This window comes from Oculatella sp. FACHB-28 (assembly GCF_014696015.1).
In the GTDB taxonomy this organism is placed as follows: domain Bacteria; phylum Cyanobacteriota; class Cyanobacteriia; order Elainellales; family Elainellaceae; genus JAAUTN01.
The window spans coordinates 115344-173014 of sequence record NZ_JACJPJ010000043.1 but is presented as its reverse complement, the minus strand read 5'-3'; the positions used below and the strand labels follow the sequence as shown (position 1 = coordinate 173014).

Genomic DNA, 57671 nt, shown 5'->3' with positions numbered 1-57671 from the left:
CTAAAAGGTCAATGATGGAATAAAGGCTGAAAACATAACGAATCTTTTTCTCAGCACACCAAAACCGCAGCAAATATTCCACCGCAAAGACAATCAAAATTCCCGTATCAATCGCATCCAGGATTGAACGGACAGAAGCCGAAATTGGGTAAGTTTCTGCAACAAAGATTGCCGAAGAAATTAGCACCAATCCAGTGATGACCAGGTTAACAACTCTTCCTGGAATGGTTTCAATATCTTCTAGGTAAAAGGCGATCGCTTGTCGTAACGACATATCTCAATTTCTATAGCTTCATCTTTGTAGGATGCGTTAGCGACAGCGTAACGCATTAATTCTTGAGGATGGTGCGTTACGGCTTCGCCTAACACACCCTACTAGGGGCGCTTTAAGGCAAGGGTTAAGCCATCGGCGATCGCCACCATACTTAGGGTCACCCGCTGATCTTCATGCAGTTTCCGATTAAACGCACGAATAGCTTCAGTTCGCGTATCCTGCACCTGACCATCCGCCACCCGTCCCGACCACAACACGTTGTCAATTAAAATTAGCCCCCCCGGACGCACAAGGTGCAACGCCCGCTCATAGTAGGTTTCGTAGTTGCTTTTATCGGCATCAATAAACGCAAAATCAAAGGTTTCTGCCTGCCCCTCAGCCAGAAGCTGATCTAGCGTTTCAACCGCTGGCGCAATTCGCAGATCGATTTTGTCTGTGACTCCCGCCATTTCCCAATAGCGACGGGCAATCGCCGTAAACTCCTCACTCACGTCACAAGCGACAACCTGCCCATTTTCCGGCAACGCCAGCGCTACAGACAATGCACTGTATCCCGTGAATACACCGACTTCCAACGTTTTTGTCGCTCTCATCAACTGCACCAGCAGCGACATAAATTGTCCTTGCTCTGGCGCGATCTGCATCTGACTCATCGGATGGCGGGCTGTTTCTTCTCGCAGCTTTAGCAAGATCTCCGGTTCTCGCAGCGAAACTGCGAGTAAATAGTCGTAGAGGCGATCGCCCAGATTCAGACTCTTGTTAGTCATCGTTTTAAGGTAAATCAGCGGTAAACTTTGGACGGTGAGGCAATGGGAAAAGGCAAAATGTTAGCTATACGAGCAATCATAGCGATCGTGATGGTGGTGCTGCTCAGCGGTTGTGGCATCGGCAGAAGTCCAAATCAAACCTTAGTGAAGCAGGCGATCGCCATTCAGGTGAGCCAAACCCAGCAAGCGTTAACTCAGCAGCTATATTCCAGTTCCTCTCAAACACCTGAGTTTGAGGTCGATCGCGTTCATATTACCAAACGCCAGCCCCTCAAAATTCAAGATCTGGTGTCTTACCGAGTTCAGGGTACCTATGATCTAACTCTGAAGTTTCCCAATCACCGCGTAACCCAGCGAGAAAACCCATTTGAGGTGTACTTGCAGCGTCAAGTCGAGGGTAAAACCTGGCGTGTAGCTCAGCTTCAGGCAGGAGATGGGGAAAGGGGCGATCGGTGGGTTACTCAACTGATTCCAACCGATTAATAGCTAACTATTTAGGCTACGAGAGGCAGAACGGTAAATAGCCCAATATCTAATCCGGATTACCTAATCCTGGCAGTTTTACCTGCTAGCCCTCAATACCTGCTCGGCGGTCAGTTTTAAACCTGGAAAGGTTAAAGAGACGATGGTTTGACTGCCTCAAAACTGCTGGATTTCATACTCTCCATTGACTAGCGTACAGACAGAGAGAGTAGGTTGTTTGGGTTTTCCAATGTGTCGAGTCCCTCCTAACCCTGCATAGTCTGCAATCCAATATTCGGGAATTCCTAAAACGGCGTAATCCTCGACCTTGCGGGCATAATCATTTTGCCAGTTGCTACTTACAACTTCTGCTACAAATTTGATCGAACCACCCAACGTTAGGATCGACTGATCAAACCAAAGCGGTTTGTTGTTCAGTTCATCTCGATTGATAACTGCAACATCAGGTCGAAATGCTGTTACGCCTGTGTTAGAAGGGCGTAATAGCCCTCGCTGAAGGACGAACCAGGGTAAGTTTGCTGTATCGATTTGGACACAAAGCTTTGTTGTAATGAAGGCTGCGACTTCTTCATGCAAACCTGTTGGTTCCAAGTCGAAAACCTCCCCATCAATCAGCTCATAGCGGTTATCGTCACCATAACGGGCGAGAAACTCATCAAAGCTGAGTGGCTTCTGTTGTACTGGTTGGTCGATCACGATGGACATAGGTCAACTTAGCCCAATCAATGTCCTTAGTCTACCAAGCTAACCTGAGCGTGGTGTCGATGTTTGCGATCGCCCTGTGAAGTGTTAGGTGGCGATGCTGCTAACGGTTGACATCAAGGCAATTTTGATTTTCCTGTTAATGGGTGGACGTATATTTCTCCTCTAGTTTGTGCTGCCTTGACCTTCATATCTATTAGTTTGCTGAAACTAAGATTTTCCTCTAGAACGTAAATCAAGTCTTCGCCATCAATAAAAACTGTTTTTATTGCTTTTCCAACTAAGATACTGTTCACAACATGATCACTAAAACCATGAATTGATACAAAGATGCCTCGTCCATACATCTTACCTTCGATTTTGCCAACAAATTGATAAACAGGTTCATTACTAGCAGTTTGATCTTGCCATTTTGCTTCTATGAGGTAGTGTTCGCCGTCGTACTTAACAGCCCCATCAATCTGTTCACCAATAACTCGAAAAGGTTCAGTTACTTCTAGTTCAGACAATCGACCTAATTCAAGTAAAATCTTTTCTAACTCATATCCTCTTTGCTGGACAGACATTTTGCCGCTATGAAGCTCTAAAAAAGTTTTCTTAAGTTCTTCAATACTTTGTCGCGATTCTTGTTGAGTACGTTTCAATTCCTCTTGACGTTCTCTATCTGCCTTGATTTTCGCATCTCGAATTTCTTGCAATTGCCGGAGATGATCAATTTTTCTCCTTGCTTCATCACGGTTTAACTTCTTGAGTTTGTCAAAATAATAGGGATCAAAGTGCGACCATTCTGTCAAGGATTTAAGCATTGCTCTAAAAGCACCTAACCCCCCATCTGTTCTACTGGAAAGGTGGTCAAAAACACGGTCAACCATCCCAACACGAGTAAGTTGTTCCTTGTAGTTATCCAATACCTTAAGGTCAGACTGCGTACAGTAATTCTTAAAGAAGGAGTAAATGTCGTCTTTTGCCCACATCACTGAGAGGATGCAGTCGCGCATACAACCTTTGACATCGGACGGGAAAGCCATACGGTTATTGTGACAACGCTTTGAGCACAGGATTTGAAGTTATTTTAACCTCTATGCTCCAGCCACGTCTTGCAGAGTTACTTTGTAAATAATTTTACTCAATGCAGCAACTCTGTTAACTTGTGGCTATTGTTTCAACTTCACAACTCCAAACCACTTAACAAGGTCTGTACAGACGCAATGAATCAAATTTATACAAGATTCATTGCAGGATACTAGATCAACCAAAACTAACTTAAACGTGCTGTACATTCCAGGATAAGTTTTTGATTTTCTAGAGAATAGGGCTGAATTTCTAGGGCTTTCCGAAATGCCCAGATTGCCTCACTATATTCTCCTAATGCGGCGTAACAGAGTCCCATTCCGTGTAGTGCGCCGAAGTGAACTGAGTTAAGTTCAACTGCCTGCTGACAGTCCGCTAAAGACTTGCGATATTGCTGCTGAACGTAGTACAGAACTGCCCGACGATTCCAGGCTTCGGCAAAGTCTGGTTGAGCCTGAATAATTTCGGTTAATAAAGCCTCTGCCTGCTCCATTAATCCTGCTTCCATTAATGCTTGACTGCGTCCCAGCAGTTCCAGCCCATAAACTCCTTTTTGCTGAAACCAGAGTTGCCAAAGCTCCTGAGTTGCCTGCTGGCGAACTGGCTCATCTGGATTTTTTAGATCTTGCAATAGCGAGTTAACCCAAGCTTCATCCATGAATTCGTATTCCTGCTGTGGACATTCTGAAAGCGATGTGAAAGCGATCAACCGCTTCCCTCGCATCGCCCCTCTCTCCATTGTGTAATCCCCTCCGAGATTCTGCGACAATGGGGAGCGTTCTCTGCATCGCTGGATTTTCTCGCATGGCTGCAAAAATTCCCGTCACGATCATTACCGGATTCCTTGGCAGCGGCAAAACCACGCTGATTCGGCACCTGCTGCAAAACAATCAGGGTCGCCGCATCGCGGTTCTGGTCAACGAATTTGGCGAACTCGGCATCGACGGCGATATCCTCCGCGCCTGCCCCTGCCCCGAACCTACCGAAGCTGCCGAAAACGAGACAGCAGCAAATCTTCCCCCCAACCCCCAATCCCCTAACATCATCGAACTCACCAACGGCTGTCTCTGCTGCACTGTCCAGGAAGAATTTTTACCGACGATGTTGGAATTGCTGAAACGGCGAGATAGCCTGGACTGTATTCTGATCGAAACGTCGGGTTTAGCGCTGCCCAAGCCACTCGTCAAAGCCTTCCGTTGGCAGGAAATTCGCAATGCTGCCACAGTGGATGGAGTCGTCACAGTGGTCGATTGTGAAGCAGTGGCAAACGGAACGCTGGCGCATGACCTGGAGGCACTCGTTGCCCAGCGTCAAGCAGACGAAAGCCTGGATCATGAAACGCCCTTGCAGGAACTATTTGAAGACCAGCTTGCCTGTGCTGACTTAGTGGCACTCAACAAAACCGATTTGGTAGACGAGTGTACGGTGACAGAAGTTTTATCGTTGATTCAGCAGGAAGTGCCTAGGGCCGTGAAGATCGTGAGAAGCGATCGCGGACAGCTAGATCCCAACATTCTCCTCGGCTTCAACGCAGCAGTGGAAGACAACCTGGAAACTCGCCCCAGTCACCACGATGAGGAAGAGGAGCACGAACACGACGATGAAATCACTTCCACTCATCTCGTTTGGAATCAAGCTTTTGACCCCAAAGCACTACAGGAACGACTAAAAGCACTGGTTGAGCAGCAGGAAATTTATCGCATTAAAGGATTCGTCGCCGTTCCTGAGAAACCAATGCGAATGGTACTGCAAGGCGTAGGCGCAAGGTTTGAGCAGTTTTACGATCGCCCCTGGCAACCGGAAGAACCTAGAGAAACCCGACTGGTTTTCATTGGGCGATCGCTTGACTCTGCTCAAATTGAGTCTCAATTAACATCCCTGGGCAGTCCCACTTAGCGTCCTTCCATGCACTCAAAGCGCAAATCACAACTTAGGAACAATTCGGTGCGCTGTCTTTAGCAGACTAGAAAACCGCTGCAGCCGTTAACCATTTCTTTAGAATCATTAACTTTTCGCCACATTTGCCCAGCAGATGTGGTATTTTCGTGGAACCGCATCTACCCAGAGGCAGATATTAGTTTCTCAAGGACTTGAGAAATTCTGGCTAGATGTAAATTACCCAGGGCAGTCATAAGCACCATCAACACATTTGACTCACACTCATGACTCAATCACGAAACTTACAGGAATGGGAACAGCGCCGCAGCGAAGCCGCCAGTCTTTACAGACGCGGTCAACATCATGAGTATCTGGCACTGCTAAAACAAAACCTGACCCTGGCCCAAAACATTCCCGATCGCCTGCGAGAAGGCAACACTTTTAATGACATGGGTTTAGCCCACATTCAATGCTGGCAGCCCCTTCAAGCGCTAGATTGTTTTAAGCAAGCCCTTGCCATCACTCAAGAATTGAGCAACAGTCGCGGAGAAGCAATTACGCTAAGCAACATTGGCTCTGCCTACAGCCAGTTAGGTAAACTGCAGCAAGCCGTTGAGTACTTCAATCGGGCACTCCCAATCTTTAGAAAACTGGGCGATTGGCAAGGCGAAGCAGCAACGCTAAACGACATTGCCCTAGTTTATACGCGTCTGGGTGAACCCAAGCGATCGCTCCTGCTCTATCACCAAGTTTTGCCAACTCGTCAAAAGCTGGGCGATCGCCCCGGCGAGGCTGCTACGCTCAACAACATCGGCTTCACCTACATTGCACTAGGTAAGCTCCCCCAAGCAATGGAGCACTTCCAGCAGGCGCTTTTAGCGCAGCAAATAGCAGGCAATCGCCAGGGAGAAGCTACCACTCTCGGCAACATTGCTTCTGTCTACCGAGACTTAGGTCAGCCGAATCAGGCATTGCTGCTCTATCACCAGGTACTTCTAACGCAAAAAGAGTTGGGCGACTGTCTCGGACAGGCAAACACCCTTGACAACATGGGCTGCACCTGCGGCGTGTTGAACCAACCTCAGCAAGCACTAGAGTTTTATAGCGCTGCTTTGCAGATTCAGCGGAAGCTGGGCGATCGCCCCGGACGGATTAACACCTTGCTCAACGTTGGCTCAACCTACGCCAATCTCAACCAAAAAGGGCGAGCACGACTATTTTATTTTCAGGCTCAAAGACTGATTGAACAAATCAACCATCCCCTCCTGGCTGAGCGAATCGAAAATCTAATAGACGAACTTTAGCGCTGGTTATAGCGTTTCTATAAAAACAAGATACAGATGGAGGGACACCCCGCGAAACAGGGTGTCCCTCCATCTGTAGTTCTCATTTTTGGAAGTGATATTACAAAAGAATGAGGCAAGGCTAAGCTCTTGCCTTATTCTTTATTCTTTTACGACTACAAATAAAAAGACACCCTGCATCGCAAGGTGCCTTTTTATTTATAGATTAACAGTAAGAGGATTAACAGTAAGACTGAATGTCTTCACCACACTGGTCAACTAGAAAGCAAAGAGAACGAAAGCGAAGCCCAACAAACTGGTCGTATAAAGGGTTGAGCTTACACAGAGGGGGGATGTGGGCTACGGTACGACCAAACAGATTAACGTCACGTTCAAAAGGACATTGGGCAGGAATCAACCGAGAGATGAGACGGGCAACTTTGGGGTCACGAATTTCAACGTTATCCAACCATTGACGCACAGGCTGTAAGAGATCGGAATGAGCCTTACTGCCTTGATTTGCTCTGGGTGAGATGTTCATGTTGAGAGGTACTGGCGATCGCACGATCGCTCAATTAAGTTTTCGTTCCTGTTACAAAGATACGAATGGGATCAAAATGTTTCTTAAAGGAAGTGAGAAAAAAACCGAGTTTTCACTAAAGCTCTGGTGAAAACTTCTTATCTGCAAGACTTTGGTGAGTATTTTTGCGGTGTTAGCCAATTCCAGTCCCTACAGATAAGTCAACTTGTGGAGCGAATTAATCAACGGACACGCCTGATGAAAGCAATCGTGACTGTAAAAATGAGCTTCTTGCTCGTTGTCACGGCACCCAGTTTATATAAGGAAGGTTACCCATTCCGATGGGGGAACTTACCCATCGTAGCGCCGATATCTTAACTTTTGCCACTCAAATGAGCAAGATTTCTACGCTACATTCTTATGAACCAGAATTTTGCTGATTCTCCAAATATCGGCTCAATCCGTAAGCCATATCACCCCGTGTCATCGGTCGCAGTGGACCAATCTGACTGCTGGCATCTACATTCACAAATCCTTCATACAGTGCTGTTGCCATTGACCGTCTTGCCCAGGCAGGAATGTCTGTCGAATCTGGATACTGAGCCAGAATCTCGTCAATCGTTTCATTGGGAAACTGGAATACCCCGTAAGCCTGAGCAAAGATGGAAAAGGCTTCCGCCCGTGAAACTCGCTGCTCTGGGAAAAAACGCCCTTCCCGATAGCCCGTCATGATGCCATTTCGCAACACCGTTTGGATGTCGTTGTAGGCCCAGTGTGATTCAGGTACATCCTGCATCTGAATCACCATCGCTTGATCGGGATTGCGCCGATCGAGTTGAAAAGTTTTAACCAAAATACTAGCTAGCTCTGCCCGACTCAAAAGTGCGTCAGCACGAAAGTCACCGTTAGCAGAACGACTCATCAGCCCTGCATTGACAACTCGATCAACTGGATCAGAAACTACCTGAGCTTGGGCGATCGCTGATGTGCCATACAGCATGAAGGTGAGAGAAAAGGCACTAAGAAACCGTTTCATACTGAAAAACCTACACTCAGTTTTGGTTGATGTAGCTACTGTGTCTCAAGTTAGCCATTCTGGTGTCGATTCTACCGAAGGAAAAAAGTGACTCATTTCCGTCCAGTAAAATAACTCAGTCAAATGAGTTTGACGTGTGGAGATTTAGTTAAGTTTCCTGAAGTAGGGGAGAGCAGAGGATAGTGATCGCATTCTTCCGTATCTCCCTAACCATTCTGCTAAGAATTAATTTTCCGGTTCAATTCCTGCGGCTCGTAGCTGCGCTGCCAAGCGGTCTGCCCGTCGCCGTTCTTGCTCTGCTCGTTGCCGTTCTTGTTCTGCAAATTCTGATCCCCAGAGCAACAGCTCTCCCTGTTCATTCCACCAGCGCAACCAGTAACCGGTGCGGTTTTCTCGGATTCCCTGCCATGTGCCCAGAAATAGATTCATTTCAGCGATCCAATAGCGATCGCCAGACTCAAGTGATTGAAGCTTGTAGCGCATTGAAGCATCTAACTTATAAACTTCCAAAGCTCCGCTATTGGGTTCAAAAATGACGTAGTTAGGAACTTGTAAAATCTGCTCGTAGAAAAACCATTTTCCAGGCGGGTAAGTTGGCTTAACTGAATACTCCGTCCCTTCCGTATCAGATAAAAATTCCATCACAATCGCAGGAATGTCACCTTGAAGGTTTGGCGTATAGCTCCGCACAACCTCTTCTCGTGGCACTCGAATAGACGCGACATATCCCCAATCAGGGGCTTTAATGACAATCCGACCATTCAAGGTGGCGCAAATGCCGTAGTTAGTCGTGGTTAATGCGCTACCTGGCAGCTTCCCAGCAAGTTCCAGACTTTCGGTGAGCGCAGCAGCAAGGGATGGCTGATTAATGTTGTCCACTGGCTCATCGTCTAAAACATAGTCATCGGGCAGTTTTTCCCAGGTGACCTGATAAGGAATTGAACTGGCTAACATGATTTTTGCCATTCATGATTTGTCATTATAAAGTCACCTTAGTCAAACCAGTGCAGGTTCTGGCAGTGCGCCGCGCATTCGACCAAGCCAGTCAATCAGGTTCTCAAGTTGAAGGTCGGCATTGAGAACGGCTAGACCGCGCACGGTGACTTTTCCGGGGGTGTAGACAAAACGAGTTTGCAGATGTTCTGGTAGGTTGGCTTTGAGCAAATTCCAGGCGGGTTCCTCCATTGGTGTTTCTAAGACGACATGCTGCTTGCCTTCGGGCTTGATTCTTGAGAAGCCAAGTTTCTTGGCAATTTGCTTCAGTTCTACGACGCGAATGAGCTGTAGGGCGGCAGTGGGAATTGGACCGTAGCGATCGCTCCAGTCTGCGGCAATCTGAGTCAATTCCTGCTTAGAGTCGGCAGATGCCACTGCTCGGTACGCACTCATTTTCTGATCTAAATCTGGAATGTAGTCGGCGGGAATGAAAGCAGTCAGGTTTAGGTCAATTTGAGCATCATCAACCTGGGGAATTTCCTGTCCGCGAATTTCCTTAATCGCCTCCTCCAGCATTTCCATATATAAGTCAAAGCCGATCGCATCCATCTGTCCAGATTGCTCAGCGCCCAACAGATTTCCTACACCGCGAATTTCCATGTCTCGCACGGCAAGCTGATAGCCTGACCCCAGTTGAGTGAATTCCTGAATCGCCCGCAACCGCTGTCGAGCCGTATCTGAAAGCTGACTTTGCTTAGGATAAAACAACCAGGCGTGAGCCTGAATTCCGGCTCTGCCGACCCGACCTCGAAGCTGATAGAGCTGAGACAAGCCAAACCGCTGTGCGTCTTCAATCAAGATCGTATTGACACGAGGGATGTCCAGACCCGATTCAATAATGGTGGTGCAGACGAGAATTTCAGCGTCTCCATTGCTAAAAGTAAGCATGGTGGCTTCCAGTTCACCTTCTTGCATTTGACCGTGGGCGATCGCCAATCTCGCACTGGGCACCATCTCCCGCAACTTTCCAGCAGTTTCTTCAATTCCCTCAACTCGTGGCACCACGTAAAACACCTGCCCGCCTCGGTCAAGCTCTTGGCGAATTGCGGTTCTCACCATATCAGGATCAAGTGGCGCAAGGTGAGTTTTGATTGGGCGGCGGGAAGGCGGCGGTGTGGTGATCAGGCTCATCTCCCTTACACCTGACAGCGCCATGTAAAGCGTCCGGGGAATAGGCGTAGCGCTGAGCGTCAGCACATCAACTTGAGTTCTAAGTGACTTAATTTTTTCCTTCTGATTTACTCCAAACCGCTGTTCCTCGTCCACCACCAGCAAGCCCAGATCTCGGAACTTAACGCCCTTGCCCAGCAGTTGATGGGTTCCTACCACGATATCTAGCTCTCCGGTCGAAAGCCGCTGCTGAATATCGCGCCGTTCATCCAACGTGCGGAAGCGGTTCAGCAGCCCTATCTGAATGGGGTAAGGCGCAAATCGCTCTTTTAGCGTGTGGTAGTGCTGCTGCGTCAAGATCGTCGTTGGAGCCAGCAGTGCCACCTGTTTGCCTGCCGTCACCGCTTTGAAAATCGCTCGAATTGCCACTTCAGTTTTGCCAAAGCCGACATCACCACAGACAAGACGGTCCATCGGGCGAGGGCTTTCCATATCTCGCTTCACATCCTGGACAGCTTTAAGCTGGTCAGTTGTCGGCTGATAGGGGAAGGAGTCTTCCATCTCCTCTTGCCAAGGCATATCGGACGGATAGGGGTGTCCCTCCTGTTGCGATCGCTGAGCATAAAGCTGCAACAAATCAACCGCAACCTTTTTAACTGCCTTGCGAACCTTACTCTTAGTTTTCTCCCACGCCTTGTTCGACATTTTGTTGAGCTGGGGCACCTGATCCCCGGCTCCCCGAAAGCGCGATAGAGAACTAAGCTGATCGGCCGCTACCCGCAGCAACCCATCCGCATATTGCAACACCAGATATTCCCGGATCTCATAGTTGATCTCCAGGCTTTCTAATTTAAGGAATTTACCTACACCGTGATTCTTGTGAACCACGTAATCTCCGGGCTGGAGCTTGTTGGGGTCAACCTGTTTGGAGGCAGCACGGCGGCGTTTGCGGACATAGCTGGGCGTTGCCAGGGAATGCTGTCCAAAAAACTCCCGATCAGTCACGACCACCAATCGGAAAGTCGGCAGGATGAAACCTTCTAGCTCTGCGAGCCCTGAATATTTGACCGCAACGGGAATGTGCTGCCCCTGAAGCTTGTCGATCGCCAAATAATCTCGCGGATTGGGCACAAACTGCGCCGGACAGTCATGCTCTTGCAAGAGTGACACCGATCGCGACGGCTGGGCCGAAACCAGCCAGATCGAGAAGTTGCGATCGCGCTCTTGCCTCAACGTCTCAGCGAGCTTGGCAAACTGATGCGGGGTAGCAGGCACAGGACGACTAGCAAGGTTAAGTCCATTTCCTTCTTCTGCCAATTCTGATAAATGCAGTCGCTCAAATAGCTCCAGGTCAGCCAAAGAATCTGTAAAACTGCGGTGAATTTGCGGCAGCGGCATATCGTGATTTGCACCCACTGCCGTTTCTTGCCACTGCTCCTGGGCGTGTTCAGACCAGCGATCGCCATGCGCTCGACACTGCTCCGGCTCATCGATTGCTACCAGCGTATTTTCCGGCAGGTAATCTAGCAGCGATGCAGGCTGCTTAAATGCCAGTCCCAAAAATCGCCGCATTCCTTCAATCGTTTGCCCCGACTCTAGCCGCTCCAACTCTTCAACCGAAAGGTAATGCGCCAAGCGGGAATCAATTTGAGACGGAGCTTCCTTGCCATTCTCTAATCCCCAACCCCCAACCCCCAACCCCTGCATAATCATGGGGCCGAAGTCAGTCGTGGTTAAAACCAAACGGGTGATGCTGTCGAGCGATCGCTGTGTTGCCGGGTCAAACTCACGAATCTGGTCAAGCTCATCGCCAAATAGCTCCAGACGCACGGGTAGCTCCGAGGCAACCGGAAACACGTCAATAATGTCTCCCCGACGGCTCCACTGCCCCTCCGTTTCAACCAATGGCACCCGCTCATAGCCTAGCCGCGCTAGCTGCTGGCTAAATTCTTCCAGGTTTAGCTCCATGCCTCGGTTCAACGTAAGGCAATAATGCTGAAATGTTTCAGTGGGCGGCAGATGAGGCTGAAGGGCGCGTTCGGTCGTGACAATCACGATCGGGGATTGGGAGTTAGGGGTTGGAGATTGGGGGTTGGACGGTGAAGCTAAAGTCCGTTTGCCCAGTCCTTGCAGGTCGGCAAGCACCTGAAGTTGCCCCCAAGTCATTTCAGCTTCAGAGTCAAAGGGTTCGTAAGGAGAAGCCTCCGAAGTGGGGTAGAAATGCACAGTTTGCCAACCCATTGCTTCGAGTTGAGCCGTCCAGCGTCCAGCTTCTTCAAGCGTGGCAGCGATCACCAGCAGGTTGTGCTGGCAGGCTTGGGCGATCGCCGAAGCAATCAACCCTTTAGGAATGCGGGCAATGCCATTTAACACCAGAGACCGCTGCTGGCTCAGTTTGCTCAGCAGTTCAGTGGTGAGGGGCGATCGCCCCAACGCGCGAGTAATTGAAGAAAAAGCCATACGCCCTGGAATCGCAGTGTGGTGGAGCGTTGAAAAATCAACGTTTAAGGATGAGAGATTACCGTTTAAGAGATTAAAGATATCTCAAAATTTACCTATCTTAACTATTCTAAAAGGCTTATCATCTGCAGTACGCCCCGGATAACACAACTCAGGTAGGGTAATCCGATTGCAGTAATTTGTCAGATTAAAATCGATGGATGTTATCTAGTCCGAAAACAGCGCTAGTTCCCTCAAACTTAATAGCAGGTCATTCCAGGCACCCTAAGCATGTCTTCTGTCACCTTCGAAATTTTAATTATTTTGCTGCTGGTCATTGCCAATGGCGTATTTGCAATGTCTGAGATTGCCGTTGTTTCAGCCCGCAAAGCCCGCCTCCAAGAATTAGCCGAAGATGGGGATGCTAAAGCTCAGGCTGCCCTAGAACTGGCAAACGCTCCCAATCGTTTTCTTTCCACAGTACAGGTCGGCATTACCCTGATTGGCATCCTGGCGGGAGCTTTTGGTGGAGCAACCCTGGCAGGTAGACTAGCTCCCTACATTGGGCTGGTGCCTCTTTTAAAGAACTATAGTCAGGCGATCGCCTTTGGACTCGTCGTTGCCATCATCACCTACCTATCCATCATCATCGGTGAACTGGTTCCTAAACGTTTGGCCCTAGCTAGCCCCGAAAAGATTGCTGCATCAGTCGCAATTCCAATGCAGTGGCTCTCAAGAATTGCCTACCCCGTAGTCTATCTGCTGACCAGTTCTACAGATTCAATCTTGCGACTGCTAGGTGCAGGTGGGGCATCAGACGAGCCCCTCGTCACCGAAGAAGAAATCAAAGTTTTGATTCGACAGGGAGCCGAAGCCGGAACCTTTGAAATTGCAGAGCAAGACATGGTAGAGCGAGTCTTTCGTCTGGGCGATCAGCATGTCGCCTCATTGATGACTCCTCGATTCGACATCACCTGGCTAGACATCAATGACTCTACCGAAGTCAATCGCCAAAAAATGATCGAGAGCCGTCATAGTCGCTTTCCGGTTTGTCAAGACAACCCTGATCACGTACTAGGCGTGGTTAACGTTACAGATTTGCTAGCCCGGAGCCTCTTAAACCGGCCCCTTGACTTAATTGACATCCTGCGACAGCCCTTATTCGTTCCTGAAAGTACCCGTGCCTTCAAGGTGTTGGAAATGTTTAAGCAGTCTGGCACTCATATTGCGCTGGTAGTTGATGAATATGGCGTAACCCAGGGAATCGTAACCCTAAATGATGTGATGGAAGTCATCATTGGAGATGTTCCTTTCGCCGACCAGCCTCACGAGTCACCTGCAATTCAGCGTGAAGATGGATCCTGGCTGCTAGACGGAACATTGCCAATCGAAAAGTTCAAAGAAATTTTTGAAATCGAGGAAATTCCAGGCGAAGATCGCGGCAACTTTCAAACTTTGGGGGGATTTGTAATTACTCAACTTGGGCGTATTCCCACATCATCTGATCATTTTGAGTGGAATAATCTACGTTTAGAAGTGATGGACATGGATGGAAATCGGGTTGATAAGGTGCTAGTTATGCCAACTCAGTTCCAGGTGCAATCAAGAAATTAACCTTCTCCAAATCCCTTCATAGAGTTTTGTTAAAAAACATCGCATTATATTAAACAAAAACGACACTAACCGTAACTTCACCGAAAACTTCATTGGAAATTCAATATTTCAGGGGTTAGCTTTACTCACCCATTTACTAAGCTGTGGGATTGTATTGGCGAAGAGCAGCTTGTCTGCATCCTGCTCAAACTTCTTGTAACTCAGCTAGGAGGAGCAACACTTAACTCTTTAGATTTCTAGAACTGAGCTAAAACCAGCTAGATTAGCTAAGCATTGTTTAGCATGACTATCTAATAACAATTTAGAACCTGAGAAAGAAGTTGTGCGGGAGTAAAGCGCTGTAACATGCATCTCTGGTGCCTTTAACTTTAATTCACCTCAGGTGTTTCTCTACTGGACTTGAACCCTTTAGCCAAAGAACCTATAGAGACTTTTGGCTGTCATAAATAGAGACAACAGAATTGACTAGAGGCTACAGGGAAGCGGCCTACAGCTCGTAAATAGCCAATTCTGGATGGAATTGAGATTGTATTTTTCAGTCTCTAACTTTTGCTGCAAAACCGCCCGTTCAAACAACGCGTTTCTTGTTGATCACTAAACCTAGTCGAAGGAGTTGCTATGTCCGAGCTGATTCAAGCGATTCTTACCAATCAGGATGAGAGAGCCGATTTACGCCAGTTTGCCAGCGAATTAAGACAGCGCGATCAGCAATATTTGCTGAGAAATGACATCATTACCGCTTTTGCCGAGTATTGTGCCCACAACCAGAAACCTGAGCAGTTTTTGCAGTCTTCTCATTTAGGCAAGCTCATTTATTACACACAGGAAATCATCTTAGATCAGGAAAGCTTGTGCATAATCGTTAGACCTAAAATTGCCAGTCAGGAGGTCTATCGATTATTGGAAGATTTAACTGTAGAGTCAATGACAGTTCAAGAGTTGTTGGATCTGCGCGATCGCTTTGTTAACCGCTTCAATCCGCAAGAAGGCGATGTTTTGGAGGTTGATTTCCAGCCCTTTTATGACTATTCACCCGCCCTGCGCGATCCCAAAAACATCGGCAAAGGCGTAGAATTCCTCAACCGCTACCTTTCCAGCAAATTATTCCAAGACCCAAAGCAGTGGTTAGAGGCGCTTTACAAATTCCTCAGCCTGCATAGCTGCAATGGCACTCAACTCCTGATCAATGGTCGAATTCAATCCCAACAACAACTTTCGGATCAGCTAAAACGCGCCCTGACCCTAGTTAGCAATCGCCCCCACGATGAGGCTTACGACAATTTTCGGTTTGACCTACAAGCATTAGGATTTGAGCCAGGTTGGGGAAATACTGCAGGCCGAGTTCGTGAAACGCTGGAGATGCTCGACCAGCTTTTAGATTCGCCAGATCACCAATCCCTAGAAGCTTTCATTTCCCGCATTCCGATGGTGTTTCGGGTGGTGTTAGTCTCCCCTCATGGCTGGTTTGGGCAAGAGGGAGTCTTGGGCCGCCCCGATACAGGCGGTCAGGTTGTATACGTCCTTGACCAGGTAAGAAGCATTGAAAAGCAGCTCCAGCAAGACATTGCTCTAGCAGGACTAGAAGCCGAGTCCGTCCATCCTAAGGTGATTGTCCTGACTCGCCTGATTCCCAACAGCGACGGCACGCTCTGCAACCAACGGCTGGAGAAGATTCACGGCACTCAGAATGGTTGGATTTTGCGTGTACCCTTCCGCGAATTTAACCCCAACCTCACGCAAAATTGGATTTCCCGCTTTGAAATCTGGCCTTACCTGGAAACCTACGCCATTGACGCTGAACGAGAACTATTGGCTGAGTTTCAGGGCAAACCAGATCTGATTATTGGCAACTATTCCGATGGCAACCTGGTCGCCTTCTTGCTCGCCCGCCGCCTGAAAGTCACTCAGTGCAACGTGGCGCACGCTCTAGAAAAATCAAAATACCTGTTCAGTAACCTGTACTGGCAAGACCTGGAAGACCAGTATCACTTCTCGATTCAGTTTACAGCTGACCTGATTGCCATGAACGCTGCCAACTTCATTATCAGCAGCACCTACCAGGAAATTGTTGGAACGCCCGACAGCGTTGGACAGTACGAGTCTTACAAATGCTTCACGATGCCAGAGTTGTATCACGTGGTGAGCGGGATTGATCTATTCAGCCCCAAATTTAACGTGGTGCCCCCTGGCGTAAACGAAAGCTCCTACTTTCCCTACAGTCGGATGGAAGATCGGGTACCAGGCGATCGCGATCGCCTGGAAGAACTGCTCTTCACCTCAGAAGACCCTAGCAGTGTTTATGGCAAACTAGACGACCCCAGCAAACGCCCCCTGTTTTCGATGGCCCGCCTCGATCGAATCAAGAACCTCACGGGTCTAGCAGAATGCTTTGGTATGAGCAAAGCATTGCAAGAGCGGTGCAACCTGATTTTGGTGGCAGGAAAACTGCGGGCAGAGGAATCAAACGACCAGGAAGAGATCAACGAGATCCACAAACTTTACCAAATCATCGATCAGTACAACCTGCACGGCAAAATCCGGTGGCTAGGCGTGCGTTTGCCAAAGAGCGATTCTGGGGAAATTTACCGCGTGATTGCTGATAACCGAGGCATTTTTGTTCAGCCTGCTCTGTTTGAAGCCTTTGGTCTAACCATCTTGGAAGCCATGATTTCTGGACTACCCACATTTGGAACTCGTTTTGGTGGTCCATTGGAAATTATTCAAGACAAGTACAACGGCTTCTACATCAACCCGACGTTGCCTGAAGAAATGGCTGAAATCATTCTGGATTTCATCTCCAAGTGTGACCAAAACCCTGGCTACTGGGAAGAAATTTCTAATCGCGGAATAGAGCGGGTTTACAGCACCTACACCTGGAAAATTCACACCACCAAGCTGATGTCACTCGCCAAAATCTACGGCTTCTGGAACTATACTTCGCAAGAAAACCGAGAGGATATGGTGCGCTACATTGAGATGCTGTTTCATCTGCTCTACAAGCCCATGTCCAAGAGCTTGCTAGAAAAGCACATGCAGCGCTAGTAGCAACAAAGACAACCAATAAAGACAACAAAGAAGGGAGGCAGGACAATGTCCTGCCTCCCTTCTTTATGAAACCAAGACCGACACTCTAGCGAGAAAGTTCTAGTCGTGCGTAGAAGGGTTTTGACTTCGGCTCCAGGGATACTTTTTGCGGGATTTCTTAACTAAAGGTGCGTTAACGCTAGCGTGGAAATCTTCCTGAACCTTATGCGTCAGGCAGCGAGAAACCTGTCTAACAACCTGGTTGAGCAGGCGATCGCCCGTCGATTGCACTAACGACTTCGGCAAAGCATGAATAAACCGAGGAAACTGAACATACACTTCTAAATTGAGTTCCCACACCACTTGAGTCAGCTTTGTTGAGGCATCCACCTCAGCGTTTGCCTCAACCAGTTCTAGAGCAGCCTGAAAGTCTACATCGTAGCCAGGTGCTTCATATCCAGGAATGGAAATCGTTTTGATGCGATAAACTCCCTGATCTTGAGGCAGTAAATCTAAGCCAACTTTAGGCTCCACCTCATAACCAAATGAGCCAAACCGTCCAATTATCAGCGTATAGCCATTTTCTCCGAGCGGCTCTGCCTTCATCGGGTGGGCACAGCGGCGAAACCAGCCATGATGTGCATCTAAATACTTGGCTACGGTCTCAGCATCAGCATACATGTCCATGCAGCCCTTGTAGTAGCCATGAAAGCAAGTCGGTTCGGCAAGGTAGGCGGACTCTTCCATAGTAGGCACATTACCATCAACCAACCCTGATGTGACGCTCAAAATAGGGTTTGAGTTCTCGATGGGCTGATGATCTGCTGAGTTGGCCTGCATAAACATACTTTCCTACAATCTCGTCTGCAATAGTGGCTATTGAATTTACTATTTGACTCGACCCGTGCCTAGATTTGGCAGAGACACAGGGGTAAACGCAAAAATCTATCTATCGAGGATTCAATTACCTAGTTCACTCAGCATATCTTTTGATCTAGAAGGCAACCATGATTGATCTACGGAAAAGATAAGGCGATATCCGGCTGTCATACTTGATCAAGATCATCGCTGTACGTGATTTCAGGTGAATCGTTGGAGCCTAGCTTAACTTAACTACATGTTGTTGTGGCTAGATTACCCATTTCTACCTTAAAGTCCAGCAGAGATCCTGTATCTCAGATTCATATTCATCAACTTATCAACGTTAATTCATCAACTTAAAGACAGACCATGAAAGCATTTGTAGCAGGGGCTACCGGTGAAACCGGACGGAGAATCGTGCAAGAGTTAGTTCAAAGGAATATACCCGTTCGGGCATTAGTGCGCGATTTAGAGAAGGGACGGCAGATTTTACCTGCTGAGGCTGAGCTAGTGGTGGGTGACGTGTTGCAGCTTGAGAGTTTGAAGGCAGCGATTGCCGACAGTACTGTACTCCTCTGCGCGACGGGAGCTAGCCCCAGCCTCGACCCAACCGGGCCTTACAAAGTGGATTACGAGGGCAGCAAAAACTTAGTAGATGCAGCTAAAGCGACTGGCATTGAACAGTTTGTATTTGTTTCTTCTCTCTGCACTTCCCAGTTTTTTCATCCGCTCAATCTGTTTTGGCTAATTCTGGTGTGGAAGAAGCGGGCAGAGGAATATCTGCAAAGCAGTGGCTTGCCCTACACGATTGTGCGACCGGGAGGGCTAAAAAACGAAGACAATAGCGATCGCATCGTCATGGCAAGCGCAGATACGCTGTTTGATGGCAGCATTCCCCGCACAAAAGTAGCGCAAGTCTGCGTAGAATCGCTCTTTCAGTCTACCGCTCGCAACAAAATTGTAGAAATTGTGGCAAAACCGGAAGCACCAGTGAAGCCATTTGAGGAGTTGTTTGCTAGCATAACTTGATTGAAATACAAGCAAAAAGGTAGCCGACTCAGTGCGTCCATCGCCCTCGCAAGCTTCCGAAAAGCTTTCAGCCGCCGAACGGGAGCAAAACTCTGGTTCATTTTGGCACTTTCTAATTATTTTGAGCATTGTGGGCATGAGTCTGACGCTCATGTCGAAGGATTGGCAAGGGAGTTTAACTGGACTACCCCTTGACTCCAACTGGGATGGGCATCCCATTCCTCTAGCAATGCGGGGCGGCGATCCCTATATTCGGGCGCTGATGCGAACGATTTCTGTGAGCGAGTCTAGCGACCCCCAGCCTTATTCGATCGTGTATGGGGGCGATCGCATTCAAGACCTCAGCAGCCACCCCGATCGGTGCATTCCAATCGTCGCTGGACCTAACCTGGGCGACTGTACAACCGCAGCAGGACGCTACCAGTTTCTCACAACTACCTGGCTGGAAAAGGCAAGAGAGTATCACTCTAAGCCCCCCGCGTTTCTATTTCGTAAAACCTATAGCTTTGCCCCAGAGTTTCAAGATGAGGTCGTTTACGACTGGCTTACCGACTCTCAAGCCTGGGGAGTTGACCTTTCAGCATTGCTTAGGTCAGGCAATATTGAAGAAGTTCTGCAAATTCTCTCAGGCACATGGACAAGCCTTGGCTATGGCATCGAAACTAACGCCATGACTGCCAGCCTGCCGGAGGTTTACTATGAATTACTTAAGGAAGAACTGCAAGCCGCAGGGCAATTTTGACAAGACAAACTGGCAAGAGGAATAAGCCGTCAATCACTAAAGATCTGGGTAGGTAAGCCGTCAATACTTTTCTGATTCTTGTCGTGCCAATATTGCTCGATGCCACTATCTCCCTTCTTTTCTGCCCAATTGATCAATGTTTCTCGCTGCTGCTTAAATTCATAAAGTGGCACTCCATAACCACAGGATGTTTGAGCTGCTTCAACCGTCAGCACAATGATCTGGCGTTCGCCAGGAGTGACATTAAACAACGGATAAAACTCCTGCCACTCCGGGTGCCTGGGACGAATCGCCTTGCCCTGCCCGTAGAGGCGCAAAATCAGTGGCTGCTCGGTGAAACTGCAAAACATAATCGTCATACGACCGTTTTCATGCAGATGAGCCGCTGTTTCATTGCCACTTCCAGTCAGATCTAGATAGGCAACAGTTTTAGAATCAATGCACCGAAAGGTATCGATGCCTTTTGGAGACAAATTTACTCGTCCTTCAGTTGGAGCTGATGCTGTGAAAAACAGCTTTTGCTCAGCAATGAATTCTTGCAAGGACGGAGTTAATTCACTGTAAAACTTAGCCATAAAAACTCAGCTATACCGAAGTCAATCCTACACTGACAGCATCAGAATTACGGGAGAAACCGATCTAAAGCTGACTTTAATTCTTCAATTTCAACCTCGATATTGCCTTGTTTGGCGGCTCGTCCAACGCATTCCGTCAAATGCTCGTCTAGTATAATTCGCGCAACCCGATCTAATCCTCCACGCACAGCGGCAATTTGCACTAACACATCTGGACAGGGGCGGCTCTCTTGCACCATGACCTTGATGCCGCGAATGTGCCCTTCAATGCGTGAGAGCCGATTAATAATCCGCCGTAAGGACTCTTGACTGTGAACGTGGGGATGGTTGGGCTGGTCTTCGTGAGCATGATCGGCATGGGAATGGTCGATCGCTGAATGCAAAGGTAACTCAGAAGCTGCCATGGTGGTACGATTGTTCACGTTTTCTCGATTCTATCCTAGTGCAGCTTCAACAAGGCCGCACTAGACACGGGTTTTCAGCTGGGTTCAAAATTATTCTCTCACACCTATTTCCTACAGACTGGACAACACAATAGCTAGAATTTGACTAGATAGAGCAACTCATAAGCGATAAGGGTGCGTTTTCGGGGGAACTGGTACTGCAATTCCGCTAAACGCACCTTCTCGAAGTGAGGATTGCTGTATCTCCTTTTGGGAGTTCTAGTCTTTTGGCTAGGGTGTGACCTAGTTCTTGACTCCTGATCAACCGAAGTTTGCTCAGCGGTTACAAGTAGACACTATGCAGATCTGTGATTTTTTCTCTCACTTACAACGCTTACGACCCATGATGACTCGTATCTTTGTGCTGTTTTTGGTGACAGTCTTGGCGTTTGGGACGCTTCAAGCTGCTCCTGCGTGGGCAATTCCAATCTCTCCGACTGGACAGATTCTGGCACAGGCTCCTTCTGCTGCGGCTAGCACGGAAAGTTTTGTAGCAGCGGCTGTCAATCAAGTCGGGCCAGCGGTCGTCCGGATTGATACGGAACGGACTATTACCCGTAGCGTTGATCCGTTTTTTAACGATCCATTTTTCCGCCGCTATTTTGGAGGAGCCGCACCTCAACCCTATGAAGAACGTCAAATTGGTCAGGGGTCAGGCTTCATCATCGACAGCAGTGGAATTATTGTGACGAATGCTCATGTTGTGGATCGGGCAGATAGTGTTCGGGTGACGCTCAAAGACGGACGCACGTTTTCTGGGGAGGTGCGGGGTTCAGATGAAGTGACAGATTTGGCAGTCGTCAAGATCGAGGGAGACAATTTGCCTGTTTCACCAGTGGGCGACTCAGATCAGGTACAAGTTGGAGATTGGGCGATCGCCGTTGGCAACCCGCTCGGACTCGACAACACCGTCACTTTAGGAATTGTGAGTACACTGAATCGCTCTAGTGCCCTCGTCGGAATTCCTGACAAGCGATTAGAGTTTATTCAAACTGATGCTGCTATTAACCCTGGTAATTCTGGTGGTCCGCTACTGAATGCACGAGGTGAGGTAATTGGAATCAATACAGCAATCAGAGCAAATGCGACCGGGATTGGTTTTGCAATTCCAATCAACCTGGCTAAGGAAATTACCGATCGCCTGGCTAGAGGTGAAAGCGTTTCCCACCCCTATTTAGGGGTACAGATCGCCACACTCACGCCGGACTTGGCAAAGCAGAATAACGACGATCCTAACTCCAGCATTGTCCTACCCGAAGTTAACGGGGTTCTGATTGTGGGTGTGATACAAAATGCACCTGCGGCTGAAGCTGGACTGCGTCGAGGTGATGTCATTACTCAGGTTGATGGACAAGCCGTGAGGACCGCCGACCAACTGCAAAATTTAGTTGATCGGAGTGGAGTGGGTAGAACGCTGCGGCTGAGAGTACAAAGGGGCGATCGCACCCAACAGGTTTCTGTTCGTACAGCCGAACTTCAACCCACTCCATAGCTTTTGCTTAGTACCAATTCCAAAAATTAAGGCAATAGATAGAAGGGCACCCCGCGCTGCGGGGTGCCCTAATTTTTAGAAAGGGTGAGGGCACTGCCCTCACCTTCTTACGTGATCTTTATAAGGTATGACTTCGAGTCTATTCCTCCTCGTCGTCCACCTCATCTTCAAAGTCGTCATCCAGGATGGGGGAGTAGGAGTCCTCTTCATCCTCTTCTGGACTTTCTTGGCTACCAAAGCTAAAGCCGGGGGGGCGACTGCTAATAGGCTCCAGTATCTCATCTCGTCCGCTACGCAAACCTTCTGGTGGTGGGAAGACATCAAAGCCTCCCTCTAACTCATAGGTACGAGCGGTGCGATCGTCTAAAACGACATCCTTGAGATCAACATCATCATCAAAGACGCTGCCATCAAAGCTTAGATCCAGGTCGGGGCTACCCACTTCTTCGTAAGCATTGAAGCCTGTACCCGCCGGAATCAAGCGACCGATGATCACGTTCTCCTTTAGTCCTCGTAACCAGTCTGACTTCCCTTCGATCGCTGCTTCTGTAAGAACCCTGGTGGTTTCCTGGAAGCTGGCGGCTGAGATGAAACTGTCGGTATTCAAAGAAGCCTTTGTGATACCTAACAGCATCGGGGTGTACTCAGCAGGCGCGCCACCCGTAATCGACATGGCCTCGTTGACTTGCTCAATTTGGTGCATGTCAACCAACTCACCGGGAAGCATACTGGTGTCGCCACCATCGTCCACTCTGGCTTTTGAGGTCATCTGCCGGACAATCACCTCAATGTGCTTGTCAGAAATGTCGATGCCCTGAGATTGGTAAACAGACTGAACCTCATTTACCAGGAAGTTTTGTACCCTCTCTAAGCTGATCAAGGCAGATTCGTGAACGCCCAGCGTTTCTCGATGCAGCTTGAAGAAGACTTCCAGAATTTCGTGAGGGTTAGCAGGACCATCGGTGAGGGGTTCAGCCGCCAATACTTCCTGACCATCTACAACGATGACGTTCTGTCCAGGTCCAATGGGATACTCCGTGATTACGCCGTCTGCTTCAATAATTTTGACTTCGACAGTTTCATCATCGCTGTAAACCACCTGAGCAGTGCCAGGACGAGCCGCTAGAATACAGGCTTCTTTGGGCTTACGAGCTTCCAAGAGTTCTTCAATCCGAGGTAGACCTTGAATGATGTCTCCCGTCTTCGTCCGCTCAAACACCAGGAGTACCAGGTTGTCACCCCGCTGCACCAGATCTCCATCATCAATATGCAGAACGGCACCCGGTGATACTCGATAAGGACGTGCAATTCGCAATGTCACCGCCTCGTCTGTCACTCGAACAACTTGACCAGAATCTTCTAGTCTGACTCCTGGTGCAATCTCTGTGGCTGCTACTAATAGATCACCTCGTTGCACAGTCGCCTTTTCGCCTTTCAGGTCTACCGTAACGCGGTCTACATCACGGACGACAAGAACTCGGCGGATTGCCTCCGCGCCTTCTCGAATACCGCGAATTTCTCCAGCTTCTTTACACTGAATTTCAGTACGAGCAACCACAGCACCCGGTGCAATCTGATCTCCATCTTTGACCAAGATGCGAGTTTGAGTACTGCCCTGAGTTTGGTCAGCTGATACATCTCGACGAATCACGAGTGATTCTAGAATCACTAGCTGCAAGCGCATTGAGTCTGGGTCAGATTCATCGGGAACAAGCTCGATGTCTGCTGCAAGCTGGGGAGCATCTTTGTCGATCTCTAACACCAGTTGAGTCCGCAGCAATTCTAAGCCTTCAACCGATTTCACCCGCTCTCCATCCTTGTAAGGAATGCGCTGGATCGCACGAAGCTGAATAGAGCGTCCCGATTCCTCGTTGGTCGATTCTTGACTCGGCACCGAAGGGATGTCAGGGACAGCAAACTCAGTCACGGGGCGCAGCAGCAGCGCTGGACCTTCAGGAGTTTCTACGTATTCGATGTAGCGCAAATCGCTGACAGACAGCCCTGGCATCACTTCTTGTCCTGGATTGGCGATCGAGCCATCCTTATTCATGACCGCTTCGGGATTGTCTGCCATGTGAAGTTCACCTGGCTTGATCACGATTTCGCGTAGAATATCGTTCTTCTGGGTAACTTCAACGACACCATTGCTTTGGCAGAAGATATCTTTAACAACCTCTGTGCCTGCCTCAACGTATTGACCGTCTTCGACTAGGAGCAAAGAGATGTCTTTGTTGACTTCGTGAGATTCTTCTGGAATCCACAGCAAGGTTCCACCGCTTACGACTTCATAACCCTGCTTAGCTTTGCCCCGCTTGGCAACCTCTACGCCAGAATATTTGATAATTCCACCAGTTTGGGTGCGGTAGCGATCGTCAATCAGTTCGGCAACAACCTGATTGTTAGTCACTTTAGTGCCAGGGGTGGCAATGAGAGAAAAGCGCTGGTTGTGAGGCGTTTCAATCAGGTAGTGTTCTCTACCCTGATAGCTCTCAGCATGTACCCGTGCCTGGTCTAGCAAAACAGAGGCCGTAATGATTTCGACTTCACGCCCACCTTTGCCTTCACTCTCTTGAGGAATCCGGACAACGCCACCATGCTCTGTGATGAGTTTGGTTTCTGCCAGGATGCTATTGGCATCAACGCGATCGCCATTTTTGACAACAGGCTCCGCTCCAGGTGGCAAGTTATAAACTTCACCTGAGAGAATCCAAACCAAACCGCCCCTTTGAGCAATTCGGGTGGTGTTACCCTGACGGTCTTTCTTTTCCTCAGGAACCAGATCAGCAAACTTCACTTCACCTGCCAGGTCGGAGGCAACGTCTTTAGTAGCTTTTTCAGTTACCTTACGAACGCGTCCCGCCGCAGGCATCTCAGCAATCATCTGCCCCGCTTTGACTGCAGTACCCTCTGGCGAAAAGAGAATAGAACCGGGAGGAATCGTAGTTGTTTCCTTTTGACCACTAGCCGATTCAACGCTGACATCAACCGTTGCCTCCATAATCAGCGCGTCTTCACCATGACGGGTGCGGAATGCCCGCGCTCTCAGCTGTTTGGGTTTTGATAGGCGAACCACGCCATCAAACGATGCCCGAATCTGAGGCACTGTCTCACCCGTAAACGTACCCCCCGTGTGGAAGGTCCGCATGGTCAGCTGCGTACCTGGCTCGCCAATAGATTGTGCAGCGATGATTCCGACTGCTTCACCCAGGTCAACCATATAGGCATGGGCTAAGCTCCAACCGTAGCAGTGCTGACAAACCGAGCGAGTAGCCTCGCAAGTGAGAGGCGATCGCACCACCACTTCACTCAGTCCTAACTTGCCTACCAACTGAGCCAAGTCATCAGAAATAGCCTGGTTTCGAGGTGCAACGACTTCACCCGTTTCTGGGTGGATAATGTCTTGAGCAATGACTCGACCCAGCAAACGGTCTTTCAGCGGAATCAAAACCCGTTCACCATCGGTCATACTGCGAACTGGAATACCTCGCTGGGTACCGCAATCCAGTTCTCGAATAATCACATCCTGAGAAACGTCTACCAAACGACGGGTGAGGTATCCAGAGTCTGCCGTTCTCAGCGCGGTATCGACCAATCCTTTACGCGCACCATAGGAGGAGATGATGTACTCCGTTACGGTTAAGCCTTCTCGGAAATTGGTTTTAATGGGCAAGTCGATGATTTCCCCTTGAGGGTTAGCCATCAGACCCCGCATTCCTACCAACTGACGCACCTGAGAAATGTTTCCTCGTGCTCCAGAGAATGCCATCATGTAAACCGAATTCAGCGGATCGCTAGATTCAAAGTGGCGCACCACTTCATCTTTCAGTTCTTCGCTGGTGTCGTTCCAAGTGTCAATTACTTTCTGGAAACGTTCGACCTCAGTAATATCGCCTCTGGTATAACGCGTTTCAGTTTGACGAATTTCTTCTTCGGCAGCTTCCAGTAGGCGACGCTTGCTAGGTGGAACCTGCAAATCATCTACACTAATCGACACACCCGCCTTGGTTGCGTATCGAAATCCCAAATCCTTCAGCTCGTCCGCCATTTGAGCAGTTCGTGCCGTGCCATAGTTGGTGAAAGCCCAGGCAATTAGCCTGCGTAGCTGTCCCTTATTGACGACGCGATTACGGAAAATAAATTCCTGCTCCTGCTTCTGAGTTGAGTTGTGCTCTGCCATTATTTGTCTCCGCCCCATAAAAAATAGCGATTAAGCAGTCAGCGATTAAGCTCAATTCAATAACTGAGTTGAAGCAAAACCGCTGACGACCGATTACCTCGGCTTAAACCAAGGCGTTTTGAATTGTTCGGTTGTAGATGATGCGACCGGGAGTAGTGCGAATGTATTGGGAAATACGGTTTCCGTCTGCATCCTCTCGAATCCGACGGAACTTGTAGTATCTCGTCACCGTACCATCTGGGGATTTTTCTTCTTTTAGCAGCTCATGACTACCTGCTCCCTCGTCCTCAACTGCCCCATCAAACCGCACCCAGACATAGGCATGGATGTCTACCTGACCCTGCTCATAGCCAAGAATTGCATCGTCCAAGGTAGAGAAGTAACGACCTTCTCCTTTTTGCTCAATTGGGTTTTCGGCTGTCAGGTAATAGCAACCCAAGACCATATCTTGGCTAGGCGTGACAATAGGTCGACCCGTCGCTGGGGAAAGGATATTGTTTGATGCCAACATCAACAGTCTGGCTTCAGCCTGAGCTTCTAGCGAGAGAGGAACGTGTACTGCCATTTGGTCACCATCAAAATCTGCGTTAAACGCAGGACAAACGAGAGGATGAATCTGAATAGCACGGCCTTCAACCAGAATTGGCTCAAATGCTTGAATACCTAAACGGTGAAGCGTTGGAGCACGGTTTAACATCACGGGGTGCCCCTCAATAACCTCCTCCAACACGTCCCAAACGCTGGGATCATTGCGCTGAATCAGTTTTTTCGCTGCTTTGATGTTGTTGACCAAACCCTGGCGAATCAACCGATGGATCACGAAGGGTTGGAATAGCTCGATCGCCATCTCTCTCGGCAGACCACACTGGTGAATCTTCAGCTTGGGTCCAACCACAATTACAGAACGTCCAGAGTAATCGACCCGCTTACCCAACAGGTTTTGGCGGAATCGACCCTGCTTCCCTTCAATAATGTCAGAGAGGGATTTGAGCGGTCGGTTGTTCGCACCGACAACAGTACGACCGCGACGACCGTTATCAATGAGCGCGTCTACGGCTTCTTGCAGCATCCGCTTTTCGTTGCGGACGATGATTTCAGGAGCCAAAATTTCCTGGAGACGAGCTAAGCGATTGTTCCGGTTGATAACTCGGCGATAGAGGTCGTTCAGGTCAGAAGTGGCAAATCGTCCACCATCCAACTGCACCATTGGGCGCAGGTCAGGTGGGATCACGGGGATCACCGATAGCACCATCCATTCAGGGAGCGATCCCGTCGCAATGAAGTTGTCAATTACCCGCAGACGCTTAATTAACTTGGCGCGTTTTTGTCCTTTTGCCGTCGCAATCTCTTCCCGTAACTGCTCCGCTTCCGTTTCCAGATTCAGATCTTGCAGTAAGCGCTGGAGAGCCTCTGCGCCGATTCCAACTTCAATCCCTGTAAGTTGAGAATCTTCGCTATAAAGCTGATCTTCAATCTCGATCCACTGATCTTCAGTGAGAAGCTGCTTATAGGTAAGATTTTCGGCGTTGCCAGGATTCAGCACCACGTAGGCGTTGAAGTAAACGATCTGCTCAACATCCCGCAGCGGCATGTCTAGCAAAATTGCCATGTAGCTGGGGATGCCCTTGAGATACCAAACGTGTGCAACAGGAGCAGCTAGTTTGATATAGCCCATGCGATGACGGCGAACGCGAGATTCCGTAACCTCTACGCCGCAGCGCTCACACACAATACCCCGGTGACGAACCCGCTTGTACTTACCGCAGTGACACTCCCAGTCCTTGGCTGGACCAAAAATTCGCTCACAGAACAAGCCGTCCATTTCCGGCTTTAGTGTCCGGTAGTTAATAGTTTCAGGTTTGGTCACTTCGCCAACCAACATTCCGTTAGGAAGAGTCCGCTCTCCCCACTGGCGAATCCGCTCGGGTGACGCTAGACCAATCTTGATATAGTCAAACCGCTGTTCTAGCTTCGGCATTGCTAATAATTTCCTCTTTATCCTGGCAATTCATACAAACCCGTTGTCAGGTACAAGCAGTCAGCTACGTGCAAGCTTTATAGCTGACTGCTGCCCTGACCATTAGCTGCCTAATCTTCCACTTCTTCCATCTCGTCGCGAGAAATCGATTCGTAGGTGGGGCGAGATGGAGTGCGGCGGTTGCTTACGTCTGCCATCAAGTCAACTTCAACATCCCGGCTCGTTCCGTCTTCCTTGGTTTCCAGCTTGTGGGCTGCAATGTCTAAGCAAAGGGACTGAAGCTCACGCATCAATACCTTGAAGGATTCTGGAGTTCCTGGTCGAGGAATTGCCTTGCCTTTGACGATCGCATTGAGTGCTTCGTTGCGTCCCTGCATATCGTCCGACTTAACGGTTAACAGCTCTTGCAGCGTGTAAGCAGCACCAAAAGCCTCCAGTGCCCACACTTCCATTTCACCAAAGCGCTGACCACCTTGCTGAGCCTTACCACCCAAAGGCTGCTGAGTAACCAGCGAGTAAGGACCTGTAGAACGAGCGTGAATCTTGTCATCGACCAGATGCACCAGCTTCAGCATGTAGGCTGCACCCACCGTGATGGGGCGATCGAAAGGTTCGCCGGTACGACCGTCATACACCTGAATCTTGCCTGGTGTATCGGGGTTAAACACCCAGTCTTGACCTGTTGCGGCTTGAGCTTCCTGGATCTTGCCGTGAGTCGTCGTTCGAGATGCCTCTTCGCCATACATTTCGTCGAAGGGAGTCATCTTGAACCGCACGCCCAGATTGTGTCCAGCCCATCCCAGCAAACATTCAAACACCTGTCCAACGTTCATCCGGGAAGGGACACCCAGAGGGTTCAGCACGATATCAACTGGAGAACCATCTGGCAGATAGGGCATGTCCTCCTTGGGCAAAATTCGAGAAATAATTCCCTTGTTGCCGTGCCGACCTGCCATCTTGTCGCCGACTTGGATCTTCCGCTTTTGGGCAACGTAGACGCGGACAACCATGTTTGCGCCAGGAGGCAGTTCGTCTCCCTGCTCACGGGTAAACTTCCGCACGTCTACAACGCGACCTTTTTCACCGTTGGGAACGCGCAAGGAGTTGTCGCGCACGTCTCTAGCTTTTTCACCGAAGATGGCTCGCAGCAATTTTTCTTCTGGCGGCTGGTCAGATTCTCCCTTAGGAGTCACTTTACCCACCAGAATGTCTCCTGCTTCGACCCAGGCTCCAATTCGGATAATGCCTTCTTCATCTAGCTGACGCAGGGCATCCTCACCGACGTTAGGAATTTCACGGGTAATCTCTTCAGGTCCAAGCTTGGTTTGACGAGCCTCAATTTCATACTTCTCAATGTGGATGGAAGTATAAACATCGTCGTAAACCAGACGTTCGCTAATTAGGATGGCATCCTCGTAGTTGTAGCCTTCCCAAGGCATGTAGGCGACGATGACGTTTTGCCCTAAAGCAATTTCACCGCCCTCAGTAGCAGAACCATCTGCCAGGACTTGACCCGTGACGACGCGATCGCCCACAAACACAATCGGTCGCTGATTTAGACAGGTGTCCTGGTTAGAGCGCTGGTATTTTTGCAGCAGATGCTCTACTTCTTTGCCTTCAGCATTTCTGACCCGAATGCGATTGGCATCTACATAAGAAATCTCCCCATCCAGTCGGCTAACGGTAACCATACCAGAGTCACGCGCTGCCTGAGCTTCTAACCCGGTACCTACCAGAGGACGCTCAGGACGTAGCAGAGGCACCGCTTGACGCTGCATGTTTGATCCCATCAATGCCCGGTTCGCGTCATCGTGCTCTAGGAACGGGATGAGGGAGGTCGCTACTGAGATGATCTGCACGGGGGAAACCGCCACGTAGTCCACCTCGGTAGGCGTTGTCGTGGTGAAATCCTGACGGTAGCGAACCGCTACAGACTCACCCAAGATGTAGCCGTTTTCATCCATGGGAATATCGCCCGGAGCAACCCGCAGATCGTCTTCCTCATCCGCTGTCATGTAGAGCGGCGACTGCTCCTTCAGAACCCGTCCATTCTCAACTGGATAAAAGGGTGTTTCGATGAAACCGTAAGAGTTGACCCGCGCATGGGTCGCCAGAGAACCAATCAAGCCTGCGTTTGGTCCTTCAGGAGTCTCAATAGGACAAATGCGACCATAGTGTGATGGGTGAATATCCCGCACTGCAAAACCTGCCCGTTCACGGGTCAAACCACCTGGACCCAAAGCACTCAGACGACGCTTGTGCGTTAGCTCTGCTAGAGGATTGGTTTGATCCATGAACTGTGAGAGTTGGGATGAACCAAAGAACTCTTTGATTGCAGCAACCAGAGGCTTGGGGTTAACCAGTGAAGCGGGAGTCAGAGAATCAGCATCAGAAACAGTCATTCGTTCTCGAATGATGCGTTCCAAGCGGTTCAATCCTACTCTCACCTGGTTTTGTAGCAGTTCACCCACCGAGCGAACTCGACGATTACCTAAGTGGTCAATATCGTCCACACTGCCAATATCAAATTCCAGGTTGATCAAGTAATCGATCGCCGCCAAGATATCTTGAGGCGTTAGCACCCGTGTTGCTTCTGGAACGTTAAGTCTCAGCTTGCGGTTGAGCTTATAGCGACCCACCCGCCCCAAGTCATACCGTTTGGGGTCAAAGAAGCGAGAGTCTAGAAGCTGCTGTCCACCCGAAACGGTGGGTGGTTCACCGGGACGCAGCTTCCGGTACAGTTCCATCAGCGCTTCTTCTTCGCTGAACTGCCCCTCTTTCTCAATTGTTTTCTGGAAATATTCGGGGTGACGCAGTGCATCAAAAATTTCCCCATCGCTCAAACCCAGTGCTTTAAGCAATACCTGAGCCGAGAGCTTGCGGGTTTTATCAATACGTACCCAAACTAAGTCATTCTTGTCAGTCTCAAACTTTAGCCAAGCCCCACGGTTAGGGATTAAACTCGCGTTGTAGGTGCGTCGCCCGTTTTTGTCAGTCTCGGCTTTGTAGTAAACCCCAGGACTACGAACAATTTGGTTGACAATGACCCGCTCTGCACCATTGATGATGAACGTTCCCCGATCGGTCATCAACGGTAAGTCTCCGATGAAGACTTCTTGCTCTTTAATCTCTCCGGTTTCTTTATTAATCAACCGGGTAGGGACATACATCTGAACGGCGTAGGTACTGTCCCGCCGTTTTGCTTCATCAACGTCGTATTTTGGTCGCTTGAGCTTGTAGTCCTTCCCCAGGAAGTGCAGCTCCAGTTTGCCTGTATAGTCGGTTATGGGTGAGAAACTTTCTAATTCTTCAATCAGTCCTTCTTCTAGAAACCAACGGAAACTAGCCCGCTGAATTTCAACTAAATCTGGTAGGGCGAAGGCGGGTGCAGTTTGGGTTAGGTTAGTCATGCGTCTCCTTGAACGGGTCACGCTCAGGGCGAGTCCCAGATATTATAGTATCTGTGTGGATATGTCAATGAAAAAATCAGACCTCAAAGCAAAGAGGACTGAAACTAACTTAGAGTTAGATAGGTTTGGTTTTAGCTAAAAAGCTTGGGATGAGTTCCAATATCGGCGAGTAACTTGGGGTGGTTCGTTTGTAGCTAGAGGACAATCCACTTTGCTGAACGGTAGAAGTTTGCTTAGAAAGACATTAGGCAGAAGCTCCGCTAGCTTGGGTGAACCGTCAAGGACAAAACGGGATGTGACTCTAACTGCTAATTCACATGGCTCGACTTTGTCAACGGTTTTCAATGATTGTATACACCTAAAGACCATTATGTCGCAAGCATTTCAATTCGTGTTGCCGGTTTTCTGCTAGTACCGGACGGTTAGCCGATCGCCGAGGGACGCGTCAACTAACTAGGCACATTGACCAAAGGTTGGCTTGAACTTGACGCAGGGTAGGGCAATGACAACCCAAAAAGGCGACAAGCGTTCGCGGTGGTTTGGTTCGCAATGTCTTCTAAAGAAACTTGACGCAAACGAGCGATTTGCTCTGCTACATAACGGACATAAGCGGGCTGATTGCGCCGCTCACCGCGTTTAGGCACAGGAGACAGAAAAGGACAGTCCGTTTCGATTAAGATGCGATCGCTTGGAACCATCTGAGCCGAAGCTTGCACCTGGAGAGCATTTTTAAAGGTCACAATGCCGCTGAAGCTGATATAGAACCCTAAATCTAAAAACCACTGGGTTTCTTCGGGGGTACCGCTCCAGCAGTGCATTACACCTTTGACCGGTCCGTGCTGGTTCCAGAAGGAACGCAACAACTCTGCCATTAGAGACGCAGCATCACGGCAGTGGACGATTACGGGCAAATCAAGCTGTTGGGCGATCGCCAACTGAGCCACAAAGACAGCTTCTTGCTGCACTTGATTCTCAGCCTTGTAAAAGTCCAGCCCAGTTTCTCCAATTGCTACCACTCTGGAATCAGATTGAGCTAGAGCCAGGAGTTGACTAGCAGAGTCAGATTCCCATTTGTCTACATCTAGCGGATGTAAACCGACAGCAAAAGACAGCTCAGAAAACTGATCGGCAATGGATTGAATTTTGCTGAACTCAGTTGGCTCGACGCAAGAATGCACAAGACGCACAACTCCGGCTTCACGCCAATTTTGAGCGATCGCTGCCAAATCAGGCTGAAAGCTCTCAAAGTTGAGGTGAACGTGAGTATCAATCAACTGCATAGTTTCTCCGAAGCTTACTTGCCCAATGCCTTAACCCAACTCTAAAAACTAAAAAGTCTTTAGGAAGCCTGGGAAACGGGTGCTTCGTGAGCTTTCAAAACTTTAGCAAGGCGAGACTTCTTCCGGGCACCGGTGTTGGGGTGAATCACACCCTTCTTCACGGCTTTGTCAATTTTGCTGAAAGCAGCCGACATGCGCTGTTGAACTTCCTCCTTTGAGTCAGGAGTAGGGTTAGCAGCATACGCCTCGACAGCAGTAAGGTAACGTTTCATCAGCGTTTTGACTGCTGATTTGTACGACTTGTTACGGAGACGGTTGCGCTCCGCAATTTTAACGCGCTTGATAGCGGACTTAATATTTGCCACAGTTAATCTTCAGGTTAGCTTGCTTATGGGAGAGCTTATAGCGACTAATCATTCTAGCGAATGATTAGAGAAATTACCAGACAAATTAGTCTAGCATCTACTGAAACAATACATATCATCGGAAAATCCAGGTTAAGCTAGATACATACAGGTTCAGAATGGCGGCTGTAACCGCTAGAATTTATGAGGTTTAGCGACCCTCAGAACTTGTGGTAGTTGAGCGGGTTATCCCGGATTAGCATTTCTAAATTAAAGTGGCGATGCTGCGAATTATTACTCAGCGGTCTGAAGCACAAACTGAATTGCGACGGATCTGCGATCGCACCCACGATGACCAAGTTGTCCATAAAGAGGCAACGGTTCGGGAAGTGCTTCAAGCAGTCAAGCGTCAAGGGGATCGTGCCCTACTGCACTACACAGAGGAGTTTGATGGGCAACTTCTCAAGCCTGAAGAGCTGAGAGTTAGCGGTTCAGAACTCGATGCAGCCTATCAGCAAGTCTCCAAGGAGTTGCTGGACGCAATCCGATTAGCCTGTCGCAATATTGAGTCCTTTCACCGTCAGCGTGTCCCTAAAAGCTGGGTGCAGTTTGGGGATCACGAGGTCGTTTTGGGAAAACGCTATACGCCAGTGGATCGAGCCGGACTTTACGTTCCGGGGGGGCGGGCATCCTACCCCAGTACGGTGTTGATGAATGCAATTCCGGCAAAGGTGGCGAAGGTGCCCCAAATCGTGATGGTGACCCCTCCTGGACCCAACAAAGCGGTTAATGCTGCGGTTTTAGTGGCTGCACAAGAAGCAGGCGTACAGGAAATTTATCGGGTAGGTGGCGCTCAGGCGATCGCCGCTCTCGCTTATGGGACCGAAACAATTCCGAAAGTAGATGTGATCACCGGACCAGGCAACATCTACGTGACGCTGGCGAAGAAATTGGTCTACGGCACGGTTGGCATTGACTCCCTGGCGGGCCCATCAGAAGTCCTCATTATTGCCGATGGCACAGCTAACCCTGCTCACGTTGCGGCCGACTTGCTGGCGCAGGCAGAGCATGATCCCCTAGCTGCTGCAATTTTGCTGACCCCAGATTCAGGACTAGCGCGGCAGGTGGTCGCAGAGGTTGACAAGCAACTGATTAATCACCCTCGTAATCTGTTGACAGAAAAGGCGATCGCCCATTACGGACTGGTTGTGATTGTTGATTCACTCTCAACGGCGGCTGAGCTGTCGAATGAGTTTGCACCAGAGCATTTAGAGCTAGAAGTTGCCGACCCCTGGAGCCTGATTGAGGAGATTCGTCATGCGGGAGCCATTTTCTTAGGTTGTTCTACTCCTGAGGCGGTCGGAGACTACTTGGCAGGACCAAACCATACCCTGCCTACCTCTGGCTCAGCCCGCTATGCCTCTGCGCTTGGGGTAGAAACCTTTATGAAAGCTTCCAGTTTGATTCAGTATTCTCCTGCTGCACTCCAGCAGGTTGCTGGTGCCATTGACCTATTGGCTCAAGCAGAAGGCTTACCCTCTCATGCCGACTCAGTTAGGTTGAGAATGCAGGACATGAGAGAGGAAGATTTACCGTAGAGTAACCTGGAAATTCTACTTACTCTTCAAGAACTGCTGAAGTCGCAGCAGACTTAACGTTTGTCCAAGGCTCAGTGGCAAAATTGAAACCCCTGCTAAGCAAGACTGAATCCAGCCTTCTCCCCAGTACCATTCGTGGTACCCATCAATACCTTGGCTCAGCAGTAACCGTAAGCCATTAGGTTCAGCCAAATCTACCCGATGTTGAATGGCTAAAGGCCCAAGCCAACTGGTGTAAACAGTACCTGAAGCTAGCTGATCGGGAAGTCCTGCTGAAAAAGTTTGTGGAGCTAACCACTGTTGAAACTCGGCTGGACGGAGAAGACTGTGTCGAATGTCTACCTCTGACGCTTCGACTTCAATGCGGAGATTACTTTGTTGAAAGGTTCCTAGCATGTCAACCGGAGAGAGCAGTGCTTCTCCAGTATGACATCTGCAATCAGAGGATTTGAGAGAGGAATTTCTGCGTCCGCTCTTCTTTTGGATTTTGGAAAAATTCTTCGGGCGTAGCTTCTTCTACCAGCACACCGCTGTCCATTAGCACTACGCGATCAGCAACTTCTCGCGCAAAACCCACTTCATGAGTGACGCAAACCATCGTCATCCCCGAATTGGCCAAAGTTCGCATTACGTCCAGTACTTCACGAACCATTTCCGGGTCAAGCGCAGAGGTAGGTTCATCAAACAGCATTATCTTGGGCTGCATGGCTAAAGCACGAGCGATCGCCACCCGCTGTTGTTGTCCTCCAGAAAGCTGCCCTGGAAACTTGTGCGCTTGCTCCAGGATGCCGACTCGCTCCAGCAGTTGTAGTGCAACTTCTTCTGCCTTTGCTTTGGGCCAGCGACGCACCCAAATGGGCGAGAGCGTAACATTTTTCAGGACTGTTAAGTGAGGGAACAGGTTGAACTGTTGGAACACCATCCCCACTTCTCGACGGATGGTCTCAATATTTTTCAGGTCATGAGAAAGCTTTATGCCATCAATTTCAATGCTTCCTTTCTGGTAAGACTCTAGCGCATTAAAAGTGCGAATAAAGGTAGATTTACCGGAACCAGAAGGGCCCATCACAACAACCACTTCACCCTTATTCACACTTAGGCTAACGCCACGCAAAACGTGAAAGTTGTTGTCATACCACTTTTCAACGTCTCTAGCGATGATGACTTTTTCCGAACCAATTTCGGGCTGAACGGCATCAGTTTGAGCTTGAGTCATTTTGCTTATTCCTTGAGACGTTAAGTGGATTTGTGTCCTAATTAAAGGGATTTTTTGAAGTCGTGGAAGTTATTAGATTTTAGCGCCAGAATAGTGAACTGTTCTACTTGCTTTACACGTCAACATAACGCTGCTGCAAGGGATCAAACTGTTAGCGATTACACTTATCGGTTTTCAGTTCTGAGTTGTTTTTCAAGACGACGGCTCGCTAACGCCATTGCATAACAGCAGCAGAAATAAATGACCGTGTCAAAAGCATAAACTTCCTGGTAGCGACCCAGAAAATTGGGGTTAGACAGGATGGATTGAGAAATTCCTAATAGTTCTGCAAAGCCGATAATAGCGAGTAAGGAAGTGTCTTTAAATAAGCTGATAAACTGCCCCACAATGGTAGGAATAACTGCTTTGAGCGCCTGCGGCAAAATGATCAGCACTGTCACCAGAGGAGCGCTAAGTCCTAACGCTTTTGCGGCTTCAGCTTGTCCTCTAGGAATGGATTGCAAACCGCCCCGCACATTTTCTGCTAAATAGGCAGCGCTAAACAGGGTTAACCCCGCGATCGCTCGAACCACCCGATCAATCCGCACATTAGGTGGCAAGATCAGCGGGACCAGCAGCGAAGACATAAACAGAATTGTAATTAGCGGCAGACCTCGAATAATTTCGATGAAGCCAATCGACATCCAGCGGACGACGGGTAAATTGCTCTGTCGTCCCAGTGCTAACAAGATTCCAATTGGGAAGGAAAGGACAATGCTGACAATTGCAGTAAGTAGAGTCAACAATAATCCGCTGAGGTCATCGAGTCTGACCTCTCGAAGAAACAACCCGCCGCGAATCAGACCAAAGACGATGAAGAAAATTCCTAGCCAACCTAACGCCAGCCAGGAAACCAAAGTCGGAAAGCGTTGTCCGATCTGTTGCCCAGCAAAGGCAGCGGCGACGCTAAGCCCTAATATCGCTAAGAGTAAAAGACTCGTGTTGAGACTAACGGGAACGGACAGCGCGACGAAAAGCACCGCGAGCACACCCAAGAAAATCAACCCCGTTCGATTAAATAACCAGGTTGAGCGAGCTAAAATCCCCCAGGTTAGCCCAGCCGAAACGGCAATAATACCCAATGCTGTCCAAGGTCGCCACATGAGTGGAGCAGGATATCGCCCTACAAAAAACAGTCTCAAGTTGGCTGGAACAACCTGCCATTGAGCTTGAGTAAAGATCCAGGTGAGCAGCCCGTAGCCTAACCAGGCGATCGCCCCCAAGCAAATAATCGTCAGAATAGTGTTAAACAAATCACTAAACAGGTTTTTTTTAACCCATGCTCCGGGGCTGATCCGGGTAATCGGGGGAGCCGCAACGACACTTGGCTCTGGATTTGTTGTGGTCATGAGAGGTCAAAGGTAAAAGAATGCAGACAGCAAGTTAACGCTCTTTCAATTGAACAGAACGGTTAAACGTATTCATTCCTAAGGAAATGATTAGATTGATGGTCAGGTAGGTTGCCATCAGAATCAGGATCATTTCGATGGTGCGTCCAGTTTGGTTTGAGGTGGTAAAAGAAGTGGCATACACATCGGCGTATCCTACAGCGATCGCCAAACTAGAATTTTTTGCCAGATTCAGGTACTCACTCGTCAGTGGTGGAATCATCACCCGCAATGCCTGTGGGAAAATTACTAACCGCATAGCTAATGTAGGTCTTAGTCCCAAAGCTCTAGCGGCTTCCCATTGCCCCTTAGTAACAGATTGAATTCCTGCCCGAACCACTTCAGCAATAAAAGCAGCCGTGTAAAAGATCAGTCCAAATAGCACCGCTCCAAATTCTGGAGAGAGGTTTAGCCCGCCAGTAATTGCTCCTTCAGATAGGTTTGGGCGATCCCACTGAAGCCCGAAGATCAGAGCTAACAGAGCAAGAACGCCAATGCCGATCAAGATCATCTGGAGCGATCGCCCTGACTCTCCGCGCTGCACCATCGCCGTGGTGCGCCGTCGCCAGATAATAAAGGCTAAAACTGCACTAATTAGCAAAAATGCCACTGACAGCCAGGTTTGCAGCGTTCCGTCTGGCCAGGGCATATCAACTCCACGCTGAGTCAGAAAAATAGGCCCTGGAAGGCGCGGTGGATTTTCAAGGTCGCCAGGGAGATTAAGAAAAACCGCAAAGTACCAGCAAAATAATTGCAGCAACAGAGGTGTGTTGCGGAAAAGCTCTACATAGATGCCAGCAATCTGTTTGAGCAGCCAGTTGTCTGAAAGACGGGCAACTCCTACAGCGATCCCAACCACAGTGGCTAAGATAATGCCCAGGATCATCACTCGCAGTGAGTTGACCAATCCAACTAAAACAGCCCGCCCATAGGAATCACTGGGAGTATAGGGAATTGGCGTATCACCAATACCAAAAGAAGCGGCTCGTCTTAAAAAACCAAATCCGAATGTAATGCCTAAACTTTGAAAGTTACGGGCGATATTGCTTCCCAAGATCAGCATGACCGTGACAAACACGACCACTGCTATCACTTGTCCGATAATTTTAAGGACGCGATCGTCACGCCAAAACGGAATCTTTTCATCCATTGATCGAATGACCCAGGGCTAAAAACTGGTGTTAGGAACTAGGAGATTGTCCAGACTTTCAGAAGATCGATTTAATGACGACTGATTTGTCACGCAAAAGTACATGACAAATCAGTCTTGCGGCAAACTCTAACAGCTAATAGTCCAAAAGGTGAGCCTAGCTACTAGCTCCTGAGCATTAGCGGAAAGGAGGAGCGTAGAGCAATCCTCCGTTCGTCCAAAGTTCGTTTGGTCCACGCTCTAGTCCAAACGGTTCACCGATGTTGCGTTCATAAATCTCACCATAGTTGCCCACGGCTCTAATCGCACGAGCTGTAAAGTCATTTGGTAAGCCCATATCCGATCCCAAACTCCCTTCTAAACCCAAGAAAGTCCGAATGCTTGGATCTTCGCTATTTTCAAACTCGGCGATATTTTCAGAGGTAATGCCGAACTCCTCAGCCTGGATCAAAGCATAGGTAATCCACTTCACAGCGTCAGACCACTGCGTATCCCCGTTAGCAACCGCTGGTCCAAGTGGTTCTTTCGACATCACCACATCTAACACCACATGTTCGTCGGGAGTCGCCAGGGTTTCACGACGGGCAGTAAGCTGAGAGCGGTCAGAGGTTACACCCTGGCAGCGCCCTTGAGCATAGGCTGCATAAACCGCATCTTCGTCGTCGAATACAATTGGGGTAAATTCAGCGCCAATCTTCCGCATCTGATCGGTTAAGTTCAACTCTGTTGTAGTACCCGACTGCACACAGATAGATTTTCCTGCTAGTCCTTCCAAATCTTCAACGCCACTCGCGACGGGCACCATCATGCCCTGACCATCGTAAAAGGTGGTAGGTGCAAACTCCATACCAACAGATGTATCGCGGCTGATTGTCCAAGTTGTGTTGCGAATCAACACATCAATTTCGCCTGATTGAACAGCAGTAAAACGCTCTTGGGCACTGAGGTTACGATATTCAACAGCCTCAGGATCATCGAACATAGCAGCGGCGATCGCCTTACACACGTCAACATCCAGTCCCGAATACTCGCCTGTCTCATTGACGAAACTAAACCCTGGTAGCTGACCGTTTACACCACAAACTAAAGAGCCTCGCCCTAAAACAGTGGATAGGTGACCACTAGCGCCTTCGCCCTCTTCGGTTCCTGCCGTATCGGATGAAGAACTACAAGCCGCTATTGGTGCTACGGCGAGCATCATTGCCAATAGCAGAGAACCCCACTTACTCATATAAATCTCACTCACTATGTCAACAAACAGAGATTAGTATTGGCACAATAGCAGATTGTCTGGAGTAGCTGCCCAAACGCTTAACAGGACTCAACCTATACAGCAGACACTGGACCGACGAGCCTCAAGCTTCGCCTCTGCTACACAAGATAAGAGTCTGAGAAACAGGAACAACCTAGACTCCGGTTGCTGCACTGAACTGTACTACCATCCAACGCTTTTAGCTTTCTGTTTGTATCTAATTGCACAATTCTCCGCCCATAAACAAACGATAAATTGCGTAGAAGGGCTGAGAGGAGTGACAGGTTACATGAGTGAAACAATAAAAAATACTTAAAGATTGAAAATTAAATATTAAATTTAGCGCCCTTGGGCCAAGTCCCGAATCAGCGGTAGTCTGGATTGAATATAAGCACTGAGCGCATCAAGTTCATGATGGTCAAGCGATCGCTCGGAGCGCACCTGACGTAATAACCACTGCACCAGACTAGAATCATCCAAACTTAAGAGAATGTTGGACTGAGTTGTCTCAACTAAAGCCCAGAGTTGTCTCAACATTAGGGGAGTCATAGCGACCTCTCGTTCTTAAGCTTTCCTTTATGTTTCCCAAGATACTCGGATTTTGTGGAGACTGGGACTCGGATCATACAAGACGAAACAAGAGTTACAAAACGCTTCACAAACTGATCGATAACTTGACCAAGAGGCAGTTAGCTCAAGGAAAGCAGAGTATTCAGATCAAAAGAAGCAAGGCTGTATGCCAGTCAGGGTCTTGTACAGACGCAATCAGCTGCGTCTGTACAAAAGCTGTTGAGGAATGTTAAGAAGGCAGACTAAAAGGCAAACTGTGCCCGTAAGTTGCCAACGTAGATAGTTGGGTTGTCGCTAAAGTTGTTAGCGTTGCCAATTATATAAAACGCAGGAACTAATGCAATGTTATCGGTCAGAGGGTAGTAGTACGTTGCTTCAAATTCATACTGCACTCCACCATCGCCACCCCCCGAGACCAATAACTCACGACCGTCTAGCACTGAGAAAGGAATCATGTATGAAAGCGTTGCCAGAGCCCCCTCTTTACCTAGATCAGGGAAAGCCAACCCTGCCTGAAATGACTGAGCGTCTACATCTCCTGGCTCGATGTGCGTGATGCCATAGGTATATCGGCTGAAGATTCCGATACCAGGCGTAATCAACCAGTCAAAGTTGATATTGAAGGTATCGGCAGTCGCGTCATTCAATCCGCCACCTGCTCCATCATCTAATAATCCATAGATGGGTTCTCCGGGTGCTCCACCAACTTGTCCAAATACGGCATTCAGATTAGAGCGGTTGTACAGCAGTCGGACATTAAAGGTGCTGGTAGGAGAATAAGTCAGCTCAGCAGTCAGGGTATTGGTTCCACCAAACAAACCCTCGTCAGGGTCCGAAGAAGTTCTAAATAGGCTAGCTGGAAGGAATTCGTTGTTCTCGCCCAAATAGCCTACGCCCAACCGGAATTGGTCACTCAGTTGCCAGAGCGCTACCGCACCTGAGCCTCGGTCAATGGTATTCAGTAGTGTGCTGCCAATTGAGTTGAAACTGCTAGTGCCGTTGAGGAAGAAGGTGAAGCTGTTGTTGTCAAAGTATCGGTACCAGTTAACTCTAGGTCCAACGATCACTTGAACATCGTCGCCTACCGGAAACTCATAAAACAGTTCTCGAACGACTACGGTGACATCGCCAATGTTTACTCCACCCGTTTGGTCAGTGTAGGGAACTCCGAACGTGTTGTAGAGACCTGCCGAAGCGAAAACATTAGCAGGGGAGTCTCCATTACCCACCGCCAACTGCGTCACCAAATTGTCCCGCCCTGTAAAAGAAGTGTTGAGCGTTATCCAGGCCAAGTTGCTAAAGGTGATTTCTGGATCATCCGTAACTTCTGCAGTTAGGGGTCTACCTGTAACGGGATCTCGTCCTGCCGGTCTAATTACAGGAGGGGCTGTGATATCAGACGTTTCTACTTGAATATCTCCGTCCGCGAAAGCTCCAGTGAGGTTAAACCAAACCAAGCCACTTAAAGTTGTTGTGGTTGAAAACTGGTTTGCTTCCAGTTCGGCGGTTCGAGCTTCCAGCGTATCGACCCGACCGCGCAGGCTAGCCAGTTCTGCTGCAAATTCTTGTTGCAGTCGCTCAATTGTTGCTAAGTCTTCACGGGACACTGCATCCGCCAGACCCTCAGCAATTAGCTCATTGACCCGATCGAGACAGGCATTTAGCCCTGCTGCAAATTCGTAGCGAGTCAGCGATCGATTGCCGCGATAGGTACCATCAGGGTATCCGGCAATGCAGCCGTAGCGCTCTACGAGAGATTGCACTGCCTGAAAAGCCCAGTCCGTGGGCTGAACGTCAGATAGCTGGGAAACTGAGCTGAGCTGAGACATCGCTCCCCGAAGATCGGGTGACGAAGCAGTGTGTGTGACAGAGGAAGGTGATTCTATTTCAGCTATGGGAGAAATGCGATCGCCATTCTCCATACTTGATTCTGCTGGGGTTAGTTCTGCTGGGCTTGGTTCTGCTGAGAATATCTCAGTAGGCTCTATACGGGTAGTATTTGGAACCTCTGTTTGAGCAATCTCCAACCCACTAGGCGATAGGGCTGAACGATCGATGTTCTCAAACTCAACAAAAGATTCAAGCGCCTCAACAGAAGTGAATGCTGCTTGCGGTTCAGAGTTTTGAGAATCAGAGTTTTGAGAAACTGGGCGAATTTCGGTTTCGCTAGCGATCGCCTCCCCTGCACCGACCCAATAAAAAGCCAAAGCTGCTACATTCAGCAGCAGCGTTCGCCAAAGGAACTTACGCATCTAATCCTCACACCAAAATTTATTGAATTCGAGGATGAACTTAGCAAAGGCTCTCAGCGGGAAGATGTAATCTTAGATACCGGAGAATAGCTAAAATGAGGAATGTTACAAACAACTCATACGACGCTAGACTAGCCATTTGACCAGCGCATCAAAGGTTTTCTAAATCTTGTCCCGTAGTAGTAGGGGAAGCAGATTGTCCTTTGGGCTTTTGATCTAATCGAATTGCCTGCTGTAAAGCAGCCTTTTCTCTAGCTCTTTGAACATAGGGCTGTAGCTGTGTAGCAGTCCAACCGCTGAGAATACTCAAATTTTCCAGGCTAATTCCCCTCAGCAACATCTCCACACACCAGGTTTGCCGTGCCTGCTCAATCCGCAGAGGTTGTCCCGATAGCGTGGTCAAATCTTCTACCCAGACCTGCCAGCGCAGACGAATTTCCACTTCTGAGATCGGACTTCCTGCCTCATTTAGAAATAGAGCGGTTCCATCATCCTTACGAGTTTTAAGCCACTGCGTTAAAGGATTACGAGTCACAGAACCGTAGCGTTGTCCCATGATCCATTGGTTAAGGGGCACTTGACGAGATACCCCTTGATTGACTTGAAGCAAATGCTGCTGCGTCTCTTGAAGGTAGTGCGATCGCCGCAGCCCGACAACTTCTACAGGACTCAAACCCGCCCCGAATAGAACATAGGCCAAAGCATAGTCTTGAACATCCAACTTTTTCGCCCGCTGCAAAATTGTTTGAACCAGGCTGGCAGGTAAATCCGCGACGGCTGGCTTTGAACCTGCTAAAGCAGGCTTAACCTCGTCTGCGTCAACTGAGTCGGCGGTCGTTGAAGGAATACTGGTTTGTTCCGAAATCAATACAGCACTCCGAAGCAATAATTCCACCAGGTCAATGACAAAATCGTGGCGATCGCTCCAAAGGTCATGAAACTCACTAGTCAACTCAAGCGTGGCATATCCCAACAGCGACAAGTTGAGAAATCCAGCCAGCTTCTCTACCGAAAAGTGAGTTAGCGGGTGCCCTTGAAGCACAGTTGCTAAATATTGCGCCGTATAGTGATTGACTTGAGCTAACCCATGCCCCAACGCCTGCCGATTTTCTAAAGAAAATTTTCCTGCTTCCCCAATCAGCGATCGGACAAGCTCTGGCATCTGGTCTAACTTCTGCAAACATTTTTCGCCGTAGGAATTGAGCGCATGAGTAATATCATCAGCATTATTGGCTGCTTGCCCCAAAGACTCTCCTAAACGAGTGAAAATTCCCGTGTCTTCAATCACCGCCAGAAGCAAACCCTGCTTATTGCCAAACTGTCGAAATAGCGTTACTTCATTCACATCCGCCAGTTCAGCAATCTGTCGAGTGGTCGTCTCAGTGATGCCTTGAGCCGTAAATAGCTGAAGCGCTGCTCGGATTAAACGCTGTCGAGTTGAATTAGATTGAGAACTCATGAAAATATGCAAGTGCTACTTGCATTTAAACGGGAACGTTGTTACGCTAAGAATGTAAGTAGCACTTGCACTCCCCTTTTACTTTAACGGTATTCCTAAATCAGCGTGAAGCCAAATCAACAAAAGGAAAACTTAAGTGTTCCAAACGGCTTTCCTGAATGGGCTGGATTGATGCAAGGCATTTTTTAAGGAAGATTTATGACTTCTAATTCAATGCAAACCGTCACTGCAGGCGGTCAGCCCCTGGTGCTGAACTGGGTAAATGTGGTCTTTTTTGGATCAATCCATCTTCTTGCACTGTTGGCTCCCTGGTTTTTCTCCTGGTCTGCTTTAGGTGCCGCGATCTTTTTACACTGGCTACTGGGCAGCATTGGCATCTGCCTAGGCTATCATCGCCTCCTAACGCACCGCAGCTTTCAAGTTCCTAAACCGTTGGAATACATCATTGCTACGATCGGTGCTCTAGCACTCCAAGGTGGTCCGATTTTCTGGGTTTCTGGACATCGCCAACATCATCTTTATACTGAAGACGCAGATAAAGACCCCTACGCTGCCAGCCGTGGATTTTGGTGGAGCCACATGTTGTGGTTACTCTATCCTCGTGCTGAATTCTTTAAGCGAGAAACTTACCAGAAATACGCGCCTGATTTAGCTCGTGACCCTTATTACCGCTGGCTCGATAGCAACTTTCTGCTGCTGCAAATTCCTCTAGGACTGTTGCTCTTCGCATTAGGCGGCTGGTCTTTTGTAATCTATGGCTCAATCTTGAGAGCAGTCATACTCTGGCATAGCACCTGGTCAATTAATTCTGCTACTCACATGACTGGCTATCGCTCATTTGAAGTAGAAGACGGATCTCGCAATCTCTGGTGGGCAGCCCTTCTCACCTATGGGGAAGGCTGGCACAATAACCATCATGCTCATCCTAATGTGGCAAAAGCAGGTTGGAAATGGTGGGAAGTAGACGTTACCTGGTGGGCAATTCAAGTTTTAAAAACACTGGGTTTAGCGAAAAAAGTAGTCATGCCACCTCAGTCATCAGCTTCCGCTAATTAGTACGACTTCCTGCGTGAGGTCTAGTATAGCTGTAGCCATATAGGTTAGGACAGAAAGAAGGGCACCGGGCTTTGCCCGGTGCCCTTCTTTCTGTCCTAACTTGAGTGACTGGTGCCATCATTCAATTAAAAAATGCCCTGCCTGCTAGGTGGGCACTTTTTAATTCCAGGTGTGTAGCGCTGTACAGATTATGGGTTTTAGGCTTTCTGGGGAGAGACAGCTTTTTTCCGTAACAGCCAACTTAGACCAGAGAAAGCAAGCCCTGTAAGGTTAGGCGTATTCTGTGTAGATGCAGCAGATTCCCGCTGAACGTAACTGACTTGACCTTCACCCTCGCCCACAGCCACGTCATAGGTAAAGGCACTTTGGCTCTGATTAGACTGACTACTGAGGTGAAAGATAAAGTCAAATGGGGCATATTTCAGCCCAGATAATTCTCCATCTTTGAACTGCAAAACGGGTGAGTCAGGAAACCGGACATCATCTGCTTCGCTGTATTTGTGGTTGAGAAAGTTGAAGGAAACGTTTAGCCCCTGAGCAAGTCCAATGGTTTCAAATCCTTCTCCAGATAGGGTAGAGGCATTGTAGCTAAAAGAACCCTCAAAGGTTTTGCCAGTTAATGAGCCGGAACTGATTTGCACTTTGAAGTCATAGGTAGTAGCACCCTTTCCCCTTTTTGTATTCCTAAAAGCGGGTTGTGAAGGTGTTTTGGCGATCGCCACTGTCTGTTCCAAGTCAAGGTCAGTACTCATTTTTGCCCCATCTTTGCCCTATGCGATGAAATCGTAAGTGCAACTGCAAACTTGCTAGTAGCCCCATCCAGGTTCTTTATGCATCGCGTTACTTATAGCAAGTTGAAGATCAACACTCTATTAACAGCGTATTTATCGACAGAGCATTAGGCTATGGGCTTAATACGGACTTCGACAAAATGATACATTGTATCTCTAAGTATATACACGGTATATTTTAATACAAAAACTTAGCGGGGTGGCTAAGAACGGTCGATAGGTTTTTGTAAGCGAGAATTTCCTTAGCAGGTTTGCGATCGCCATTACAAGCAATACGCCGAGGGGCATCTAGCAGCTCAATGGAAAATCCAAAATCGCTGTATAACTCAATGATGCGATCGGTTGCTTGGTTCGAGGCAACAACCGGTCCATTATGACGGTTGAGCCATTCTACTAGGCGAATCTGGTCTTGCCACTTGAAGTCATTTGCGCTGTATTTGGTAAATTCCACATCGTAGGGCGGATCTGCATAAATAAAATCATTGGAATGAGTCAGCAACTCGGTGAAATCCATAGAAACAAACTCAAAGTCTTTTAGAGCATGAGTGTAGGGTAGAAAATTTTCAACATAGTGAATAGTTTTGTACCGACCAAAAGGAACGTTGAACTGATTGCTGTTATTAAACCGACATAATCCGTTGTACCCGGTGCGATTCATGAAATAGAACAGCTTGGCTGCTTCTAAACTTTCTGCCTGATTGTTGCGAGTCAGTTCATTGAATCTCTGCCGACAAAGGTAGTAATAGTCAGAATCGTTTCTTAAGGGAATGTCAATTAATAGCCCTTTTTGTAGCCATTGATAAAAGTTGATCAGGTGCGAGTTTAAATCGTTGAGAAGGGCTGATCTAGGCTGCAAACCTAGTGCAACAGCCATTCCTCCTACAAAGGGTTCTACTAATCTGAAGCTTGAATGCGATCGCCAAACTTCCCTTAAAGTTGGCACTAGCCATCGTTTTCCACCTGCCCATTTCAAAGGAGGACTCAGAGCTTCATTTCTTGTCAGTAAAGCTTGAGTCACAGGTTTTCCTCGTATTTAAAAAACTCAATTCCCAAGAAGATCTGCAAAGTGTCAGACATTTTTACAATGATTTTGCCTTTCCTGATCGGGTTGGCATTCGCTTCCTTTAAACATTATTAATCTAGCTTACTCACTGATCTCAAAGCAATCCTATGCTATGGAACTAACTGCTTAAAATTTGTTCTTAGTAGCCGAGATTTTCAGCCAATTCAGCGACGAAACGCTTGATCTTGTGTTGATAAATTAGTTATTACTCCACATCTAGGTTGGCGATCGCTCTATCTAGTTTTGCGTTCCCTTGTAATTACTCGTGGACTATCCCTTCAAAAGAGCAACTTAAAGCTGGACTTCGGGCTACCTATTAACCCGGCAACGTAAGTCCCAAAAGGAAATCTAGCGTTTCCAACGGTTACAGCCTAGAAAACGTAGGATCAATGATTGCCGGTTTAATATATAAACTAGGAGGTAAATAGCCACTGTTTTATTAATTGAGCATCAGCTTATCGACATATTCTGTGACCTGAATAAGCCTCGCTCTCCCGACTACCTTAAGCAGCAGAATTGGCAATCGCCCACAGCTACATCTCACCAACTTCGAGGTCAGTAGCCATTGCATCACTAATTGGAGTTGCCTTAGGATGGGTAGTTTTTTAGGGGCGATCGCCGAAATTCCAGTTGTGATTCTTAGCAAAATTTTCTTCAGCAAATTCTATATACGCTTAGCACCCGGAGAATCAACCTTTAAGGTAGTTTTAAAGCACACCCCAAGGACTGGGAATTAAGGGCGGGAGGTCAGTAGAAGTCTACTCATTCCCTCCCTTACCTCCTCACTCCTTTGCCCCCTCACTCCCTGATGAATTCATGAATTCACCTTACTTTATTGGTGTCGATATAGGCACAACAAGTACTAAAGCAATTGTGTTTTCTGCTTCAGGTGCGAGTAAGGGGATTGGTAATCAAGGCTATCCTTTGCTTACGCCTCATCCATCTTGGGCAGAGCAAGAACCAGAAGATATCTTCGCGGCTGTCATTACTGCGGTTCGCGATGCGATTGACCAAGCTCAAATTTCAGCATCAGAAGTGGCTGCGGTTGGCTTTGGTGCTGCAACCCATAGCCTGATTGCAGTAGACCCTAAAGGTTACCCCCTGACTCATAGCATCATCTGGGCGGACAACCGTAGTGCGCCCCAAGTGAAGCGCTTAAAAGAAAGTGGTAAAGGACACGAACTCTACCAGCGCACGGGTGCACCTACACATCCCACTTCTTTAGTGACAAAGTTGCTGTGGATGCAGGAACAAGATCCAGAGACATTTAGCAAAGCTGCAAAATTCGTATCCCTTAAAGAGTACGTTCTTCATCAACTCTTTGACAAATATGTAGTGGACTATTCTATTGCCTCTGCCACAGGCTTACTTAACCCTGAAAAGTTGGATTGGGATGAGGCAGCACTAGCGATCGCAGGGCTAAAGCGAACTCAATTAAGTCAACTTGTACCAACTACCCATATACTGCGAGGTCTGAAACCTCGTTATGCAGAAGCAATGGGTTTGGCAATCAATACGCCTGTAGTAGTTGGCGCAAATGATGGAGCGCTAGCAAATCTGGGGGTTGGGGCAATTACACCAGATCAGATGGCAATTACCATTGGTACAAGTGCTGCCGTGCGGACTGTTGCTCACAAACCGCTGATTGATCCAAAAGAACGTACCTTCTGCTACGCACTTACCCAAAACCATTGGGTGATTGGTGGCCCGTCAAACAATGGGGGAATTGTGTTGCGATGGCTGCGAGATCAATTTTGCCAAGCGGAAGTGGCTCAGGCGAAACAGTTGGGACGCGATCCCTATGAACTTATGATCGAGGCGGCGGCTACCGTCTCTGCTGGGGCAGAAGGGTTGATCTTTTTGCCATTTTTGTCGGGTGAGCGCTCGCCTTATTGGAATGCCCAAGCGAGAGGCTCATTTTTTGGATTGGGATTACACCATCAGCGATCGCACTTAATCCGATCGGTTTTAGAAGGTGTACTCTTCAGTGTGTACAGTATCTACTTAGCGTTACAGAACTTAGCGGGCTCAGCTCAAGTCATTCGAGCGTCGGGGGGCTTTGCTCGGTCAAAAATTTGGCGACAAATGATGGCTGACCTGTTTCAAGCAGAGGTACTTGTTCCAGAAGTCTATGAGGGCAGTAGCTTTGGTGCTGCGGTGCTCGCAATGTACGCTGTCGGCGCAATGGAGAATCTTGAACAAGTTCAACCCCTGATTCGCATCACCTACCGCCATCAGCCCAATGTTCAACATGCATCTACGTACCATGAGTTATTCGAAATTTACGAGCGTTTCTACCAAAACACAGTTGAAGAAGCTGCCCGTTTAGCTACCTATCAGGTGAAGTAGGCATGGGTTCTTGAAGAATGCCTAATTTAGGATTACTTGAAACTGCTCTATAAAGATTAGAAAAATTACGGTTCCTCCGGCTTAGTCAGCTTCAAGTAGGTTTTGCGTTAATAGAGATGAGGGATAAAATCCTCTGTAATTACAACTAACCAAAGCAGTTTTTTGCACAAAAATTGCTACTATTTTTCATTAAATTCTTGTCTAAATCGTGTTTAGGTTTATTCATTCTAGTCATTGATTTTTCTAGAATAAACAATAGGCAGCAGCAAAATTTGTTCGGTTGAATGTATTGCACTGTTTACTTTTCAGCTGGCTGCTAAAGTGCCCTCATTCTACCCATCATTGCAGTCGTGAGACAGTACATTATTCGCCCCATGATTCTGTATCTCGACTGAAATCCGTCAACACAACTTGGATAAATTTGGAGACATTCAGCATGGTTAAGGCTCTTTCACGAGTTTTATTCGGAACTGTTGCGTGCCTGAGTGTAGGGGCGATCGCTAGCCCAGCTCACGCAGCCGTATTCACCCCACAAAACATTACCTTTAATACGTCCAACTACAAAACCTATGCAGGTGGATCAAACGGTACTTTCTCGGTCAACAATGTCAGTGCAGCTATAGCAGCTCTACAAGACAGTGACCCTACCTCCAATGTAGAACTGTGGCATACTACTGAAAATCCTACTTCCAATGTTGGTTTTAGTAGCACCCTTAGCAACCATAACGTAACCGTGCAGAGCGTTACAGCATCTGATTGGGCAGTATTCGGAAATCAATGGTTGAATGATTTCGTTGCCTCAAATAGCCAAGTGAGTAGCCTCTGGTCAACCCTAACTCCTGCCCTCCAATCAGCGGCACGGTCTTCTATCATCACATCGGGTTTACCCAGTTCTGGTGATCCTAATGTAGGTTCACTCACTTTAGACAGCGTCACAGGAGAGCTAAAGCTAGATCTGATCGGACACTTGGATCTGAAACCTAGAATCTTAACAAGGCAGTACAGTACTGGTAACTTAATTTGGGACTCTATATTGTTAGGATTTGCCAGACAGACTCAAGGTTCAATTCAAGCCAGCGAAATTGCCAAGGTAACGATCGGTGATAGCACTTACTATGCCTATGGTTTTAATGCAACCTCAACAGGAGTTTCTACCAATGATGGCAGCGAGTCTTATACAGGCCGTTACACCTGGACAAAGACCTTGGCAGTTGCTCCACCACCTGCATCTACGCCAGAACCTTCCTCCGTTGTAGGATCTGTCGTTATTGCTGGTACTCTTGTGGCTTTGCGAAAGCTGAAAGTTAAAGCGTGAGCTAAATACTCAGTAGGTCATTAGGGGATCTTTTGTCCTTCCTAATGCCCAATTATTCAGGTTATTGCTGATAAGAATAAGCAACTTGAGCAACTTGAGCGCGAAGATAATGCTTCACGCTCAAGCTTGCGTATGTTCCTGGAAGACTGTAGCCAACTTTACAAATGCTTTTCATAAGCAAACAGCCGATGAAGAGTAGGTAAAATCGCGGGTTAGCAAATGGTATGCCGGCTTACAAATTCGTTAGCTTATGCCATGAGGGAGTTACGCAGAGTAACGTTCGCGGTTTGGGCATCGTGTTTGTGTAGGTACAGTTAGGAGAAATTATCATGGCTTCGACTCGAATTGAAGCAGAGCAGTTGTCTTTGTTGGGATACAGCATTGAGTCAGGTAGTTTTGCCTCTGGAAGTGGGCTAATTGCACTAACTGACAGCATTGGAACTGCTAGTGGTATTTTCTCTGGCACTGCTGGCACTTACGACGTGGTAATCGGTTACTACGATGAGAGCGACGGTGTCGGTCAACTTTCGGTAAATGTAGCTGGTAACCAAGTTGATAGCTGGAACCTCGACAAAAACCTAGGAGATACTCGTGCCAGCAGCAAGACTTTTGTAAGGCGTACTGTTGCTTCAGGTATTACCCTCAATCAAGGTACTTCCTTTTCGATTCAGGGAACACCTGACGCTGAGCAACGAGAGCGAACCAGAATTGATTACATCGAATTCATTCCAGTTGCTTCTCCCACGCCTACTCCTTCTCCCACGCCTGCACCTTCTCCCACGCCTGCACCTTCTCCCACGCCTACTCCTACTCCTGCTCCAACCCCTGCTCCTGCTTCTACACTACGGATCGAAGCAGAAAATATGACTCGCTCAGGGTACGGAGTTGAATCGGGTAGTTTTGCTTCTGGTGGTAAATTTATTCGAGTTGATAGCGCCACAGGCACCGCTACAACTTCATTTTCAGGCGTTTCAGGTACCTACAACGTAATCGTTGGATATTACGACGAGAATGATGGAGTTTCGCAGCTTTCGGTTTCCATTGGCGGAAGCCAGGTGGATAGTTGGAGTCTTAATCAAGAACTAGGCAATAGCCGTGCCAGCAGCCAGACTTTTGTTCGTCGTACCGTTGCTAGTGGAATCACCCTAAACCAGGGTACCTCTATTCAGATTCAAGGCAATCTGGTTGGTGGGGAAGCTTCACGGGTAGACTACATCGAGTTTGTCCCAGTAGCTTCTCCAAGCCCGACCCCGACTCCTGTACCAACAGCAGGAGATTACAGTCAAGCTAGCAATGGTGTAATCGCTGATCTGTCCAAAGAGCTTGGATTGGCTCCCGTTTTTGGTACAGCAAGCAATCCTAAAATCATGCCGTTGGGTGACTCTATTACATCGGGACAGCACACGGTTGGTGCAGTACCTGGGGCTTATCGAATCGAGCTTTGGGAAGATTTCACCAATGACGGCTTGAGCATTGATTTTGTTGGTTCACAGTTGAATGGGCCTAGCAGCTTGGGAGACAAAAACCACGAGGGTCGTCCAGGCTGGACAATCAATCAGCTTACGGGATTAGTAGACAACGGTTTGCTCAATACCTATCAGCCTGATGTGTTGCTGTTGATGGCTGGAACCAACGACGCTAGCACAGACACAGTGAGTGTGATGTTGTCTGACATCAGTACCCTGATTGATAAGATTTCAAACCAATCACCTAATACCCAAATTGTTGTTTCTTCGATCGCCCCTATCAATGGTTCTATCAAAGGTACCACTCGTGCCCAGCGAGCCAAGGATTTTAACGCACAGCTACCAGGCTTGATCTCAAACAAGGCAGCCGCAGGTAGAAAGGTCAGCTTTGTTAATGCAGGCGGCAGTTTAAGCTTGAGTGATATAAATTCGGATGGCTTACACCCCACTGCTAGCGGCTATGACAAGTTAGGTGATGCCTGGTATCAGGGTTTGGTCAAGCGCAGTTTTCTCGCTGGAGTACAAAATTTGACTGGCTCGTCCTATGACGATGTTTTGATCGGCAATGCTAGTGCGAACAAGATTACAGGTGGAGCGGGAGATGACTTGTTGACGGGTGGTGGTGGTGCAGATACGTTTGGCTACAAGTCTCGCAATCATAGTGGCGATATGATCGCAGACTTTAGCAACGATGACCTTTTCCAAATTTCTGCCTCTGGATTTGGCGGCGGCTTAGCAAGTGGTGTTGGTTTGAGTGCCGGAACAGCCTCATCTACAGGGGTTTTTGTTCAGGGCAGCAGTACGATTGGTAGTAGTGCTAACTTCCTCTACCACAGCGGAGCGCTCTACTTTGATATTGATGGCGTTGGTTCGCAGGCAGCTATTAAAATTGCTGCTTTGACGGGTTCACCTACACTAACCGCTAACCAATTTTCTATTGTTGCCTAAGAATGGGTGAAACCTGATTGGACGAAGATTGACATTTAAGTTGGAGCAAGAAATGGATGGGAGCTAAGCTTCCATCCATTTCTCAAAAGAGACTTATCCATGACCCGCTGGATAATAGAGCTGTTTCAGCAGATCGAGGAAGGCGTAAGCGGCGGGAGTTAACAAAGCATCTACTAGAACAGATACACAAATAATTCGATGGGCTGGAACAGGTAACTCATAAACTTGCACTCCTGCTGGTACAGGTTCAGTTGCTAGCTTTGGACTGAGAGCAATGCCTAATCCTTTCGCCACCATATTCATGATGGTGGCATCTGATCGGATCTGGTAGGTCGGGCGCAAGTTTACTCCATGCTTCTCACAGTGGGCATACATCATTGCATCACAACTATCGCCATCAGGAGCCATGATTAAGGGGTAAGCGGTTAATTCTTCCCAGGTGAGATGAGTTCCTTTTAGCTTAAAGTTGGGAGGAAACAGAGCAACGATTTCATCTCTCATGAGTTCCCATGTTTTAAATTCATGACTCTGAGGAAAGTAAGTGATACCAATATCCGCTCGTCCTTTGCGTAAATCTTCTTCAACGTCGGGACGGTCATCATAGTCGGCAATGCTGATGGCGATCGCTGGGTACAACCGACAAAATTCAGCGATCACATCGGGCAAAATGTGAGTTGCGGCACTGCGAAAGGAAGAAATTCGGACATGACCGCCGCTCAGCCCTCGTGCCAGATTTGCCTGCTTAAATATGTCATCTAACAAATATTTAACCTGGCGGGCACGGTCTACGATTTGTTCGCCGACGGGGGTGAGTTGTGCTCCATAGCGACCGCGAGATAGCAAAACTACACCCAAATCTTCTTCTAAACTGGCGATCGCATAGCTGACTGCTGACTGCGATATCTGTAGCTGTAAGGCAGCTTCACTAAAGCTGCCACAGTCAGCGATCGCAATCAAAACTTGTAGTTGAAACAGCTTGAGCTGATTTTGACGGTCATGTCCCATAGAACTAACCTACCCATTGGCTAAATTGTCCCAAAGATAAGCGTTTGGGAAAATCTTTATCCATCGAATTCACTGATAGATGAGATTCGATTTGTGGTTTGCTGCGGTTAGCAGAAGGAAATAGAGTAAGGCATCCAGACAAAAACAGACTGGAACTCTTTATCAGTCCGACATCATGACAGCAGCTAAAACGCTTCACAACAAGGGCATTCTTCTACTTTTGATGACTACATTAATTTGGGGAACGTCCTTTCCGTTGCTCAAACAGATGATGGGTAGCATCTCTCCCTCAGCAATTCTCGCTGTTCGGTTTGGGGTAGCGGCGATCGCTTTTCTCCCCTGGTTGCGTCGGCTGAATATGAGTTTAATTCGAGATGGTGTGTTGTTAGGGCTCATCTATTTTGCCGAATGTACCTTTGCCCTGATTGGGCTAGAAACTATTTCTGCCAATCGTTCTGCCTTTGTTGTGAGTTTAAACGTAATTTTTGTGCCAATCCTTGCTTCTCTGCTGGGACAACGCTTGCCCGGTCGGATTTTGGTGGCGGCTGGAGTGGCGATCGCAGGCATCGGCATTTTGTCTTGGGAGGGTGGCGGCTTAAATCGAGGCGATTTTCTCACTTTGGGTTGTGCCATTGGAATTGCCATTTACATTCTGCTGCTTGAGTGGATTACACCGCGTCACCCAACTCAACCTCTAGTCGCTGTTCAGCTTTTGGTCATGGCACTATTGAGTGGTGCATGGGCACTGCCACAGTTGACCACACAGGTAGGCGAAATTGCAAATCACTTTTATGTCTTGCTCTACCTTGGACTGGTCGTGACAGCTACTCCAATTTGGACTCAGACATTAGCTCAGCGTTGGATTTCAGCCCATGAAGCGGCTTTACTTTACACCTTTGAGCCTGTGTTTGCTGCCATTTTTTCCTTTTGGTTATTGGGAGAAGCATTAGGGGTTAGAGGATTTTTGGGTGCAGGCTTTATCCTGTTTGCAACCTTCCTTAGTCAAAGCCAGCACAAGTTGCGTTAAGTTGAAAACGTGCTGATTCCGCAACGTGTCATGAAACTACCGGCTGGTCCGCAAACACCTCAATCCATCCGATTGATTCGCTCCATTTTCTATCCTTCAGAAACCCTAGAAGCTTACGCTCAAAGGTACGGCGACATGTTTTGCCTGCGTGCGCCTAGTGATGTGCCAATGGTGGTGTGCAGCAATCCTCAGTACATTCAAAAGATATTCTCCAATCCGGGGCTGTTTGACTCTGGCAGCGGCAACCTGCTGCTGAAGTTTTTGTTGGGAGATCAATCCCTTATTTTGCTAGATGGCGATCGCCACCAGCGGCAGCGACAACTGCTCACCCCTCCCTTTCATGGAGAAAGAATGCGGGCTTATGGGGAATTGATCTGGGAAATTACAGAACAAGTCATTGACCAATGGAAACCTAGTCAGCCTTTTACCGTTCGGATGTCGATGCAGTCCATCACGCTACAGGTGATTCTGCGAGCGGTATTTGGACTGGCAGAAGGAGAGCGATTTGAACAGCTCAAACAGCTTTTGACTGAGTTGCTGGAATCTATCAGTTCACCCTTGAGCGCCAGTCTGCTGTTTTTCCCAGTGTTGCGAAAAGACTGGGGTGCGCGGAGTCCCTGGGGCAAATTTCTCCGGCTCAAACAGCAGGTAGCAGAATTGCTCTACGCCGAAATTCAAGAACGGCGCAGCCAGCCTGACTCATCGCGCACAGACATTCTCTCCCTGCTGCTGGCAGCACGAGATCAAGAAGGTCAACCGATGAGTGACGAAGAGTTACACGATGAGTTGATCACGCTGTTGGTTGCAGGACATGAGACAACCGCATCAGCACTCAGTTGGGCACTGTACTGGGTGTTTACTGGACCGGGTGTGCTAGATAACCTGCTGCAAGAGCTAGACGCTTTGGGAAATGAGCGTAACCCAATGGCGATCGCCCAACTCCCCTACCTAAATGCAATTTGCCAGGAAACCCTGCGGCTATATCCGATCGCCATGTTTGCCTTCCCGCGCATCGTCAAAGCTCCACTAACTTGGGAAGAATACGAATTTGAGCCAGGAGTTTGGCTGGTTCCCTGCATTTACCTATTGCATCAGCGCCCTGACGTTTATCCAGAACCCAAGCAGTTCAAGCCGGAGCGGTTTCTAGAGCGACAGTTTTCCCCCTTTGAATACTTGCCCTTCGGCGGCAGCAACCGCCGCTGTATTGGCATGGCGTTTGCACAGTTTGAGATGAAACTGGTGTTAGCGGCGATCGCCTCTCGCTTTCATTTGACTCCATTGCGCCAGCACCGAGTCCGCCCTGTCCGTCGGGGATTAACCCTTGCACCACCTGCCAACTTGCAGATGGTGATCACACCTTGAGCTAGGTTTGTGATGGAGGAGTTAATTTTTTTGGCGCAACGTACCTCAAAAAATTAACTCCTCATTTGACTTACACAATGCGTTGGTTAAAATGTGTTGGGCATAAGGGAGTGCATCATTTCCTCTAATCCCCTGTCCCGTTACAATCGGCTCAGCAGATGAAAAAGCTTCTGATCACTGGCGCAAGTGGCTTCTTAGGCTGGCATCTCTGCCAGCTTGCTCAAGCCAATTGGCAGGTCTATGGCACCTATCATCAGCATCCTGTTGAGATTCCAGGTGGGACTTTGCTACCCGTTGATCTAACGGACTTTCAGGCACTCCAACAGCTTTTTCAACAGCTTCAACCTGATGCAGTGATTCATACTGCGGCTGCGTCTAGCCCTAATTTTTGTCAAACTCATCCTGAAATTTCTCATGCAATTAATGTGAGTGCTTCTTGTAATCTGGCTGGACTCAGCGCTGATGCAGAAATTCCTTGTGTGTTTACCTCTAGCGACATGGTATTTGACGGGCGAAACGCACCTTACCGGGAGGCTGATCTGGTATGCCCCGTGAATCATTATGGTGAGCAAAAAGTGGCGGCCGAAGTGGGCATGTTAGAGCGCTATCCCAAAGTTGCAGTTTGTCGGATGCCGCTGATGTTTGGAGCGGTTCCCTTTGCTCAGAGCTTTATCCAACCATTTATTGAAAAGCTCAGATCAGGAGAAGAGTTAAATCTATTTATTGATGAATTTCGTACCCCAATCAGCGGTACAGCCGCTGCACACGGACTTCTGCTAGCTCTAGAAAAGGTTCACGGGTACATTCACCTCGGCGGTAAAGAACGGATGTCGCGCT

44 protein-coding genes and 1 pseudogene (2 of these 45 cut by a window edge) are annotated in these 57671 nt (G+C 48.4%); 16 read left to right on the top strand and 29 right to left on the bottom strand.

From position 1 onward, the window contains the following. Both H6F88_RS07015 and H6F88_RS07010 read right to left on the bottom strand, forming a co-directional pair. Positions 1–274: the 5' portion of an ion transporter gene (locus tag H6F88_RS07015; RefSeq protein WP_190642017.1), read on the bottom strand. Its footprint begins 515 nt before the window's first position; 274 of the gene's 789 nt are visible here — the first part of the coding sequence; the start codon lies at positions 272–274; its stop codon lies off the left edge, out of view. A 101-nt stretch (positions 275–375) separates the two neighbouring features. Further along, complete coding sequence (locus H6F88_RS07010) at positions 376–1041, bottom strand: class I SAM-dependent methyltransferase (RefSeq protein WP_190642016.1); 666 nt, start codon at positions 1039–1041, stop codon at positions 376–378. A 42-nt stretch (positions 1042–1083) separates the two neighbouring features. On the opposite strand from H6F88_RS07010, the gene H6F88_RS07005 reads away from it, so the two are divergent. After that, a complete protein-coding gene (locus H6F88_RS07005; RefSeq protein ID WP_199333488.1) occupies positions 1084–1524 on the top strand; it encodes a hypothetical protein in 441 nt (146 codons plus the stop codon). A 78-nt stretch (positions 1525–1602) separates the two neighbouring features. On the opposite strand, the pseudogene H6F88_RS07000 reads toward H6F88_RS07005, so the two are convergent. The 3 genes and pseudogenes from H6F88_RS07000 to H6F88_RS06990 all read right to left on the bottom strand — a co-directional run bounded on the left by H6F88_RS07000 (position 1603) and on the right by H6F88_RS06990 (position 3955). Beyond that, positions 1603–2229: pseudogene (locus H6F88_RS07000) on the bottom strand (Uma2 family endonuclease). A 113-nt stretch (positions 2230–2342) separates the two neighbouring features. Beyond that, complete coding sequence (locus H6F88_RS06995) at positions 2343–3254, bottom strand: restriction endonuclease (protein WP_190642015.1); 912 nt, start codon at positions 3252–3254, stop codon at positions 2343–2345. A 230-nt stretch (positions 3255–3484) separates the two neighbouring features. Continuing rightward, positions 3485–3955, bottom strand: coding sequence for a tetratricopeptide repeat protein (locus tag H6F88_RS06990; RefSeq protein ID WP_190642055.1), 471 nt, complete (start codon positions 3953–3955; stop codon positions 3485–3487). 146 nt (positions 3956–4101) lie between these two features. Here H6F88_RS06990 and cobW point away from each other — a divergent pair, with 146 nt between their 5' ends. Together cobW and H6F88_RS06980 are read left to right on the top strand one after the other, a co-directional pair. Then, positions 4102–5193 carry a cobalamin biosynthesis protein CobW gene (gene cobW, locus H6F88_RS06985; RefSeq protein ID WP_190642014.1) on the top strand — a complete coding sequence of 364 codons (1092 nt, stop codon included), beginning with the start codon at positions 4102–4104 and terminating at the stop codon, positions 5191–5193. 266 nt (positions 5194–5459) lie between these two features. Continuing rightward, positions 5460–6479 (top strand): tetratricopeptide repeat protein, encoded by a 1020-nt coding sequence (locus H6F88_RS06980; RefSeq protein ID WP_190642013.1) that lies wholly within the window; start codon positions 5460–5462, stop codon positions 6477–6479. 220 nt (positions 6480–6699) lie between these two features. Here the strand turns inward: H6F88_RS06980 and H6F88_RS06975 are convergent, their stop codons facing one another. The 4 genes from H6F88_RS06975 to mfd form a co-directional block, all read right to left on the bottom strand. Next, entirely contained in the window at positions 6700–6999 is a 300-nt protein-coding gene (locus H6F88_RS06975) for a Mo-dependent nitrogenase C-terminal domain-containing protein (protein WP_190642012.1), read from the bottom strand. A 397-nt stretch (positions 7000–7396) separates the two neighbouring features. Next, a complete protein-coding gene (locus H6F88_RS06970) occupies positions 7397–8014 on the bottom strand; it encodes an S-layer homology domain-containing protein (RefSeq protein WP_190642011.1) in 618 nt (205 codons plus the stop codon). Positions 8015–8239: 225 nt separating this feature from the next. Continuing rightward, positions 8240–8968 carry a Uma2 family endonuclease gene (locus H6F88_RS06965; protein WP_190642054.1) on the bottom strand — a complete coding sequence of 243 codons (729 nt, stop codon included), beginning with the start codon at positions 8966–8968 and terminating at the stop codon, positions 8240–8242. Between the two features lie 42 nt (positions 8969–9010). Next, positions 9011–12580, bottom strand: coding sequence for a transcription-repair coupling factor (gene mfd, locus H6F88_RS06960; RefSeq protein ID WP_190642010.1), 3570 nt, complete (start codon positions 12578–12580; stop codon positions 9011–9013). Positions 12581–12850: 270 nt separating this feature from the next. On the opposite strand from mfd, the gene H6F88_RS06955 reads away from it, so the two are divergent. Both H6F88_RS06955 and H6F88_RS06950 read left to right on the top strand, forming a co-directional pair. Next, positions 12851–14173, top strand: a complete 1323-nt coding sequence (locus H6F88_RS06955) for a hemolysin family protein (protein ID WP_190642009.1) — start codon at positions 12851–12853, stop codon at positions 14171–14173. Positions 14174–14791: 618 nt separating this feature from the next. Further along, positions 14792–17215 carry a sucrose synthase gene (locus H6F88_RS06950; protein ID WP_190642008.1) on the top strand — a complete coding sequence of 808 codons (2424 nt, stop codon included), beginning with the start codon at positions 14792–14794 and terminating at the stop codon, positions 17213–17215. A 102-nt stretch (positions 17216–17317) separates the two neighbouring features. Here H6F88_RS06950 and H6F88_RS06945 read toward each other — a convergent pair whose 3' ends face one another. Further along, a complete protein-coding gene (locus tag H6F88_RS06945) occupies positions 17318–18037 on the bottom strand; it encodes a DUF1997 domain-containing protein (RefSeq protein WP_190642007.1) in 720 nt (239 codons plus the stop codon). A gap of 390 nt (positions 18038–18427) precedes the next feature. Here H6F88_RS06945 and H6F88_RS06940 point away from each other — a divergent pair, with 390 nt between their 5' ends. Both H6F88_RS06940 and H6F88_RS06935 read left to right on the top strand, forming a co-directional pair. After that, positions 18428–19087, top strand: coding sequence for an SDR family oxidoreductase (locus H6F88_RS06940; RefSeq protein WP_190642006.1), 660 nt, complete (start codon positions 18428–18430; stop codon positions 19085–19087). 31 nt (positions 19088–19118) lie between these two features. Then, a complete protein-coding gene (locus tag H6F88_RS06935; protein WP_347277669.1) occupies positions 19119–19829 on the top strand; it encodes a glycoside hydrolase family protein in 711 nt (236 codons plus the stop codon). A gap of 29 nt (positions 19830–19858) precedes the next feature. Here the strand turns inward: H6F88_RS06935 and H6F88_RS06930 are convergent, their stop codons facing one another. Together H6F88_RS06930 and H6F88_RS06925 are read right to left on the bottom strand one after the other, a co-directional pair. Then, positions 19859–20404, bottom strand: a complete 546-nt coding sequence (locus H6F88_RS06930; protein ID WP_190642005.1) for a pyridoxamine 5'-phosphate oxidase family protein — start codon at positions 20402–20404, stop codon at positions 19859–19861. Between the two features lie 47 nt (positions 20405–20451). Continuing rightward, positions 20452–20808 carry a metal-sensitive transcriptional regulator gene (locus H6F88_RS06925; protein WP_190642004.1) on the bottom strand — a complete coding sequence of 119 codons (357 nt, stop codon included), beginning with the start codon at positions 20806–20808 and terminating at the stop codon, positions 20452–20454. 382 nt (positions 20809–21190) lie between these two features. Here H6F88_RS06925 and H6F88_RS06920 point away from each other — a divergent pair, with 382 nt between their 5' ends. Further along, a complete protein-coding gene (locus H6F88_RS06920) occupies positions 21191–22339 on the top strand; it encodes an HhoA/HhoB/HtrA family serine endopeptidase (protein WP_199333486.1) in 1149 nt (382 codons plus the stop codon). Positions 22340–22478: 139 nt separating this feature from the next. Here H6F88_RS06920 and H6F88_RS06915 read toward each other — a convergent pair whose 3' ends face one another. From H6F88_RS06915 to rpsT, 5 genes are all read right to left on the bottom strand, one after another. Further along, on the bottom strand, positions 22479–26516 hold the full coding sequence (locus H6F88_RS06915; RefSeq protein ID WP_190642002.1) for a DNA-directed RNA polymerase subunit beta': 4038 nt from the start codon (positions 26514–26516) through the stop codon (positions 22479–22481). Between the two features lie 103 nt (positions 26517–26619). Further along, a complete protein-coding gene (locus tag H6F88_RS06910; RefSeq protein WP_190642001.1) occupies positions 26620–28494 on the bottom strand; it encodes a DNA-directed RNA polymerase subunit gamma in 1875 nt (624 codons plus the stop codon). Positions 28495–28604: 110 nt separating this feature from the next. Continuing rightward, a complete protein-coding gene (rpoB, locus tag H6F88_RS06905; RefSeq protein ID WP_190642000.1) occupies positions 28605–31904 on the bottom strand; it encodes a DNA-directed RNA polymerase subunit beta in 3300 nt (1099 codons plus the stop codon). Between the two features lie 449 nt (positions 31905–32353). Beyond that, positions 32354–33184, bottom strand: coding sequence for a TatD family hydrolase (locus H6F88_RS06900; RefSeq protein ID WP_190641999.1), 831 nt, complete (start codon positions 33182–33184; stop codon positions 32354–32356). Positions 33185–33243: 59 nt separating this feature from the next. Then, positions 33244–33549 (bottom strand): 30S ribosomal protein S20, encoded by a 306-nt coding sequence (gene rpsT, locus H6F88_RS06895; RefSeq protein ID WP_190641998.1) that lies wholly within the window; start codon positions 33547–33549, stop codon positions 33244–33246. A 260-nt stretch (positions 33550–33809) separates the two neighbouring features. On the opposite strand from rpsT, the gene hisD reads away from it, so the two are divergent. Continuing rightward, positions 33810–35126, top strand: coding sequence for a histidinol dehydrogenase (hisD, locus tag H6F88_RS06890; RefSeq protein ID WP_190641997.1), 1317 nt, complete (start codon positions 33810–33812; stop codon positions 35124–35126). Between the two features lie 15 nt (positions 35127–35141). On the opposite strand, the gene H6F88_RS06885 is transcribed toward hisD, so the two are convergent. The 8 genes from H6F88_RS06885 to H6F88_RS06850 form a co-directional block, all read right to left on the bottom strand. Further along, entirely contained in the window at positions 35142–35522 is a 381-nt protein-coding gene (locus tag H6F88_RS06885; protein WP_190641996.1) for a hypothetical protein, read from the bottom strand. Positions 35523–35565: 43 nt separating this feature from the next. Beyond that, complete coding sequence (locus H6F88_RS06880; protein ID WP_190641995.1) at positions 35566–36342, bottom strand: amino acid ABC transporter ATP-binding protein; 777 nt, start codon at positions 36340–36342, stop codon at positions 35566–35568. Between the two features lie 164 nt (positions 36343–36506). Then, positions 36507–37730: an amino acid ABC transporter permease gene (locus H6F88_RS06875; RefSeq protein ID WP_190641994.1), complete on the bottom strand. Its 1224-nt coding sequence runs from the start codon at positions 37728–37730 to the stop codon at positions 36507–36509. Between the two features lie 34 nt (positions 37731–37764). Beyond that, positions 37765–38919: an ABC transporter permease subunit gene (locus H6F88_RS06870; RefSeq protein ID WP_190641993.1), complete on the bottom strand. Its 1155-nt coding sequence runs from the start codon at positions 38917–38919 to the stop codon at positions 37765–37767. A 178-nt stretch (positions 38920–39097) separates the two neighbouring features. After that, a complete protein-coding gene (locus H6F88_RS06865; RefSeq protein WP_190641992.1) occupies positions 39098–40150 on the bottom strand; it encodes an amino acid ABC transporter substrate-binding protein in 1053 nt (350 codons plus the stop codon). A 360-nt stretch (positions 40151–40510) separates the two neighbouring features. After that, a complete protein-coding gene (locus H6F88_RS06860; RefSeq protein WP_190641991.1) occupies positions 40511–40720 on the bottom strand; it encodes a hypothetical protein in 210 nt (69 codons plus the stop codon). A gap of 263 nt (positions 40721–40983) precedes the next feature. Further along, positions 40984–42993, bottom strand: a complete 2010-nt coding sequence (locus H6F88_RS06855) for an iron uptake porin (protein WP_242050434.1) — start codon at positions 42991–42993, stop codon at positions 40984–40986. Positions 42994–43144: 151 nt separating this feature from the next. Next, a complete protein-coding gene (locus tag H6F88_RS06850) occupies positions 43145–44452 on the bottom strand; it encodes a TetR family transcriptional regulator (protein WP_190641990.1) in 1308 nt (435 codons plus the stop codon). A 198-nt stretch (positions 44453–44650) separates the two neighbouring features. On the opposite strand from H6F88_RS06850, the gene H6F88_RS06845 reads away from it, so the two are divergent. Next, positions 44651–45508, top strand: coding sequence for a fatty acid desaturase (locus H6F88_RS06845; RefSeq protein ID WP_190641989.1), 858 nt, complete (start codon positions 44651–44653; stop codon positions 45506–45508). Between the two features lie 197 nt (positions 45509–45705). Here H6F88_RS06845 and H6F88_RS06840 read toward each other — a convergent pair whose 3' ends face one another. The 3 genes from H6F88_RS06840 to H6F88_RS32900 all read right to left on the bottom strand — a co-directional run bounded on the left by H6F88_RS06840 (position 45706) and on the right by H6F88_RS32900 (position 48008). Next, positions 45706–46260, bottom strand: coding sequence for a hypothetical protein (locus H6F88_RS06840; RefSeq protein WP_190641988.1), 555 nt, complete (start codon positions 46258–46260; stop codon positions 45706–45708). A 217-nt stretch (positions 46261–46477) separates the two neighbouring features. Continuing rightward, positions 46478–47317 (bottom strand): Dam family site-specific DNA-(adenine-N6)-methyltransferase, encoded by an 840-nt coding sequence (locus H6F88_RS06835; RefSeq protein WP_347277668.1) that lies wholly within the window; start codon positions 47315–47317, stop codon positions 46478–46480. A 484-nt stretch (positions 47318–47801) separates the two neighbouring features. Further along, the gene (locus H6F88_RS32900; protein ID WP_206756427.1) at positions 47802–48008 is read right to left on the bottom strand and encodes a hypothetical protein; all 207 of its coding nucleotides are present in this window, start codon (positions 48006–48008) and stop codon (positions 47802–47804) included. A gap of 170 nt (positions 48009–48178) precedes the next feature. Here H6F88_RS32900 and H6F88_RS06830 point away from each other — a divergent pair, with 170 nt between their 5' ends. The 3 genes from H6F88_RS06830 to H6F88_RS06820 all read left to right on the top strand — a co-directional run bounded on the left by H6F88_RS06830 (position 48179) and on the right by H6F88_RS06820 (position 53440). Then, positions 48179–49711 carry an FGGY family carbohydrate kinase gene (locus H6F88_RS06830; protein ID WP_190641987.1) on the top strand — a complete coding sequence of 511 codons (1533 nt, stop codon included), beginning with the start codon at positions 48179–48181 and terminating at the stop codon, positions 49709–49711. A 436-nt stretch (positions 49712–50147) separates the two neighbouring features. Further along, positions 50148–51026 carry an NF038130 family PEP-CTERM protein gene (locus H6F88_RS06825; protein ID WP_190641986.1) on the top strand — a complete coding sequence of 293 codons (879 nt, stop codon included), beginning with the start codon at positions 50148–50150 and terminating at the stop codon, positions 51024–51026. A 329-nt stretch (positions 51027–51355) separates the two neighbouring features. Beyond that, positions 51356–53440 (top strand): GDSL-type esterase/lipase family protein, encoded by a 2085-nt coding sequence (locus tag H6F88_RS06820; protein WP_190641985.1) that lies wholly within the window; start codon positions 51356–51358, stop codon positions 53438–53440. Positions 53441–53533: 93 nt separating this feature from the next. On the opposite strand, the gene H6F88_RS06815 is transcribed toward H6F88_RS06820, so the two are convergent. Next, positions 53534–54445 carry a LysR family transcriptional regulator gene (locus H6F88_RS06815; RefSeq protein ID WP_190641984.1) on the bottom strand — a complete coding sequence of 304 codons (912 nt, stop codon included), beginning with the start codon at positions 54443–54445 and terminating at the stop codon, positions 53534–53536. A 175-nt stretch (positions 54446–54620) separates the two neighbouring features. Here H6F88_RS06815 and H6F88_RS06810 point away from each other — a divergent pair, with 175 nt between their 5' ends. The 3 genes from H6F88_RS06810 to H6F88_RS06800 form a co-directional block, all read left to right on the top strand. Further along, on the top strand, positions 54621–55472 hold the full coding sequence (locus H6F88_RS06810) for a DMT family transporter (protein WP_190641983.1): 852 nt from the start codon (positions 54621–54623) through the stop codon (positions 55470–55472). A 30-nt stretch (positions 55473–55502) separates the two neighbouring features. Continuing rightward, entirely contained in the window at positions 55503–56834 is a 1332-nt protein-coding gene (locus H6F88_RS06805; protein WP_190641982.1) for a cytochrome P450, read from the top strand. A gap of 158 nt (positions 56835–56992) precedes the next feature. After that, positions 56993–57671, top strand: partial view of an NAD(P)-dependent oxidoreductase gene (locus H6F88_RS06800; protein WP_190641981.1) — the 5' portion only. 194 nt of this gene lie beyond the right edge of the window; only the first 679 of its 873 coding nucleotides appear in the window; the start codon lies at positions 56993–56995; its stop codon lies beyond the right edge, outside the window.

Coding starts and splice junctions, on each gene's coding strand:
- H6F88_RS06920 (WP_199333486.1), top strand. CDS start 21,191: ATGATGACTCGTATCTTTGTGCTGTTTTTGGTGACAGTCTTGGCGTTT.
- rpoB (WP_190642000.1), bottom strand. CDS start 31,904: ATGACTAACCTAACCCAAACTGCACCCGCCTTCGCCCTACCAGATTTA.
- H6F88_RS06830 (WP_190641987.1), top strand. CDS start 48,179: ATGAATTCACCTTACTTTATTGGTGTCGATATAGGCACAACAAGTACT.
- H6F88_RS06850 (WP_190641990.1), bottom strand. CDS start 44,452: ATGAGTTCTCAATCTAATTCAACTCGACAGCGTTTAATCCGAGCAGCG.
- H6F88_RS06940 (WP_190642006.1), top strand. CDS start 18,428: ATGAAAGCATTTGTAGCAGGGGCTACCGGTGAAACCGGACGGAGAATC.
- H6F88_RS06815 (WP_190641984.1), bottom strand. CDS start 54,445: ATGGGACATGACCGTCAAAATCAGCTCAAGCTGTTTCAACTACAAGTT.
- H6F88_RS06975 (WP_190642012.1), bottom strand. CDS start 6,999: ATGAACATCTCACCCAGAGCAAATCAAGGCAGTAAGGCTCATTCCGAT.
- H6F88_RS07010 (WP_190642016.1), bottom strand. CDS start 1,041: ATGACTAACAAGAGTCTGAATCTGGGCGATCGCCTCTACGACTATTTA.
- H6F88_RS06910 (WP_190642001.1), bottom strand. CDS start 28,494: ATGCCGAAGCTAGAACAGCGGTTTGACTATATCAAGATTGGTCTAGCG.
- H6F88_RS06955 (WP_190642009.1), top strand. CDS start 12,851: ATGTCTTCTGTCACCTTCGAAATTTTAATTATTTTGCTGCTGGTCATT.
- H6F88_RS06805 (WP_190641982.1), top strand. CDS start 55,503: ATGAAACTACCGGCTGGTCCGCAAACACCTCAATCCATCCGATTGATT.
- H6F88_RS06810 (WP_190641983.1), top strand. CDS start 54,621: ATGACAGCAGCTAAAACGCTTCACAACAAGGGCATTCTTCTACTTTTG.
- H6F88_RS06825 (WP_190641986.1), top strand. CDS start 50,148: ATGGTTAAGGCTCTTTCACGAGTTTTATTCGGAACTGTTGCGTGCCTG.
- H6F88_RS07005 (WP_199333488.1), top strand. CDS start 1,084: ATGGGAAAAGGCAAAATGTTAGCTATACGAGCAATCATAGCGATCGTG.
- H6F88_RS06990 (WP_190642055.1), bottom strand. CDS start 3,955: ATGGATGAAGCTTGGGTTAACTCGCTATTGCAAGATCTAAAAAATCCA.
- mfd (WP_190642010.1), bottom strand. CDS start 12,580: ATGGCTTTTTCTTCAATTACTCGCGCGTTGGGGCGATCGCCCCTCACC.
- H6F88_RS06945 (WP_190642007.1), bottom strand. CDS start 18,037: ATGCAGGCCAACTCAGCAGATCATCAGCCCATCGAGAACTCAAACCCT.
- H6F88_RS06965 (WP_190642054.1), bottom strand. CDS start 8,968: ATGTTAGCCAGTTCAATTCCTTATCAGGTCACCTGGGAAAAACTGCCC.
- H6F88_RS06930 (WP_190642005.1), bottom strand. CDS start 20,404: ATGGCTAAGTTTTACAGTGAATTAACTCCGTCCTTGCAAGAATTCATT.
- H6F88_RS06875 (WP_190641994.1), bottom strand. CDS start 37,730: ATGACCACAACAAATCCAGAGCCAAGTGTCGTTGCGGCTCCCCCGATT.
- H6F88_RS06870 (WP_190641993.1), bottom strand. CDS start 38,919: ATGGATGAAAAGATTCCGTTTTGGCGTGACGATCGCGTCCTTAAAATT.
- H6F88_RS06855 (WP_242050434.1), bottom strand. CDS start 42,993: ATGCGTAAGTTCCTTTGGCGAACGCTGCTGCTGAATGTAGCAGCTTTG.
- H6F88_RS06820 (WP_190641985.1), top strand. CDS start 51,356: ATGGCTTCGACTCGAATTGAAGCAGAGCAGTTGTCTTTGTTGGGATAC.
- H6F88_RS06860 (WP_190641991.1), bottom strand. CDS start 40,720: ATGACTCCCCTAATGTTGAGACAACTCTGGGCTTTAGTTGAGACAACT.
- H6F88_RS06885 (WP_190641996.1), bottom strand. CDS start 35,522: ATGCTAGGAACCTTTCAACAAAGTAATCTCCGCATTGAAGTCGAAGCG.
- H6F88_RS06845 (WP_190641989.1), top strand. CDS start 44,651: ATGACTTCTAATTCAATGCAAACCGTCACTGCAGGCGGTCAGCCCCTG.
- H6F88_RS06980 (WP_190642013.1), top strand. CDS start 5,460: ATGACTCAATCACGAAACTTACAGGAATGGGAACAGCGCCGCAGCGAA.
- H6F88_RS06900 (WP_190641999.1), bottom strand. CDS start 33,184: ATGCAGTTGATTGATACTCACGTTCACCTCAACTTTGAGAGCTTTCAG.
- H6F88_RS06970 (WP_190642011.1), bottom strand. CDS start 8,014: ATGAAACGGTTTCTTAGTGCCTTTTCTCTCACCTTCATGCTGTATGGC.
- H6F88_RS06950 (WP_190642008.1), top strand. CDS start 14,792: ATGTCCGAGCTGATTCAAGCGATTCTTACCAATCAGGATGAGAGAGCC.
- H6F88_RS06880 (WP_190641995.1), bottom strand. CDS start 36,342: ATGACTCAAGCTCAAACTGATGCCGTTCAGCCCGAAATTGGTTCGGAA.
- H6F88_RS06925 (WP_190642004.1), bottom strand. CDS start 20,808: ATGGCAGCTTCTGAGTTACCTTTGCATTCAGCGATCGACCATTCCCAT.
- H6F88_RS06915 (WP_190642002.1), bottom strand. CDS start 26,516: ATGGCAGAGCACAACTCAACTCAGAAGCAGGAGCAGGAATTTATTTTC.
- H6F88_RS06995 (WP_190642015.1), bottom strand. CDS start 3,254: ATGGCTTTCCCGTCCGATGTCAAAGGTTGTATGCGCGACTGCATCCTC.
- cobW (WP_190642014.1), top strand. CDS start 4,102: ATGGCTGCAAAAATTCCCGTCACGATCATTACCGGATTCCTTGGCAGC.
- H6F88_RS06840 (WP_190641988.1), bottom strand. CDS start 46,260: ATGAGTACTGACCTTGACTTGGAACAGACAGTGGCGATCGCCAAAACA.
- hisD (WP_190641997.1), top strand. CDS start 33,810: ATGCTGCGAATTATTACTCAGCGGTCTGAAGCACAAACTGAATTGCGA.
- H6F88_RS06865 (WP_190641992.1), bottom strand. CDS start 40,150: ATGAGTAAGTGGGGTTCTCTGCTATTGGCAATGATGCTCGCCGTAGCA.